At 65.7% G+C, this 55,947-nt stretch carries 51 protein-coding genes and 3 pseudogenes (1 of these 54 only partly in view); 19 read left to right on the top strand and 35 right to left on the bottom strand.

The annotated features are described in order from the left end of the window. The first annotated feature begins 139 nt into the window (after nt 1–139). Nucleotides 140–2,950: a phosphoenolpyruvate carboxylase gene (gene ppc / locus LQ144_RS11085; protein ID WP_230118760.1), complete on the top strand. Its 2,811-nt coding sequence runs from the start codon at nt 140–142 to the stop codon at nt 2,948–2,950. A gap of 408 nt (nt 2,951–3,358) precedes the next feature. Here the strand turns inward: ppc and LQ144_RS11090 are convergent, their stop codons facing one another. From LQ144_RS11090 to LQ144_RS11100, 3 genes are read right to left on the bottom strand one after another with little or no spacing between them, the layout of a single operon-like run. Continuing rightward, nucleotides 3,359–4,117 (bottom strand): ABC transporter ATP-binding protein, encoded by a 759-nt coding sequence (locus tag LQ144_RS11090; RefSeq protein WP_230118761.1) that lies wholly within the window; start codon nt 4,115–4,117, stop codon nt 3,359–3,361. Continuing rightward, nucleotides 4,110–5,249 (bottom strand): iron ABC transporter permease, encoded by a 1,140-nt coding sequence (locus LQ144_RS11095; RefSeq protein WP_230118762.1) that lies wholly within the window; start codon nt 5,247–5,249, stop codon nt 4,110–4,112. Before LQ144_RS11095 ends, LQ144_RS11090 begins: the two co-directional genes overlap by 8 nt. Continuing rightward, a complete protein-coding gene (locus tag LQ144_RS11100; protein WP_230118763.1) occupies nt 5,239–6,390 on the bottom strand; it encodes an ABC transporter substrate-binding protein in 1,152 nt (383 codons plus the stop codon). The genes LQ144_RS11095 and LQ144_RS11100 overlap by 11 nt, the downstream gene beginning before the upstream one ends. 184 nt (nt 6,391–6,574) lie before the next feature. Here LQ144_RS11100 and LQ144_RS11105 point away from each other — a divergent pair, with 184 nt between their 5' ends. Next, nucleotides 6,575–7,348, top strand: a complete 774-nt coding sequence (locus tag LQ144_RS11105) for a DUF6390 family protein (RefSeq protein WP_230118764.1) — start codon at nt 6,575–6,577, stop codon at nt 7,346–7,348. A gap of 113 nt (nt 7,349–7,461) precedes the next feature. Here the strand turns inward: LQ144_RS11105 and LQ144_RS11110 are convergent, their stop codons facing one another. The 11 genes from LQ144_RS11110 to LQ144_RS11160 all read right to left on the bottom strand — a co-directional run bounded on the left by LQ144_RS11110 (nt 7,462) and on the right by LQ144_RS11160 (nt 16,851). Beyond that, on the bottom strand, nt 7,462–7,800 hold the full coding sequence (locus tag LQ144_RS11110) for a hypothetical protein (RefSeq protein ID WP_230118765.1): 339 nt from the start codon (nt 7,798–7,800) through the stop codon (nt 7,462–7,464). 58 nt (nt 7,801–7,858) lie between these two features. Beyond that, entirely contained in the window at nt 7,859–8,116 is a 258-nt protein-coding gene (locus tag LQ144_RS11115; protein WP_230118766.1) for a HypC/HybG/HupF family hydrogenase formation chaperone, read from the bottom strand. A gap of 13 nt (nt 8,117–8,129) precedes the next feature. Continuing rightward, the gene (locus LQ144_RS11120) at nt 8,130–8,723 is read right to left on the bottom strand and encodes a hydrogenase maturation protease (protein WP_230118767.1); all 594 of its coding nucleotides are present in this window, start codon (nt 8,721–8,723) and stop codon (nt 8,130–8,132) included. A gap of 112 nt (nt 8,724–8,835) precedes the next feature. After that, on the bottom strand, nt 8,836–10,332 hold the full coding sequence (locus LQ144_RS11125; RefSeq protein ID WP_230118768.1) for a hypothetical protein: 1,497 nt from the start codon (nt 10,330–10,332) through the stop codon (nt 8,836–8,838). Beyond that, nucleotides 10,329–11,042: a DUF6084 family protein gene (locus LQ144_RS11130; RefSeq protein ID WP_230118769.1), complete on the bottom strand. Its 714-nt coding sequence runs from the start codon at nt 11,040–11,042 to the stop codon at nt 10,329–10,331. The genes LQ144_RS11125 and LQ144_RS11130 overlap by 4 nt, the downstream gene beginning before the upstream one ends. Then, complete coding sequence (locus LQ144_RS11135) at nt 11,039–11,722, bottom strand: DUF5947 family protein (RefSeq protein WP_230118770.1); 684 nt, start codon at nt 11,720–11,722, stop codon at nt 11,039–11,041. Before LQ144_RS11135 ends, LQ144_RS11130 begins: the two co-directional genes overlap by 4 nt. 1 nt (nt 11,723) lies before the next feature. Further along, nucleotides 11,724–12,716, bottom strand: a complete 993-nt coding sequence (locus LQ144_RS11140; RefSeq protein ID WP_230118771.1) for a NifU family protein — start codon at nt 12,714–12,716, stop codon at nt 11,724–11,726. 5 nt (nt 12,717–12,721) lie between these two features. Next, nucleotides 12,722–14,518 (bottom strand): nickel-dependent hydrogenase large subunit, encoded by a 1,797-nt coding sequence (locus LQ144_RS11145; protein ID WP_230118772.1) that lies wholly within the window; start codon nt 14,516–14,518, stop codon nt 12,722–12,724. Nucleotides 14,519–14,545: 27 nt separating this feature from the next. Further along, nucleotides 14,546–15,604, bottom strand: a complete 1,059-nt coding sequence (locus LQ144_RS11150) for a hydrogenase expression protein HypE (protein WP_230118773.1) — start codon at nt 15,602–15,604, stop codon at nt 14,546–14,548. 29 nt (nt 15,605–15,633) lie between these two features. Further along, nucleotides 15,634–16,518 (bottom strand): hydrogenase nickel incorporation protein HypB, encoded by an 885-nt coding sequence (hypB, locus tag LQ144_RS11155; RefSeq protein ID WP_230118774.1) that lies wholly within the window; start codon nt 16,516–16,518, stop codon nt 15,634–15,636. 3 nt (nt 16,519–16,521) lie between these two features. Further along, on the bottom strand, nt 16,522–16,851 hold the full coding sequence (locus LQ144_RS11160) for a hydrogenase maturation nickel metallochaperone HypA (protein ID WP_230118775.1): 330 nt from the start codon (nt 16,849–16,851) through the stop codon (nt 16,522–16,524). 137 nt (nt 16,852–16,988) lie between these two features. Here LQ144_RS11160 and LQ144_RS11165 point away from each other — a divergent pair, with 137 nt between their 5' ends. Together LQ144_RS11165 and LQ144_RS11170 are read left to right on the top strand one after the other, a co-directional pair. Next, a complete protein-coding gene (locus tag LQ144_RS11165; RefSeq protein WP_230118776.1) occupies nt 16,989–18,119 on the top strand; it encodes a HoxN/HupN/NixA family nickel/cobalt transporter in 1,131 nt (376 codons plus the stop codon). A 76-nt stretch (nt 18,120–18,195) separates the two neighbouring features. After that, the gene (locus tag LQ144_RS11170) at nt 18,196–18,501 is read left to right on the top strand and encodes a hypothetical protein (RefSeq protein WP_230118777.1); all 306 of its coding nucleotides are present in this window, start codon (nt 18,196–18,198) and stop codon (nt 18,499–18,501) included. 19 nt (nt 18,502–18,520) lie between these two features. Here the strand turns inward: LQ144_RS11170 and LQ144_RS11175 are convergent, their stop codons facing one another. Next, complete coding sequence (locus LQ144_RS11175; RefSeq protein WP_230118778.1) at nt 18,521–19,150, bottom strand: DedA family protein; 630 nt, start codon at nt 19,148–19,150, stop codon at nt 18,521–18,523. A 39-nt stretch (nt 19,151–19,189) separates the two neighbouring features. Beyond that, on the bottom strand, nt 19,190–20,305 hold the full coding sequence (locus LQ144_RS11180; RefSeq protein WP_230118779.1) for a serine hydrolase domain-containing protein: 1,116 nt from the start codon (nt 20,303–20,305) through the stop codon (nt 19,190–19,192). A 189-nt stretch (nt 20,306–20,494) separates the two neighbouring features. Between LQ144_RS11180 and LQ144_RS11185 the strand changes: the two genes are divergently transcribed. Next, a complete protein-coding gene (locus LQ144_RS11185; protein WP_230118780.1) occupies nt 20,495–21,052 on the top strand; it encodes an O-acetyl-ADP-ribose deacetylase in 558 nt (185 codons plus the stop codon). Nucleotides 21,053–21,100: 48 nt separating this feature from the next. Here LQ144_RS11185 and LQ144_RS11190 read toward each other — a convergent pair whose 3' ends face one another. After that, on the bottom strand, nt 21,101–22,105 hold the full coding sequence (locus LQ144_RS11190; RefSeq protein ID WP_230118829.1) for an RluA family pseudouridine synthase: 1,005 nt from the start codon (nt 22,103–22,105) through the stop codon (nt 21,101–21,103). Between the two features lie 144 nt (nt 22,106–22,249). On the opposite strand from LQ144_RS11190, the gene LQ144_RS11195 reads away from it, so the two are divergent. Then, the gene (locus LQ144_RS11195; RefSeq protein WP_230118781.1) at nt 22,250–22,945 is read left to right on the top strand and encodes a winged helix-turn-helix domain-containing protein; all 696 of its coding nucleotides are present in this window, start codon (nt 22,250–22,252) and stop codon (nt 22,943–22,945) included. Then, nucleotides 22,938–23,630, top strand: coding sequence for an SRPBCC domain-containing protein (locus LQ144_RS11200; RefSeq protein ID WP_230118782.1), 693 nt, complete (start codon nt 22,938–22,940; stop codon nt 23,628–23,630). The genes LQ144_RS11195 and LQ144_RS11200 overlap by 8 nt, the downstream gene beginning before the upstream one ends. 294 nt (nt 23,631–23,924) lie before the next feature. Here the strand turns inward: LQ144_RS11200 and LQ144_RS11205 are convergent, their stop codons facing one another. Next, entirely contained in the window at nt 23,925–25,409 is a 1,485-nt protein-coding gene (locus LQ144_RS11205; protein WP_230118783.1) for a PLP-dependent aminotransferase family protein, read from the bottom strand. 59 nt (nt 25,410–25,468) lie between these two features. Here LQ144_RS11205 and LQ144_RS11210 point away from each other — a divergent pair, with 59 nt between their 5' ends. Next, the gene (locus LQ144_RS11210) at nt 25,469–26,122 is read left to right on the top strand and encodes a hypothetical protein (RefSeq protein ID WP_230118784.1); all 654 of its coding nucleotides are present in this window, start codon (nt 25,469–25,471) and stop codon (nt 26,120–26,122) included. A gap of 101 nt (nt 26,123–26,223) precedes the next feature. On the opposite strand, the gene LQ144_RS11215 is transcribed toward LQ144_RS11210, so the two are convergent. The 4 genes from LQ144_RS11215 to LQ144_RS11230 all read right to left on the bottom strand — a co-directional run bounded on the left by LQ144_RS11215 (nt 26,224) and on the right by LQ144_RS11230 (nt 34,760). Further along, nucleotides 26,224–27,147, bottom strand: a complete 924-nt coding sequence (locus LQ144_RS11215) for a DNA-formamidopyrimidine glycosylase family protein (protein WP_230118785.1) — start codon at nt 27,145–27,147, stop codon at nt 26,224–26,226. After that, nucleotides 27,140–32,356, bottom strand: coding sequence for a DEAD/DEAH box helicase (locus LQ144_RS11220; protein WP_230118786.1), 5,217 nt, complete (start codon nt 32,354–32,356; stop codon nt 27,140–27,142). Before LQ144_RS11220 ends, LQ144_RS11215 begins: the two co-directional genes overlap by 8 nt. 74 nt (nt 32,357–32,430) lie before the next feature. Further along, the gene (locus LQ144_RS11225; RefSeq protein ID WP_230118787.1) at nt 32,431–33,927 is read right to left on the bottom strand and encodes an FAD-dependent oxidoreductase; all 1,497 of its coding nucleotides are present in this window, start codon (nt 33,925–33,927) and stop codon (nt 32,431–32,433) included. Nucleotides 33,928–34,073: 146 nt separating this feature from the next. Then, nucleotides 34,074–34,760, bottom strand: coding sequence for a DUF4232 domain-containing protein (locus tag LQ144_RS11230; RefSeq protein WP_230118788.1), 687 nt, complete (start codon nt 34,758–34,760; stop codon nt 34,074–34,076). A 515-nt stretch (nt 34,761–35,275) separates the two neighbouring features. Here LQ144_RS11230 and LQ144_RS11235 point away from each other — a divergent pair. The 3 genes from LQ144_RS11235 to LQ144_RS11245 are packed head-to-tail and all read left to right on the top strand — an operon-like array spanning nt 35,276 to nt 42,019. Continuing rightward, the gene (locus LQ144_RS11235; RefSeq protein ID WP_230118789.1) at nt 35,276–38,434 is read left to right on the top strand and encodes an efflux RND transporter permease subunit; all 3,159 of its coding nucleotides are present in this window, start codon (nt 35,276–35,278) and stop codon (nt 38,432–38,434) included. Next, the gene (locus LQ144_RS11240; RefSeq protein WP_230118790.1) at nt 38,431–38,880 is read left to right on the top strand and encodes a hypothetical protein; all 450 of its coding nucleotides are present in this window, start codon (nt 38,431–38,433) and stop codon (nt 38,878–38,880) included. The genes LQ144_RS11235 and LQ144_RS11240 overlap by 4 nt, the downstream gene beginning before the upstream one ends. 1 nt (nt 38,881) lies before the next feature. Then, nucleotides 38,882–42,019, top strand: coding sequence for an efflux RND transporter permease subunit (locus LQ144_RS11245; protein ID WP_230118791.1), 3,138 nt, complete (start codon nt 38,882–38,884; stop codon nt 42,017–42,019). A gap of 19 nt (nt 42,020–42,038) precedes the next feature. Here the strand turns inward: LQ144_RS11245 and LQ144_RS11250 are convergent, their stop codons facing one another. Further along, nucleotides 42,039–42,605 (bottom strand): SRPBCC family protein, encoded by a 567-nt coding sequence (locus LQ144_RS11250; RefSeq protein ID WP_230118792.1) that lies wholly within the window; start codon nt 42,603–42,605, stop codon nt 42,039–42,041. A gap of 157 nt (nt 42,606–42,762) precedes the next feature. On the opposite strand from LQ144_RS11250, the gene LQ144_RS11255 reads away from it, so the two are divergent. Beyond that, the gene (locus tag LQ144_RS11255) at nt 42,763–43,101 is read left to right on the top strand and encodes a hypothetical protein (RefSeq protein ID WP_230118793.1); all 339 of its coding nucleotides are present in this window, start codon (nt 42,763–42,765) and stop codon (nt 43,099–43,101) included. Between the two features lie 77 nt (nt 43,102–43,178). Continuing rightward, nucleotides 43,179–43,958 carry a type 1 glutamine amidotransferase domain-containing protein gene (locus tag LQ144_RS11260; RefSeq protein ID WP_230118794.1) on the top strand — a complete coding sequence of 260 codons (780 nt, stop codon included), beginning with the start codon at nt 43,179–43,181 and terminating at the stop codon, nt 43,956–43,958. A gap of 338 nt (nt 43,959–44,296) precedes the next feature. Here the strand turns inward: LQ144_RS11260 and LQ144_RS11265 are convergent, their stop codons facing one another. The 3 genes from LQ144_RS11265 to LQ144_RS11275 form a co-directional block, all read right to left on the bottom strand. Continuing rightward, nucleotides 44,297–44,758 carry a hypothetical protein gene (locus tag LQ144_RS11265; protein WP_230118795.1) on the bottom strand — a complete coding sequence of 154 codons (462 nt, stop codon included), beginning with the start codon at nt 44,756–44,758 and terminating at the stop codon, nt 44,297–44,299. Further along, nucleotides 44,758–45,189 (bottom strand): type II toxin-antitoxin system antitoxin SocA domain-containing protein, encoded by a 432-nt coding sequence (locus LQ144_RS11270; protein ID WP_230118796.1) that lies wholly within the window; start codon nt 45,187–45,189, stop codon nt 44,758–44,760. Before LQ144_RS11270 ends, LQ144_RS11265 begins: the two co-directional genes overlap by 1 nt. Before the next feature lie 1,047 nt (nt 45,190–46,236). Beyond that, nucleotides 46,237–46,518: a hypothetical protein gene (locus LQ144_RS11275; protein WP_230118797.1), complete on the bottom strand. Its 282-nt coding sequence runs from the start codon at nt 46,516–46,518 to the stop codon at nt 46,237–46,239. A gap of 411 nt (nt 46,519–46,929) precedes the next feature. Between LQ144_RS11275 and LQ144_RS11280 the strand changes: the two are divergent. After that, nucleotides 46,930–48,013 (top strand): annotated as a pseudogene (locus LQ144_RS11280) (IS110 family transposase). A gap of 693 nt (nt 48,014–48,706) precedes the next feature. Here LQ144_RS11280 and LQ144_RS11285 read toward each other — a convergent pair. From LQ144_RS11285 to LQ144_RS11305, 5 genes are all read right to left on the bottom strand, one after another. After that, a complete protein-coding gene (locus tag LQ144_RS11285; protein WP_230118798.1) occupies nt 48,707–49,318 on the bottom strand; it encodes a hypothetical protein in 612 nt (203 codons plus the stop codon). A gap of 124 nt (nt 49,319–49,442) precedes the next feature. Further along, the gene (locus tag LQ144_RS11290; RefSeq protein WP_230118799.1) at nt 49,443–49,781 is read right to left on the bottom strand and encodes a DUF202 domain-containing protein; all 339 of its coding nucleotides are present in this window, start codon (nt 49,779–49,781) and stop codon (nt 49,443–49,445) included. After that, the gene (locus LQ144_RS11295) at nt 49,778–50,143 is read right to left on the bottom strand and encodes a DUF202 domain-containing protein (RefSeq protein WP_230118800.1); all 366 of its coding nucleotides are present in this window, start codon (nt 50,141–50,143) and stop codon (nt 49,778–49,780) included. Before LQ144_RS11295 ends, LQ144_RS11290 begins: the two co-directional genes overlap by 4 nt. Then, the gene (locus LQ144_RS11300) at nt 50,136–50,576 is read right to left on the bottom strand and encodes a pyridoxamine 5'-phosphate oxidase family protein (protein ID WP_230118801.1); all 441 of its coding nucleotides are present in this window, start codon (nt 50,574–50,576) and stop codon (nt 50,136–50,138) included. Before LQ144_RS11300 ends, LQ144_RS11295 begins: the two co-directional genes overlap by 8 nt. Nucleotides 50,577–50,689: 113 nt before the next feature. Beyond that, entirely contained in the window at nt 50,690–50,926 is a 237-nt protein-coding gene (locus LQ144_RS11305; protein WP_230118802.1) for a hypothetical protein, read from the bottom strand. 149 nt (nt 50,927–51,075) lie between these two features. Here LQ144_RS11305 and LQ144_RS23100 point away from each other — a divergent pair. The 4 genes and pseudogenes from LQ144_RS23100 to LQ144_RS11325 form a co-directional block, all read left to right on the top strand. Further along, nucleotides 51,076–51,189, top strand: a pseudogene (locus LQ144_RS23100) (transposase); the annotation flags it as partial. Continuing rightward, a complete protein-coding gene (locus LQ144_RS11315) occupies nt 51,186–51,476 on the top strand; it encodes a TniQ family protein (protein WP_230118804.1) in 291 nt (96 codons plus the stop codon). The pseudogene LQ144_RS23100 and the gene LQ144_RS11315, both read left to right, overlap by 4 nt. A gap of 308 nt (nt 51,477–51,784) precedes the next feature. Further along, a complete protein-coding gene (locus LQ144_RS11320) occupies nt 51,785–52,048 on the top strand; it encodes an ABATE domain-containing protein (protein ID WP_230118805.1) in 264 nt (87 codons plus the stop codon). Nucleotides 52,049–52,132: 84 nt separating this feature from the next. Beyond that, nucleotides 52,133–52,408, top strand: a pseudogene (locus LQ144_RS11325) (hypothetical protein); the annotation flags it as partial. 124 nt (nt 52,409–52,532) lie between these two features. Here the strand turns inward: LQ144_RS11325 and LQ144_RS11330 are convergent. From LQ144_RS11330 to LQ144_RS11345, 4 genes are all read right to left on the bottom strand, one after another. Beyond that, nucleotides 52,533–52,850: an SMR family transporter gene (locus LQ144_RS11330; protein WP_214844160.1), complete on the bottom strand. Its 318-nt coding sequence runs from the start codon at nt 52,848–52,850 to the stop codon at nt 52,533–52,535. Beyond that, a complete protein-coding gene (locus tag LQ144_RS11335) occupies nt 52,850–53,206 on the bottom strand; it encodes an SMR family transporter (RefSeq protein ID WP_230118806.1) in 357 nt (118 codons plus the stop codon). Before LQ144_RS11335 ends, LQ144_RS11330 begins: the two co-directional genes overlap by 1 nt. A 370-nt stretch (nt 53,207–53,576) precedes the next feature. Then, the gene (locus tag LQ144_RS11340; RefSeq protein WP_230118807.1) at nt 53,577–54,206 is read right to left on the bottom strand and encodes a cysteine hydrolase family protein; all 630 of its coding nucleotides are present in this window, start codon (nt 54,204–54,206) and stop codon (nt 53,577–53,579) included. Between the two features lie 52 nt (nt 54,207–54,258). Then, nucleotides 54,259–55,353: an LLM class flavin-dependent oxidoreductase gene (locus LQ144_RS11345; RefSeq protein ID WP_290369757.1), complete on the bottom strand. Its 1,095-nt coding sequence runs from the start codon at nt 55,351–55,353 to the stop codon at nt 54,259–54,261. 89 nt (nt 55,354–55,442) lie between these two features. Here LQ144_RS11345 and LQ144_RS11350 point away from each other — a divergent pair, with 89 nt between their 5' ends. Next, nucleotides 55,443–55,947 carry the 5' portion of a CGNR zinc finger domain-containing protein gene (locus LQ144_RS11350; RefSeq protein WP_230118809.1) on the top strand. 83 nt of this gene lie beyond the right edge of the window, so only the first 505 of its 588 coding nucleotides appear in the window; it begins with the start codon at nt 55,443–55,445; its stop codon lies beyond the right edge, outside the window.

Below are 55,947 nucleotides of genomic sequence, written 5' to 3' on the forward strand. Positions count from 1 at the left end.
CTTCAAGGACGCGACGGCATCTGAGACATATTCCCGGCTGCAGCACGCTCCGGGTAACATTCCATAGGAACAAGTAACCCGGCTCACAGTATCCAGCGCAGTGTACGAGCCAAGTCCGAACCCTCGAAAGATAGTTTCCATGGCTGACACTGCAATGAATTCCGAAACAGATCTCGCCGCAGAACTCCGTGCGGACGTGCGCCGCGTCTCCACCCTGCTGGGTGAATCGCTGGTCCGCCAGCACGGCCCCGAGCTCCTGGATCTCGTGGAGCAGGTGCGCCTGCTGACCAAAGAATCCAAGGAGGCCGCCCGTGGCGGTGCGGATGCCACCGGTCCATGGAGCGCGCACGACGTCGTTGCCCAGGTCCGCGAGTTGCTCGCCTCCCTGCCGCTTGAGCAGGCGACCGACCTGGTCCGCGCCTTTGCCTTTTACTTCCACCTGGCCAACGCCGCTGAACAGGTCCACCGGGTCCGCGGCCTGCGCACGCGGCAGGAGAAGGACGGCTGGCTCGCCAAGGCCGTCGCCGACATCGCCGGCCAGGCCGGCCCGGCCGTGCTGCAGGAAGTGGTCAACGAACTGGACGTGCGGCCCATCTTCACTGCCCACCCCACCGAGGCCTCCCGCCGTTCGGTGCTGGACAAGATCCGCAAGCTCTCCGATGTGCTGGCCGAGCCCACGGCGGAGGGCACCACTGCCCGCCGCCGGCAGGACCGCCAGCTGTCCGAGATGATCGACCAGATGTGGCAGACGGACGAGCTCCGCCAGGTCCGGCCCACCCCGGTGGACGAGGCCCGCAACGCCATCTACTACCTCAACAGCATCCTCACCGACGCCCTGCCCGAGATGCTCACGGATCTGTCCGCACTCCTCGGCGAGCACGGCGTCACCCTGCCTGCCCAGAACGCCCCGATCAGGTTCGGTTCGTGGATCGGCGGCGACCGCGACGGCAACCCCAATGTCACCGCGGCCGTGACCCACGACATCCTCCAGCTGCAGAACCAGAACGCCGTCCGGATCAGCATTGCCATGCTTGACGAGCTCATCTCGATCCTGTCCAACTCCACGGCCCTGGCCGGCGCGGACCAGGCGCTGCTCGATTCGATCGACGCGGACCTCGCGAAGCTGCCCGGCCTGGACCGGCGCATCCTCGAGCTCAACGCCCAGGAGCCCTACCGGCTCAAGCTGACCTGCATTAAGGCCAAGCTCATTAACACGGGCAAGCGGGTGTCGGCAGGATCGGCGCACCAGTCCGGCCGCGACTACACCTCCACCGAGGAGCTCATCTCCGAGCTGGAGCTGCTGGAACTCTCGCTGCGGAACCACTCGGCGTCGCTCGTCGCGGATGGTGCCCTGGCCCGCGTCCGGCGCGCCATCGCCTCCTTCGGCCTGCACCTGGCCACCCTGGACATCCGCGAGCACGCCGACCACCACCATGACGCCGTCGGGCAGCTCATGGACCGCCTGGGCGGCCCTGGCATCCGGTACGCCGAACTGACGCGCGGCGAGCGTCTTGAGGTGCTGAGCGCGGAACTGGCGTCCCGCCGTCCGCTGTCCGGCCACCCGATTAAGCTCGACGGCGTTGCTGACGGCACGTACGACGTCTTCCGCGAGATCCGGCGCGCCCTGCGCACCTACGGCCCCGATGTCATCGAGACGTACATCATCTCCATGACCCGCGGCGCGGACGACGTCCTTGCCGCTGCCGTCCTGGCACGTGAGGCCGGGCTGGTCAGCCTCTTCGGCGACGCCCCGTACGCAAAGATCGGCTTCGCCCCGCTGCTCGAAACCGTGGAGGAACTGCGGGCCTCCGCGGAGATCGTGGACCAGCTGCTGTCCGATCCCTCCTACCGCGAACTTGTCCGCCTGCGCGGCGATGTCCAGGAAGTCATGCTGGGCTACTCGGACTCCAACAAGGAGTCCGGTGTGATGACCAGCCAGTGGGAGATCCACAAGACCCAGCGCAAGCTCCGCGACATCGCTGCCAAGCACGGCGTCCGCGTCCGCCTCTTCCACGGCCGCGGCGGATCCGTCGGCCGCGGCGGCGGGCCCACGTACGACGCAATCATGGCCCAGCCCAACGGCGTGCTCGAGGGTGAAATCAAGTTCACCGAACAGGGCGAAGTCATCTCGGACAAGTACTCGCTGCCGGAACTGGCCCGCGAGAACCTGGAGCTGTCGCTGGCCGCCGTCATGCAGGGTTCCGCGCTGCACCGCACCCCGCGGACGTCCGATGACCAGCGTGAGCGCTTCGGGCACGTCATGGAGACCATCTCCGACGCCGCCTTTGCCCGTTACCGCAGCCTGATCGATCACCCCGACCTGCCGGCGTACTTCATGGCCTCCACGCCCGTGGAGCAGCTCGGCTCACTCAACATCGGTTCCCGCCCGTCCAAGCGCCCCGACTCGGGCGCCGGCCTCGGCGGCCTGCGGGCCATCCCGTGGGTGTTCGGCTGGACCCAGTCCCGGCAGATCGTGCCCGGCTGGTTCGGCGTGGGCTCCGGCCTGAAGGCTGCCCGCGAGGCCGGCAACTCAGGCCAGCTCGTGGAGATGATGGAAGGCTGGCACTTCTTCCGCTCGGTGCTCTCCAACGTGGAGATGACGCTTGCCAAGACGGACATGGACATTGCCGGCTACTACGTGGACACCCTGGTTCCCCCGGAACTGCACCACCTGTTCCGCGCCATCCGCGAGGAGTACGAACTCACGGTCACGGAAATCCAGAACCTCACCGGCGAGAACGTGCTCCTGGACGCCCAGCCCACGCTCAAGCGGTCACTGGAAATCCGCGACCAGTACCTCGACCCCATTAGCTACCTCCAGGTGGAACTACTGCGCCGTGTGAGGGCCGAAGGGACCAGCATTTCCGGTGCCGAGATCGACGAGCGCCTCCAGCGGGCCATGCTCATCACCGTCAACGGAGTCGCGGCCGGCCTGCGCAACACGGGGTAGCGCCGGGCGTTCAACCACCGACGCTCTCTCACTTCCTGCTGTCTTTTCCCAACGCTCTCTCACTTCCTGCCGTCTTTTCCCAAACGCTCTCTCACTTCCTGCCGTCTTTTCCCAAACGCTCTCTCACCCGGTGAGAGAGCGTTTGGGTTTTTGGTGCGGTAGGTGAGAGAGCGTTTGGGTTTTTGGTGCGGTAGGTGAGAGAGCGTTTGGGTTTTTGGTGCGGTAGGTGAGAGAGCGTTTGGGTTTTTGGTGCGGTAGGTGAGAGAGCGTTTGGGTTTTTGGTGCGGTAGGTGAGAGAGCGTTTGGGTTTTTGGTGCGGTAGGTGAGAGAGCGTTTGGGTTTTTGGTGCGGTAGGTGAGAGAGCGTTTGGGTTTTTGGTGCGGTAGGTGAGAGAGCGTCGTGGCGGGGTCAGGGGTGGTCGCCGTATGCCGGGCCGTAGTGCACCACGATGGTCCGGCGGCGCGTGTCATCGTCGGCATAGGTGACTGTGCTCAGCGGCACGCCGTAGAGGTCGGATAGCGCCGAGTCCGTGAGCAGCTCCGAAGCCTGACCAGTCCGGGCGCCGCTGCGGCCCAGGAGGACCACGCGGTCTGCGAGCTGCAGGGCATGGTCGGGGTGGTGGGTGCTGAGCAGCAGGGCCATTCCGCCGGCCATCAGTTCGCGCAGGAGGGTCAGGACCCGGACCTGATTTTTCAGGTCAAGGCCCGTAGCGGGCTCGTCCAGCACCAGGACGGGGGAGCCGGATGCGATCGCCCGCGCGATGAGAATCAGCTGTTGCTCGCCGCCGCTTAGGGTGGGGAACAACCGGTCCCGCAGGTCGCCGGCGCCCACGCGTTCCATCGCCTCCGCGGCAGCTGCCCGGTCCGCAGACCCCGGTGTCCGGAAGACACTTACATGCCTCGCCCGTCCCATCAGAACCATGTCCAGCGCGCGGTAGGCGAAGGCGCTGCCGTGGGCCTGCGGCACGTATCCGGCGCTTTCGGTGCGGCGGACCGTTCCCTCTGCCGGTGCGAGCAGCCCGGCGGCACAGCGCACCAGGGTGGTCTTGCCGCTGCCGTTGGGTCCGAGCACTGCGGTGGCCGTGCCGGCCGGCACCCGGAAACTGACGTTCCGAAACAGCCACTCCTTCGCCGTGTAGCCGAAGCCCACCCGCTCCAGTTCAAGCACTGTCCCAGATCCTTTCCCGGTTCCGGCGCAGAAGCAGGAAGAAGGCGGGCGCGCCAATCAGGGCGGTGAGCACTCCCAGCGGAATCTCGCCGGCAGTCGCGGTCCGGGCAAGTGTGTCGACCAGGACGATGTAGGCCCCGCCCAGCAGGAAGGACACGGGCAGCAGTACCCTGTGGTCCGGTCCCACCCACATCCGGGCAAGGTGCGGAACCACCAGGCCCACCCAGCTCACTGCACCGCTGACAGCAACCGCCCCGGCCACGATCAGCGCTACCGCGACCAGCACAACCCAGCGCAGCGGACCGGGCTGTACCCCCAGGGCGGCGGCGTCGTCGTCGCCCAGTGAAAGCACGTTGATGCGCCAGCGCAATAGCAGGAGTATCGCGGCGCCACCCAGGACGGGGACCAGCGCCACCAGGACCTTCGTGAACGTGGCTGTGGCAACGCTGCCAAGCAGCCAGAAGACGATGGCCGGCAGGGTGGTGTTGGGGTCCGCGATGTAGGTGACCAAAGCGACCAGGGCGGAGAAGAACGACCCCGTGACCACCCCGCCGAGCACGATCATCAGCATCGGGGTTCCTGCCCGGCCCGAGGTGATCAGGAACAGCGTGGCGAGGGCAACCAGGCCAAAAACGAAGGAACCGGCGACCAGCAGGAACGTGCCCAGGCCGAGCAGCAAAGCCAGGGAACCGCCGAAGGACGCGCCGGCGGAAACCCCGATGATTTCCGGGCTGACCAGCGGATTGCGGAAGATGGCCTGCAGGGCCGCGCCCCCGATCGCCAGGCCGCCGCCCACCAGCAGGGCGAGCAGGATCCGCGGCATCCGCACGAGCAGAACGACATTCTGCTCCGTGCCGCTTGCCTCGGTGGGGAACGGAACGAGCTGGGCACCGAGGATCTGGACGACATGCCCCACCGGCACGCTGTACCGGCCGGCTGCCAGTGCCAGCAGTCCTGCGGCTGCCAGGAAAACGGCGGTAAGCGCGATGGGCCCGAAGATGGCAGGTTCGCGGCGCCGGTCGAGGGGACCCCGCCCCGATGCCTTCCGGTCAGCCCGCAGGCGGCGGCTGTTCAGGCCCCTGCGGTTCAGGCCCCTGCGGTTAAGGCGCGGAGTCCTCGCTTCATCCAGCATTGAACTGTTGGTAGTGGGCGGACCCGCCGTTTGCCTCAGTCCAGAGAATCTTATCCAGCTCCTTTGCCGTCAGCTCATGGTTGTAGAGGAACCGGAAGTATTCGGTGGCTTTGCCACGCAGCCCCGACTGCTGCCGAGGGAAGGCGATGTCGGCCAGCCAATGCCACATCAGCGGCGACTCCTGGCCGGGCGGGTCCCAGCGGTAGCCGCCGAGCGGCACCTTGTACACACGGCGGGTGCGCACCGCAGAAACGTCCTTCCACACGGGATCGGAGTAGATGTCCTGGGGCATGGCCGCATCGAAGTTGCCCAGCAGGATCACCTCGGGGTCCCAGCGCAGGACCTGCTCGACGTCGAGACCCACCATGCCGGACCCCGGCAGGGGATCGTTGCCGGTGGCTGGGTTGGTTGCCCCCACGAGCTTGATGTAGAAGTCGTTGTAGCTGTTGGCTGCAGCAACCTTCAGGCCGCCGGTGAAGCGGTTGAAGTAGAGAACGCTGGGGCCCTTGGTGCCGCGGCCGGCTGCCAGAGATTTGATCTCCGCCAGTTCCTGGTCGCTGCGGGCCTTGATTTCGGTGGCGCGTTCCGGTTTGCCGAGCATCGCGGCGAACAAGGTCACCCAGGCGTCCACGTCCTCCTGCCTGCCCGTGTTTTTCAGGCCGATCACCTGCAGGCCGGCCTTCTCCAGCGGTTCGATGAGTTGTTCATCCGACCACTGGATGACGACGTCGGGGTTCAGGGCGCGCACGCTCTCAACGTTCGCTGTGAAGTCCTGGGTGGCGATTTCATGCGGCAGGTCCAGGGTGCGGGGAAACATGGTGCCCATGATGCCGTCGCGCATCGCCACCCAAGACACATTGTGCATGGCGGCGAGATGGTCGGCGCTTCGGTCCACGGCCACGAGCAGCGATGCGGAGGGCATGGGGATGGTCACCACGCGGGTGACGGGCTGGGCGAACGTGAGGGTCTTGCCGCGCTGGTCGGTGACGCTGATGTTTTCCGCGCCGGCTTGGGTGCCGCTGCCGGAAGGGGACGACGGCGGTGCGGAGCCGGATGCGCCGCATCCCGCCAGAAGGGCTGCTGAACCTCCCGCCACAAACACCTGAAGGGCCGTGCGTCGGTTCAGATCGGCGACTCCCATGTCTGACCCCCTGAGCTCGGTTCTTCACAGCATCCGCTCGAACCGCATGGCTGTCAACGCTGCCCATCGCAGGCTTCCCATTCGCCGCTTGCCGGGTTGCGGGCTGTCCGGTACTTGCCTGCCACTTGTCGGTGACAGGGGCCGGTGTTACTTTCAGAGGACCCTTGCAGAAGGTGGCCAGCTGATGGTTATCGACGGTGCCCAATTGTTTGTCCGCTATGCCTACCCGCCGAATTCGCGCGGCAGCTGCGGGCCCCCGGACAGTGACGCACTCCTTCACTACGGCCAGTCTGGCGTGACCGACGAGGGCCTGCGCGAATTGGCCAAGGGCTTCGCGGGGGCGTGGCCTTACCTGGAATTGATCGCCGGCTCCCATGGCATACCGGACCCGCTGGACGCCCGCGTCGTCGAGGCGTATTGGGTGGGCAACAGCCTGCTGGACTCCGTGGGCATCACCAACATCGGCAACTCCATGGAAGACCGCTTCCGTGCACGCACGGGCAGGCAGTTCCCGCACCTTGTGGAAGGCGTTCTGGCCGGCGGAGTACCGCACCACAGTTTCCATGTCTTCGAGATCTACCCGTGGTTGGGTCTGCTCCGCGATGACCGCCGGTACGCCACAGCGTTGCACGTGCTGGACCGGTGCCGGATCCGGTGGGGTGAGGTGCTGGCTGTCACCGGCGACGACGCAGTAGTGCGTACCTGGCCGCTGTCATGGGATGGAACGACGCTGGATGTGGGCGGCCCGGAGGTGGAGTCGGCCAAGTATGCCGTAAACGGCACCGGCTTCGTGGCGGGCCTCGCGGCAGGGGACGTGGTGTCACTCCACTGGGATTGGGTGTGCGACCGCCTCAGCCCGCATCAGCTGCAGCAGTTGAAGTACTTCACAGCCCGCCACCTCAAGATTGCGAACAGCGGCGTGGAGCACCGTGGCGCAGCAATAGCGCTGGAGCGGTAGAACTGCCTCAGCGTTGCGGATAGCACTGCGCCCGGCGTACAGCGCCCTGCGGCGGCAACCGGACGTAGGCATGGTCCGGACGTAGACATGGTCCTGGCGGCAGATGCCGAAAGCTATGGTGAGTGCGGCGCCGCGCCGTCCGTATCTTCTGGAGGCTTCACGCCGGTGGAACCGCGCGGAGACGACGTGCCGGTGGGACGCTCAGCCGGAGATTCGTCGGTGCCCGTGTGTTCGCGCCCGGCCTCCGTGCCCTCCTGTTTGAGCACGTCCTCACCCCGACGGGTGGTGCTCTCGCCGACACCTCGCGGTGGGGGAGCCGCGTCCTCGGGGGTTTCATCAGAGCCGGGGTGTGCCGGCTCCCTTAGCGGCGGTTCGCTGCCGAACGCGCGCGCCGTGCCCGGGGCTGTCCCTTCGGCCGGCTCGGTCGGAGTGGGTTCATCCGTGGGTGACATCTTGCTCTCCTCGCTGTATTTGTGTTCGTCAGCCGCCTCCGGCTGCCCTGACCGGTTTCTAGGGGGTATCACCTTCGGGTTCTCTGGGGCGACCCATCAGTTCCAGGCCGGTCATTGCCCGTTCGGCGCCTGCGTCGTCGACCCGCTCCAGGGCGAAACCCATGTGGATGAGAACCCAGCTGCCCGGCGCCAGCGGGCCGTCGTCGAGAAGTCCGATATTGATTTTCCGCCGCACACCGGCCACATCAACGAGGGCGAGCTGACCGCCGTAGCCCTCCACGAGCTCAATGACCTGGCCTGGTATTCCGAGACACATGACCGCTACCGCCTTAGGTTCTGATGGAAGAGTGCCGGACACTGTGCCGGGCAACGAGCGAGCCGACGGCTTCCACTGCCCGCGGAACGGCGGCCGCAACCGTGGCGGAGAGGCCGAGGCCTTCTGTCACGTCCGCGGGAACGCAGCCCACCACATAAGTGAGGGGCAGCTCTCCGCCGAGGGACCGGAGGCGGCCAAGGACGGCTACCGGGTCCATGCCATGCGGGTCGAGGGAAGCGGCGCCGTCCAGATCCTCGCTACGTACATGCAGAACCCGGATGCTTCCCGGGGCTGACTCCGAAGGCGGTTCGCGTGCCGCTGACGGGTCCGGGTCCGCTGGTCCCGCTGCGTGCAGGTGCCCGTCAGGCGGCACCGCATCCACGAGCACCAAAACGTCCACGCCGCCCAGCAGGTCGTAGGCCAGATGCATGCCCCGAATGCCGTAGTCGACCACCGTTACGCCCGGCATCGGCAGGGCTGCCTCCGCGGCCAGCCTCCGTGCGACCTCCGGACCGAACCCGTCGTCACGCAGGAAGATGTTGCCCACTCCGGCCACGAGGACACGGACCGCGGGGGAGGTGGTGGGGGGCTGGATGCCGGACGTCACATCCGGCGCACCTTCATGTAGCGCTGGATGTCCGGGACGGAGCGAAGCCCCACGTAAACAGCGCCGAGGGCTACCGCCGCGAGAACCCAAACGGTGGCCATTCCTACAATTCTCATCGCGGGCCTTCCTTTCCATCCTGATCCTGAAACCGGGGACTTGTTCCGGGCGGCATGGGTTCCAACGGTTCAAGTTCTTCCGGCGCGTAGTAGAAGGACCTGCCGTAACCCTCATGGAGGTCCGCAGCCGGGTCCTGCTCGAGCACCAAGCCAACGTGGGTGCTGCCATCGACGTCGAAGTGGACGCTCGTGACGCGCCCCGTTTGCCCGGCAAAAAACAGATCCTGGGCGTCCGCCCGCCGGGTGGGATTCACCCTGACCCGGCTGCCGCGCGACACCGGGACCCCGTTGATCAGGACCGCGTCTTTGTCCGGCTGGACACTGGCGTCCGCCTCGGGGTCCCACCACGGTCTATCACCGGCGGTCTCATCGCCGGGTGTGGCGTAAAGCGGCGGCCCGTCCGACGGCGGACGGCCCTCCGGCGCAGGGCCCGGGTCACCCAGCGCACGGGGATTACGCAGGATGCCATGCAGTTGCTGCAGTTCCTCGGCGGACATCGCTTCGCAGCGGTCGATGATCGCCGCCGCACGCGGATCCGTGGCACGGGCTTCCGCTTTTTCCTCCTCCGTCAGGGTCAGCACCCGCAGCGTGAGGATCTCGTCGATCTCGGTGGAGTCATACAGTGCCACCGAACTTTCCGGCGCTACCGCAGGATGGTCGTAGAGAATGATGGGGGAAACAAGAAGTACGTCCGTCTGGCCTTCCGGACCGGCCAGCACAGGCCAGCAGCGGTGCTGGGAGCACTCCGAGGCGGCATCCTGTGCGTCCTGGGGCGGCTCGAGCAGGGAGAGGAAATCCCCGTCCCTCAGGTCCAACAGCAGGTGGGTACCGATGAACGATGCGGCGATGGCGCTGTGACTGTTGCCCCGCCCGCGGACGTCCGATGCTGCGAAGTCCGTGGCCGTGTTCGCCGCCGACACCCGAAGCCGCACCAGCCGGCCGGTGACGGCGGTGGTTTCAAGCCTGACTTCACCCCGGAGTGCCCGGCGGCGGCGTACCAGCCGTCCGGCGGACTGCCCCGTCGGCCTTCCCCTGCCGTCGGTAAGTTCCTCGATGTCCTGGCCTGCCGGGACCTCCACCGGCACGATCAGCGGTGAGTCGGCCCCCGTCAGCTGCGAGAGCGGAAAGGGCCCCAGGGTTATGTCCTGTTCCACTGCCTCATCCCAGCTGATCCAGTGAGCGGTACCGATGGTGAGCTCATCCACCGGACTGAACCCGCCGCCGTCGTCCGCTTTTTCCGCGGTGCGCGTCTGAAGCTGCAGGAAGCGCAGATGCACTTCCACCTCGGCCTGCGGCCCGCGGCTCAGCAGGCAGTCGGCGTACATGCCGGGTTCTTCCCCGGCACCCGAGTCCGCCGCACCCGGCGGGCCGAGGATGCCAAACTGCCAGCGCGCCTGGTTCTTCTGCGACGAGGCGCGGTAGGGGTACAACAGGTAACCCTCGTAAAGGACGGCATCCGCCACCGCCCTGGCAAGGCTCAGACTCATGTTCATGGGACCAGGCTTCCTGCCACACCGTCTCCGGCCGCGCCGTCGCCCGGCACCCGGGCGGCCGCGCCGTCGCCCGGCACCCGGGCGGCTGCAGTAGCCAGCAGGCTTTCGACGGCGGCATCCCACGATGTGAGGCCGCGTGCGGACTTGTACTGCGCCAGGGCGGCCAGCACGTCCCGGTCCAGCCGGACCCAGCCGGCATTCGGGAAATACTGGTCCATCAGCCGGCGCCAGGCATCCACAGGCAGCCGGTAGGAAGCCTCGCGGTCCCAGGGCACTTGTTCTACGCCGAACCCCGTCTGCCCCTTGGTGAAGACGGTGCCGGAGAACAGCAGCTCCAGCGGAATTTCGCCCTCGCGGAGGGCATGCAGGTACTTGGCCGCGGCAACGTCGAAGTCAAAGGTGCAGGGCAGCGGCAGGTCGAATTCGGTGCTCCCCGTGAAGCCCTGCACCATGGTGCTGCATTGCATCCAGAGGAAGGACTTGAGGGTTGTGGGCCACCGGCCGCGGCCGCCGAAAAGGTCGAGCAGCCCTTGCTCTTCTTCGTCCGCGTACCCGCGGCGCTGCGGGAGAATGCGGACCTGGCACCGCAGGGCGATGGCGTGCACGGCGGCCCCGGTGACCTCGGTCAGCCGCAGCCGGGCTGTAAGTTGTGGTGCCGCCGCGTACGGCTCGGGCCGGATATCAACGACGGCGAACATCAGCTCGGTCACGGGAGGCCTCCGGGCACGGGTTTGCTGCGGCTGCTGATCCGGCTGAAGAACGCGGCGAGCTGGTCGCGGGCCTCCTGGCCGCCGTCGAAACCCCGCCAGCGGCGGCGGAGCTGGCCGACCAGTTCGTAGCACGCGTCGACGGGGACAAGGTGGCAGTCTGCCTGCGGTTGCGTGGGCCCGGGACCGCGGATCAGGAGGGCTTCGGTGTCCGGGGCGGCCAGGGACAGCGCGGGATTGCGCGCGAGCACGGCGTCCCAGGCGTCCAACGGCAGCTCCGATTCGGTGGCCCCGGCGGGCCCGGGGTAGAAGGCGACGGTCCGGTCAAGCCTGGAGCTGCGGAAGAAGAAGGCCAGGCCCACCGGAATTTCCAGTTCATCCCACTGTCCCGGGCCCAGCTCGAAGTCGGGAAAGGAGAAGTATCTGTCCGGTACCGAGCGGTAGCGGAGGTGGGCGTTGCTGTCGGTGAAGAGGAGATAGCAGGGGCGGCAGGTGCACATCATGGCGTGGCTCTCGAGGTCCACCACGTGCTGGTGCACGTCCGCGATGGGCTCACCGCACATCTCGCAGCGTTCACCGGGCGGGCCTGCAGGACGGCTGGCGGAGATCCTGCGGAGCAGGGCCACCGGCAGGCCGCCCGAACTGCCGGCGCCGACAGGCCGGGTCAGCCGCCCGGTCCCCATCTCAGCCGCCCTGCCCGGAGGCGACGGGTTCGGCGGCGCCCTGCCCGGAGGTGGCGGGTCCGGAAGTGGCCGGTACGGCGACGGACATCACGCCGCCCCGGACCAGCAGGGGCAACGGCTCCAGGTGCAGGTTCCTGTCCTCGAGGCACGCACCGGCCTGCCTGACATCGAAATGGCCGCGGCAGGTCGGGCAGCGCAGCAAACCTCCGCCAACTGGCGCCGCGAGGGCACGCTGCAGCGCCGCTCCCGCCATCGAACCGGTGCAGCGCGGGCAATAGTCGCGGTAGGCGTACACGTCCTGGCCGGTCCGGCAGGCCAGCACCGGGTAGCCGCCGACGAGGAAGCCCGCAACGTCGCCGGGTTCCAGCCCGGCGATCTCGGGGACAGGTTCCCAGGAACCGCCGGGAAGGTCCCGCCAGCCATGCCCGGCTGTTGCCTCCGCGGGATGGTTCATCCGCACCAGCAGCGCATCCACCGGGATCAACGCAGGCGTGGCAGCCTGCTTCTCCTGCTCGACGACCTCGATGGCCGTCACCTCCGGCGCGGCGGATTCAATCGCCTCCTCGACGGCGAACTTGAGCGTGACGGACGACGACGGGCAGCCCTGGCAGGTGCCGAGCAGCTTCAGCCGCACCACGCCCTCCGGGCTGATATCCATCAGTTCGACGTCACCGCCATGGGACCCAAGATACGGCCGGACGCTGTCCAGCGCCGCGGCTACACGGGCTTCCATGGACTGCGGATGCAGCCCGTGGATCACCAGCAGGCTGGACACGAGGTCGTCGGATGTCAGCGCCGCGAGGGTGCCGTCGTCGAGTTTTCCGCGTTCGTCGAGGATTTCCAGCATCCGTTCCAGACCCGAGCCGTACAGGTCCGTCACCTCGCGGACCAGGTCCTCGGCGCGCTCGCGGGCAACTGCGCCGCCGGCGCCGAGGGCGTCGAGGAGGGTGCCGATCCGGTCGCCCGTCTGCCGCGGCCGGTCCCCGCCGTGCATGGCCGTTACTCGCCGGTCAGGGTCTGGGTGGGTGAGTGCATCGTCTCAAGTGTTTGGCCGTTGCCCAGATACATGTGGACGCCGCAGGGGAGGCACGGGTCAAAGCTGCGGACGGTGCGCATGATGTCGATGCCTTTGAAGTGTTCCCGGTCGTTCTCCTCGAAGATCGGCTGACCCTGCACGGCATCCTCGTATGGGCCGGCCACGCCCGCCGAGTCTGTGGGGCTGGCGTTCCACGGCGTGGGCGGGTAGGGATGGTAGTTGGCGATCTTGCCGTCGCGGATCACCATGTGGTGCGACAGGACGCCGCGCACAGCCTCGGTGAAGCCGCAGCTGATTGCTTCGTCCGGGACCTCGAAGGTTTCCCAGGTCTTGGTGTGGCCGGCGCGGATTTCCTCCAGTGCCTTTTCCGCGAAGTGCAGCGCGGCTGCGGCGGCATACGCCTGGAAGTAGGTGCGGGCCCGGTTGCGCTCCAGCGTGTTGCTCCACTGCGGGATGTTCCACTCGAAGGAAACAGGACCCTTCAGCGCGGTCTTGGGCAGGTTGATCTGGACGCTCGTGCCGGTGGACTTGATGTAGCCGATGTCCACCAGCCCGGCCAGCGCCGTTGCCCAGAGGCGCGCCAGCGGCCCGCCGCCGGTGTCCAGCGCCAGGTTGTTCTGGCCGTCAAACCAGCGCGGGGACATGACCCAGCTGTACTTTTCCGCGAGGTCCCGCTTCTGCGGCCGCGGATTGGTGTGCTGGTTCCAGGGATGCCGCCGGTCCACCGGGTTGCCCAGTGGATCGTGGGTCACGAACATCTCCTGGTCTTCCCAGTCCTCGTAGTAGGAGGAGCCAAGCATGATCCGGATGCCCAGGTTGATCCGCACCAGGTCCGTGGTGACCAGGTTGCCGTCCACCACGACGCCCGGGGTGACGAACATCTTCCGGCCCCATTCGGTCATGTCCTTGTACTCGAAATTGCAGTAGTCGGGGTCCTGGAGCGAGCCCCAGCAGCCCAGCAGCGTGCGCCGCAGCCCCACCTGTTCGTACCCCGGCAGCGCCTCGTAGAAGAAGTCGAAAAGGTCGTCATGCATGGGGACGACTTTCTTCATGAACTCCACGTACCGCATGAGCCGCGTGATGTAGTCCGTCATCAGCTGGATGGTGGCAACTGTACCCACGCCGCCCGGGTAGAGCGTGGAAGGGTGCACGTGGCGCCCCTCCATGAGGCAGAACATTTCGCGGGTTGCCCGGCTGACCTGCAGCGCCTCCCGGTAGAACTCGCCGGTGAAGGGGTTCAGCGAGCGCATGATGTCGGCGATGGTCCGGTAGCCGTGCTCGCCCTCGTGCGGTGCCCGGGTGTTTTCCGCCTTGGCCAGGACGCCGGGGTTGGTCTCGGACACCATCTTTTCGCAGTAGTCCACGCCCACCAGGTTTTCCTGGAAGATGTTGTGGTCGAACATGTACTCAGCCGCTTCGCCCAGGTTCACTATCCACTCACCCAGGTTTGGCGGCTTCACCCCGTACGCCATGTTCTGCGCATAGCAGGAACAGGTGGCGTGGTTGTCCCCGCAAATTCCGCAGATGCGGCTGGTGATGAAATGGGCGTCCCGGGGGTCCTTGCCCTTCATGAAGATGGAGTAGCCCCGGAAGATCGAGGACGTGCTCTTGCACTCCACCACCTGGTTGTTCGCGAAATCGATCTTGGTGTAGATGCCGAGGCTGCCGACGATCCTCGTGATCGGGTCCCAGGCCATCTCCACCAGGTTGTTGTTGTTGTCCGCGCCGCTCCGGGAAGGCATTGGAATCGTGGAGGTCATTTTTCTCGCCTGTCTGGAAGTGGGTGGTTACCAGGTGCGCTGCGCGCCGGTAAGGAGCTCGCGTCCGGGCCGGCGCCATTTCGGCTCCTGGTCCAGGGTGTGGGTGGTGATGCCGCGCAACGCCCGGATGGCGGATCCGTAAGGCCGGATGGTGTTGGTGGAGAGTTTTCCGCCCGGAGGCTCGTCCATGAAGGGCATGAACTTGTCCGGGAAGCCGGGCATAGTGCAGCCGATGCAGATGCCGCCGACGTTCGGGCAGCCGCCGATGCCGTTCATCCAGCCCCGCTTCGGTACGTTGCACTTGACCACCGGGCCCCAGCAGCCGAGTTTGACGATGCACTTGGGGGAGCCGTATTCGGTGGCGAAGTCGCCCTGCTCGTAGTACCCGGCACGGTCGCAGCCCTCGTGGACTGTCTTGCCGAACAGCCAGGTGGGCCGGAGCGCGTCGTCCAGCGGAATCATCGGTGCCTGGCCAGTGGCCTGGTACAGCAGGTAAGTCATGGTCTCGGAGAGATTGTCCGGCTGGATCGGGCAGCCCGGGACGCAGACAATCGGGATGCCTGCCTTCGATCTCCAGTCATAGCCGAGGTAGTCCGGGACTCCCATGGCGCCTGTTGGGTTCCCCGCCATCGCGTGGATCCCGCCGTACGTGGCGCACGTGCCGGCCGCAATGATTGCGGTGGCTTTCGGCGCCAGGCGGTCCAGCCATTCGCTCGTGGTGATGGGCTGGCCCGTCTCGAGATCGTTGCCGAACCCGCACCAGTAGCCGCCGGGGTCGTGGAGTTTTTCGTTGGGGATGGACCCCTCGACCACCAGGACGAACGGTTCCAGTTCCCCACGGTCCGCCTTGCGGAACCACTCCAGGAAGTCGTCGGCTCCTTCCTGGGGTCCGCACTCGAAGTCGATCAGGGGCCAGTGCATGGCAATCCGCGGCAGACCGGGCAGGGCGCCGAGGGCGATCTCTTCGACGCTGGGCTGTGTGGCCGCCGTCAAGGCAACTGAATCGCCGTCGCAGCTAAGTCCGGCGTTGATCCACAGCACGTGAATAAGGGCTTCTTCGGCCTTGATGGATGCTTCGGTAGGCATCGGTGCCTCTTTCGGTGGCCCGTGAGGGCTCAATGTGCGTCTGTCAGAGATTCAGTCAAGGGGTCTGACCGGGATGTCGAACCGTCCAACCAGCCGTACCAGGCAGCCAGGCCTTCGCCGGTGGCGGCCGAGACGGTCAGGAATTCGGCCCGCGGGTTGACCTGCCGGATGCGGCGCAGGCACTCGTCGACGTCGAAATCGACATAGGGGAGCAGGTCCGACTTGTTGACGATCACGAGGTCGGCTGCCATGAACATGTGCGGGTATTTCTGCGGTTTGTCATCACCTTCCGTTACCGAAACGACCACGACCTTGGCAGTTTCGCCAAGGTCGAAAAGAGCTGGGCAAACGAGGTTGCCCACGTTTTCAATAAAGACTGTGGAGCCGGTTTCCGGGTCCAGGGCGTCCAGTCCGCGCCGGAGCATGTCGGCATCGAGATGGCAGCCGGCCCCGGTGTTGATCTGGATGACCGGACGGCCCACTGCGCGGATCCGGTCAGCATCCAGGGACGTTTCCTGGTCCCCTTCAATGACGCCGGCCTGCAAGTGCTCGCCCAGGTCCGTGAGCGTGCGGACCAGGAGCGTTGTCTTGCCGGCGCCGGGCGAACTCATGACGTTGAAGGCCCGGATTCCGCGGCCGGCAAGCCAGCCGCGATTCCTTGCCGCCAGCAGGTCATTCTTGGCCAGCAGGTTCTGTTCGAGTGAGATGGTCTCAGGGTGGCAGAGGGCATGCTGATGGCCGGGGTGTTCGTGCTCGTGGCCATGCTCATGCTCGTGCTCGTGCTCGTGCTCGCGTTCGTGCTCGTGGCTGTGCCCGTGCTGATGCGGATGCTCATGCCCGTGGGTGTGGTGGGGTTCCTCGAGGGTTGAGACCCTGGTGTTCGCCTCATCGCCGCAGCCGCATGTTGTACACATCTATTACGCCACCTCCACAGACAGCACCATGAGTTCGCGGCCACTGAGAACTTCGACGTCCGCACTTCCGCAGGGGCAAAGCAGGATCAGGTCGGCAAGTTCGAATTTTTGGGCGCAGGTCCGGCAGCGGGCCAGGCCCTGAGGTTCATCGATCTGGAGCCGGGCGCCGGCCAGGGGCGTGCCGGCGGAAACAATGTCAAAGCAGAACCGCATGGCGTCCGGAAGCACGCCGGACAAAGGTCCAATTCGAAGGTTGACGCCGGTTACTGTCCGTTCCCCGGTGCGGTCCAGAACGGTGTCAACAAGGCTCTGCGTGATAGAGAGTTCGTGCATGGCGGCACTCCTTCCTGCCAAGATAGGCTCGCCGCGGATAAAGCGCAACCATCCAAAATGACTCCGGCGTATACTTCCGCTACATAGCGAAGTCATCCCAGCAGTCTGCATCGCATGTGGAACCCGAGGCTCGAACCATGAAGCAAACGGTGGCTGCGCGCTCGGCCCGCAGACGCGGCGGCCGCCGCGACCTGACGGGCCGGGAGTGGGCGTCGATCGGCGGCATGACGGCGTTCGTCGTGCTGCTGCACATCCTGGGCTGGGGCGTGCTGGCGGGTGTGGCGGCGCCGGAAAACGTCCAGTCTGGATCCGCCGGGGCGTTCGGCATTGGCCTCGGAGTTGCGGCCTACACCCTCGGCCTGCGCCACGCTTTCGACGCTGACCACATTGCGGCGATCGACAACATCACCCGCAAGCTCTGCGGCGAGGGCAGGCGCAGGATGTCTGTCGGATTCTGGTTTTCCCTAGGGCACTCGAGCGTGGTGTTCGGCATGTGCGCCCTGCTCGCGGCGGGCATCCGCAGCCTGACGGACCGGAGCGCGGCCGAAGCCACCGAAATCCACTCGGCACTTGGACTGATCGGCACCACCGTCTCGGGCCTGTTCCTTTATTGCATTGGCATCCTGAACCTCGGTGTCCTGCTGGGCATCCTTAAGTCCGTCCGGCGCATGCGCCACGGCGAAGACGGTGAAACCGAAGCGCAGGAGGTGTCCGGCGGCGGCCTGTTAATCCGGGTATTTGGCCGGGCGACACGGTTGATTACGCGCTCCTGGCAGGTGTACGGAGTGGGGCTGCTGTTCGGGTTGGGGTTCGACACCGCCACAGAGGTCAGCCTCCTGATTCTCGCCGGCGGAGCGGCGGCCTCCACCCTTCCCTGGTATGCGATTCTGACGCTGCCCGTGCTGTTTGCCGCCGGCATGAGCCTGCTGGACTCCATCGACGGCTGCTTCATGAACTTCGCCTATGGCTGGGCGCTGTCCAGGCCCGTCCGCAGGATCTATTACAACATCGTCATCACGGGACTTTCCGTCGCCGTCGCACTGGGCATCGGCTCCATCGAACTCATTTCCATCTTCGTGGAAAAGGCCGGGATAAGTTCGGGGCCGCTGGCTGCCATCGGCGGGCTCGACCTCAACTCGGTGGGATACACGGTCGTCGCTTTGTTCGTCTCGACCTGGATCCTTGCGCTGGGAGTCTGGCGCTTCGGCCACATCGAGGAGCGGTGGGCGAGTCCCGTCAGGAACGGTGACGCCGGCCAACGCAGCTAGCGGGCGGCGGCGCCAGCCCCCGGCAGGTGTCCACGGGAGTTACCTGCCAGTTCGCGCTGACGCTAGGGTGGATCCCATGCCGTCGTTCCAGACCAGACTCAAGATCACCGGGCTGAAGCCGGGCAACCCTCCCGAGGCCGTCATGGCCGCCGCTGTGGAGGCCCTGGGCACCCGCCATCACGTGGAATCGAATCAGCTTGACCTCGCGGGCGGCGTGCCGCAACTGAACCTTCGCTTCCTCGTGGAGGCCACCGAATACAGCGGTGAGAACAGCCAGGCGCTGGAATCGGCAGCAATGATGCGCGACGCCGTCGAACGCGTTGCGGTGACTGGCTCGCTTTCGGTGCTCCGCCGCAGCCGCGGCCGGTGGGCGCCCGTCTGACCGTAGCGGCCCCTGCCGTTTAGGGGGCAGGCTCTGCCGGACCGCCCGGTTCGTCCACCGGGGACCGGCTGCCGCGGCGCCGGGTGGCGATAATCCCGACGACGGCGCCGATCACCAGGCCTGCGGCCACCCCGATGAGCGAACTTGCCCAGAAGGGAAGCCCAGTGGTGGAACCGGTGAAGTAGCCGAGTCCCACGAGCCAGGTGGCCCAGAGCACCGCGCCCAGCCCGGCGCAGAGGCTGAAGCCGCGCGTCGAGACGTCTGCGATCCCGGCGGCAGCGGACGTCGCGAGCCGTCCGCCGGGAATGAACCGGGCACCGATGATGGTGCCGTACGTCGAGGATCGGCCCGCTTTGGCAATGGCTTCGTGGATGCCGTGGTGTATTTTCCGGCCCCACCGCCAGTGGTCCAGGACATGGCTCAGCCGGCGTTTGAAGAGCTGGAACACCACCACGTCGCCCACCCAGGAGGCTGCAGCAGCCAGCAGGCCGATCACGAACAGGTTGGCGCGGCCCTCGGCGGAGAGTGCGCCGCCGGTGATCAGGACCATCTCGGACGGGATTGGCGGGAAGATGGCGTCGCCGAGTACCGCCGGAATGATCCAGAAGTAGATCGCGGCTCCCCAGGTGTCCGCGTTGCCGAAGTCCATTGGCACAAGGTACCGCACTTGCGCGTCAGGACTTGCGCGTCAGGCCCACGGAGTGACGAGGATGCGCTTGAAAAGAGCGTTGTAGTTGTAGCCGGACGTGCCGTTGGTCATGATCACCGCGCCGAGGTTCCGGCCGGGGTAGAGGCGCATGACATTCCAGAACCCGATGCCCGTGCCGAAGTGTTCGACGTAGTTCGCACCGCTGCCGGTTGCGGGTTTCCGGAACCAGCCCTGGCCGTGCCGGAAACGGTTGCCCTGGACGGTGAGCCTGCGCATCGTTTGTGCGGTGGCCTCCCGGAGAATCCGGTGCTGACCGTGCATGCCGTCGTTGAGGTGAAGCTGGACGAACGCGGCGGCATCGGTCACAGGTCCCACCAGGCCCCCATAGCCGGCGCCGTCCACCAGGAAGGGATTCAGCGCGGTCTGGGAACCCTGCCGCGGCCCGGCAATGCCTTCCGGAAGGACCGCGGAAAGAAGCGGGGTGGCGGTCCGCGGAACCCTCACGTAGCCCGTGGCCGCGGGCCGCCCGGGTGCATAGGCAAACCCGGTGGCGGCCATTCCCAGCGGGTCCAGGACTGACCGCCGGACGTAGCTGTCAAAGGGCTCACCGGTGACCCGCCGGATGATTTCCGCCACCACCAGATACCCGACGTTCGAATATCTGCCGGCCTTGCCCACGGGATACCTGAACGGTCGACGCATCCCCAGGATTCTCCGGAGCATTTCCCCTTGGTCCGGGCCGGGCTCCCCGGCCCGATGGATCCATTTGAGCGGCAGCGGGTTGCCCAAGCCCGACGAATGCGTGAGGAGGTGCTGAACCGTGGGCTGCCGGTCACCCGGTGCCCGGACAAGGTCGACGTACTCGCTGACGGGAGCGTCGAGGTCCAGCCGCCCCTCGTCTGCGAGCTTCAACGCTGCGGTTGCGGTCACCGGCTTGGTCATGGAAAACCAGAGATACGCGGTATCGGCCGTAGCCGGCGTGCCGCGGCCAAGATCGGCGAATCCGAGTGCGTCCGTATGCACCAGGCCGCTCCGGGAGACTACCGCGAGCGACATCCCGGGAACGTGCGCACGGGTCATGAGCTCCCGCATCTCCGCCCGGATGGCGTCCCGGCGGTCATCCCCGGTGGATTCAGGCGCGGCTGGATCGGGCATCGTCAAGGCTCCGTTGTTGCAGGGTCCCGCATTCAGTAGAAGGGCCGGACTCCGGCACGTCAAGCCCTGCCGGTGTCCATGGCCGCGCCCGCTTCACGACCTTGGCGCGCGGCTCTTCGCCACTGCCCTTCGCCACTGCCCTTCGCCACCGCTCTTCGCCACTGCCCGCTGCAGTGTCACACTGGCTGCATGCGGATTGACATTGTTCAGGGCGACATCACCGCGCGGCAAGTGGAAGCCATTGTGAACGCGGCCAATTCCTCGCTTCTGGGCGGCGGCGGTGTGGACGGCGCGATTCACCGTGCAGCCGGGCCGGAACTGCTGGAGGCCTGCCGCCTGCTGCGGGCTGCGGAGCTGCAGCACGGACTGGCGGTCGGTGCGGCCGTGGCCACTCCCGGATTCCGGCTGCAGGCCCGGTGGGTCATCCACACCGTTGGCCCGAACCGCCATGCCGGGCAGACCAATCCGGCGCTGCTTGCCTCCTGCTTTACCGAAAGCCTGCGGATTGCGGAGGAGCTCGGCGTCCGGTCCCTGGCGTTTCCTGCCGTCGGTGCAGGCGTTTACGGCTGGGATGCCCGCAAGGTTGCGCAGGTGGGATTCGAGGCGGTCCGCGCCTACACCAGCCGCCCAGTCGAAGCCGGGGTGCCGAGGGTGGAGCTCGTGGAATTCGTGCTCTTCGGCGATGAGACGGCGGAAATTTTCCGGGCAGCTCTCGACGAGAGCAGTGGCGGCTCCGGCCCGGCGTAACGCCAACCGGGGCCAGCACACCAGGCCGGACGGTTACGGGCCGGACGGTTAACGGGCTTCGCTCAGCTCGAGCCTGCTGCGGTACTCCACGGGCTTCCCGGTGATCGGGTCAACGAAGCGGATGCCCCGGGCGAGGAGCTGGAGGGGCTTCGTGTAGTCGTCGGGGGCTTTGTCCAGCAGCTCCGGATAAAACGCATCGTGCAGGATGCCCAGGCCCAGCGAGGCCATATGCACCCGCAGCTGGTGCGTCTTGCCCGAGTGCGGCTCCAGCCGATAAAGTCCGCGGCGCCGTGCGGGGTTGTGGTGGGCAGCTGTGCCGCCGTGCCTGCCGGCGGCGGGGGAGGCAGCGGCGGGATGACCGCCGTCGGGAGTTCCGGCGTCGAACGTCCTCAGCAGGTCAATCCGGGTCTCGGCGTTGGGTTCGCCGTCGATGACCTCGGCGAGCAGGTAGCTGCGGGACTTGGTCATCCGGTTCCGGACAACGGCCGGGAACTCGACGGCGGCGTGCCCTGCCGACGGCTTCGCGGCGGCCACGCACTCGTACTCCTTCTGCACCTGGCGCTTTTCGAAGAGAACCTGATACCTGCCGCGGGTCTCCGGGTTGGTCGAGAGGAGCAGGATGCCGGCTGTCATGCGGTCCAGCCGGTGCATGGGGATCAGGTCCGGAAGGTTCAGCTGGTTCCGCAGCCGCACCAGCGCCGACTCCTGGATGTAGGTGCCGCCGGGCGTGGTGGGCAGGAAGTGCGGCTTGTCCACCACCAGGAGATGTTCATTCTGGTGGAGGATGCTCAGCTCGACTGGCAAGCGTGTTTCCGTCGGAAGCGTGCGGTAGTACCAGATGAAAGTGTGGTCCTCTAGCCTGGTGCGCCGGTCCAGGGGGACGCCGCCTTCGCCCACGATCTCGCCGGCCGCGAACCTGTCCTCGATGCCCTGCGGATCGATGTGCCCCCAGCGGTGCATCATGTAGTCCATCGCGGTGGTCCACGGCCCTTCGTCCGGCAGGCGGAGGCGGGTCGCGTTCACGCCGTCGCGCACGGGAAGGGGGGATTGCATCACCGGTCCATTCTACGTGCCGTGCCCTGGGCGCCGTTTCGACGGTTCCTGCACTGCTGGATGTTGCGCACATCGAGTAACCGCGAGCTACCGACGAGAAAAAAGTTCTTGACAAATAAAGTTGTCGGTGGGCAGACTGGAGGCATGTTGGATATCGAAGTGATTGAGGATCCCTCAGCGGCCGAGGCTTCGCTGGATCCCATCCGCACGCGCATCCTCTGTGAGCTCGCAGAGCCGGGGTCCGCCACGCAGCTTGCAGGCAAGGTGGGGCTGCCGCGGCAGAAGGTGAACTACCACCTCAAGGCTCTCGAGCGGCACGGCCTGGTGGAGCTCGTGGAGGAGCGCCGCAAGGGCAATGTCACCGAGCGGGTGCTGCAGGCCACGGCCGCATCGTACCTGATCTCACCGGCGGCGCTGGCCTCCGTGGCGCCGGACCCGCACAGGTTCTCGGACCGCTTCTCGGCCTTTTGGCTGCTGGCGCTCGCCGGCCGCATGGTCCAGGAAGTCGGCAAGCTTATCGCCGGTGCTGCCGCGGCCAGGCAAAAGCTCGCCACGTTCGCGATCGACGGCGAGATCACGTTCCGTTCCGCCGCGGAGCGTGCGGCCTTCGCCGAAGAGCTCGGTGTCGCTGTCACACGGCTCGTGGACAAGTATCACGACGGCGGTGCTGCCGCCGGCGCACGCAGTGCGGCCTCGGGCGGGGGCGGACGAAAGCACCGGCTCGTCGTCGCGCTCCATCCGACGCTCAAGCCGGCCGAACCAACATTGGCGGAGCCCAGCCCGGCCACCACCACAGGCATAACCGCAACATCACCAGCTAAGGAGCAGGACAATGACTGACGACCGCGAATTCGAGATTGTTTTCGACACCGAACTGCCTGGCACTCCGGAGCGTGTCTGGGAGGCCGTCACCAAGGACACCCCGGCGTGGATGTTCCCCACGGACCAGTGGCCCGCTGTCCGCACGGTCGACGAATACCCCGGCCACCTCGTGACGCGCATGGTCGGGCCGGACGGCTGGTTCAACCAGCTGGAGCACGTGCTGGAACCGCTCGACGGCGGTCGCACCAAACTCCACTATGTCCACAGCGGCATCTTCGTGGACAACTGGGATGAACAGTATGACGGCGCCAGCAAGCACACCGAGTTCTACCTGCACACCCTGGGGCAGTACCTCAGGCACTTCGACGGCAGGCCGGTGGTGTTTACGGACGTGCAGGCGCCCGCGTCCTCGCAGACGCCGGACGGCTTTATGCAGCTGAAGAAAGCGCTCCGTGTGGAAGGCTCGTCCGCGGGCGATGCGGTGGAGACAGAGCTCGACGGCGTGGGGCGGTTGTCGGGGGAAGTGGACTTCTCCAATGAGCACTTCCTCGGCCTGCGTACCGGGAACGCCCTGTACCGGTTCTTCGGCCGCAACTCCTTCGGCGCGCCGGTTGGCATGACTGTGCACGACTTCAGCGGCAGCGGCGATTCCGAGGCCACGGCCGCAGCCTGGGGCGGCTTCCTGGCCAGGGTCTACGCCTAGCAGCCTCAGGACCCGAAAACGGTCTGGGACGCCCTCTCACTTCCTGCGGCTTAAACCGGAACGCTCTCTCACCTCCTGTCGCTGAAACCGAAACGCTCTCTCACGCGGTGAGGGAGCGTTCCGGTTTCGTGCGTGAGGTGAGAGAGCGTCGGCCCGGATCGTGCGTGAGGTGAGAGAGCGTCGGCCCGGATCGTGCGTGAGGTGAGAGAGCGTCGGCCCGGATCGTGCGTGAGGTGAGAGAGCGTCGGCCCGGATCGTGCAGGAGGTGAGAGAGCGTCAGCAAGCCATTGGGTATCACGCGATGGCTGCGGCCGGGGAGTCCTTGAGTGTTCTGCGCAGCTGCGGGGCCGCGTCCAGCCGCTCTTGGGCGGAGCGTAAAGCCAGGACGGCCGTTTCGAGCTTGTCCGGCGGCAGGGTGAACGGCACGCGGAGATGGTTCTCAAAGACGCCGCCCACGCCGAAGCGCGGGCCGGCCGCGAGCCGGATGCCGAACTCGGGCGCGATAACGGTCAGTGCCGTGCTGCTGGCGGCGGGCAGCCGGCACCAGACGGCCAGGCCGCCGGAGGGCCGTTCAGGCTGCCACTGCGGCAGGTGCGCCCGCAGCAGATCCAGCAGCGCGGCGCGGCTTTCCCTCATCGCGTCCAGCCGGGCCGGCAGGGGCTCTGTGAGGGTGCGCACCAGATGGGCGGCCGCCAGCTGCTCCACCACCGGTCCGCCCAGGTCCATGGTGGTCCGGGCGGCGGCGAAGCGCTGGATCAGGCTTTCTGACGCGCGGATCCAGCCGGTACGCAATCCTGCCCAGTGAGACTTGCTCAGTGATCCGATGGAAACCACCGCGGGGCTGAAGGAAGCGAGCGGCGCCGCGGTCCCGCCGTCGAGGTTCAACTCACGGAGGGTTTCATCCGCCACCAGGACCGTGCCGGACGCGGTGGCGGCGCGGACCAGCCGGCGGCGCTGGGCGTCGGACATGAGCCGGCCGGTGGGGTTGTGGAAGTCGGGGACCATGTAGGCCAGTCTGGGGCGCTGCTGCATCAGCGCTGCCTCCACGGCGTCCAGGTCCCACCCCATTTCAGGTGTGGGACGCAGGGCCACCGGAACCATCCGGCAGCCCGTTGCCCGGATGGCATCGAGGGCGTTCGGATAGGTGGGGTGCTCCACCAGCACCTTGTCCTGCCTGCCCACAATGGCACGCAGCACGATGTTCAGCGCATGTTGCGCACCGGACGTCACCAGGATCTGGGCGGGCGTGGTGGATACCCCGACGGCGGTGTACCGGCCGGCGATTGCCTCCCGGAGCGCGGGGACGCCCAGTGCGTCATAGCCGAAACCAGGCAGCAGTGCCGGCAGCTCGGTCAGGGCGGCAGCAAACGCCCGGTGCACTACTTCGCCGCTGGCCGGGAGGGAGGCGTAGGCCAGGTCGATGACACCGTCGGGGACTGCGAGTCCCGGCGCGCCCGACAGTCCCGCGCGGGCTGCTGCTTCGGTCCCGGGAGCACGGTCCGAGCTGCTGGGCAGGCAGGTGCGTCCGCGGGTGCCCTGGCCGCTGCTGAGAAAGCCCTGCTCGCGCAGGCTTGAATAGGCCGCTGTCACGGTGGTGCGGCTCACGGCCAGAGTCGCGGCCAGCGTCCGCTCGCTCGGGAGCGCGGTTCCCAGCGGAATGCGTCCGTCCAGGACGAGGAGGCGGACGACGTCGGCCAGCTCGCGGTAGGCGGGTGTGGCACCGAGGTGCCACTGGCCCAGAAGGCGCGCGAGGGCCGTGGGGCTGAGGGATCCGGACATAAGGCCAGTATCTCAGACTGGCTATGGAAATCAATGCCAGTTGCGGTCAGGATGGTTCAATGATGACTCGCAGACTCCTCCAACTCTTCACCGGCCTTGCCATGTACGGCCTTTCCTTGGCGTTGTTCATCCGCGCCGGACTTGGCCTTGATCCGTGGGACGTGTTTCACCAGGGAATTGCCGGCAGGACCGGGCTGAGTATTGGCCTGGTGGTGATCATCGTCAGTTTCCTGGTGCTGCTGCTCTGGATCCCGCTGAGGCAGTGGCCCGGATTCGGCACACTCTGCAACGCGGTGCTTGTGGGCGTGTTCGCCGACGTTGGATTGGCGCTGATCCCGGTGTTTTCCCATCTCGGCGGCCAGATTGCCATGCTCGGCGGGGCCGTGGTGCTCAATGGGATCGCGTCCGCCTGCTACATCGGTGCACGGTTCGGTCCGGGAGCCCGCGACGGACTGATGACCGGCCTGGCCCGGCGCACCGGATGGTCCGTCCGGATGTCCCGGACCCTCATCGAAGTGGTGGTCCTGGGCACGGGTTGGCTGCTTGGCGGCTCCGTGGGTGTGGGTACCGTGGTGTACGCCCTGGCCATCGGGCCGTTGGTCCAGGTTCTGTTGCCGCGCTTCATGGTCCCCGCCGCCGGGACGGGGCGCGGTGCCCGCGGGGACGCTGCCGGCCGCGTGGAAGAGGCCGAAGCGCCGGTGGCCGCGTCCTGACGAGGCGGATGGCCCGCCGTGACAAGCAAATGGCGTGGCGACGCGCGAATGCACGCGTCGTCACGCCGTTTCCGTGTACCCCTCGCGGTCTGCGCGTCCTGTCAGGCCCCGCCGGTTCCAAGCAGGGGCTGGCACTTGGGGCAGAAGTAGATGTCGCGCTCCTCGGTCACCAGGTCCGGCGCCAAACGCGGAGCGCCCGACTTCGACGCGGTGGATGCGGGCGTGGCTGACCCGGGCGCACCGCCGCGCGGCACGCTCTTGCCCAATACCCCGTGGCGGATTGGAGTCCGGCAGCGAAGGCACGGCTGGTGTTCACGCCGGTAGACCCAGTACCCCGGACGGCCCGCAGCCCGGCCCACCGGCGTCCCGCGCGCGTTGAGCACGGTAGTCCGGCGGCCCGGGCCGAGGTTGGCCTCGAGAAGCTGCTTCGCATCTGCGAACATGGCGGGCAGATCCGCCGCGGCCGCGACTGGCGAGGCCGGGTGGATTCCTGCGAGGAAGCACACCTCGCAGCGATAGATGTTGCCGATGCCGGCAAGGTTGCGCTGGTCCAGGAGGGCGACGCCGATCGGCACCTCGGGCGCTGAAGCCACGCGCCGCTCCGCCTCGGCCGGATCCCAGCCAGGGCCCAGCAGGTCCGGCCCCAGATGCCCCACGGCCCTGTCCTCCTCGGACGTCCGGATGACCTCAAGCAGTCCGAGGGAGAAGCCGACGGCGTCTGCCGCGGGAGTGCGGAGCACGCACCGGGCGGTGAATCCCGGTTTCCGCCACCGGCCGCCGGGCGGGTAGACCTGCCAGCTGCCCTCCATCTTGAGGTGCGAATGGATGGTCAGCCGTTCCTCGGCCGGACTGACCAGGCGCATGAGCAGGTGCTTGCCCCGCGGCACCACTTCTTCCATGGTCCAGCCCTGAAGGTTCAGCGTGGCGAAGCGCGGCACGCGGAAGTCCGAGGCGATGAGTTTCTGGCCGGCCAGGGCGCCGTGCAGCTGGTTGGCGGCCCGCCACACGGAATCGCCCTCAGGCACGGATCCTCAGTCCTTTCGGGGTGGAGTAGGCGCCGGCCGCCGTCAGCGCCACTGCGGCCGGCGTGTCCAGGATGCCGTGGCCGTTGACCTTTTCCATAACAAGCTTGTCCACGGCTCCGCGCTTCACGACGTCGACGAGGGCCGCGCCGGCCGCGGCAAGGACGGGTTCGTCTTCGGTGAAGACGAGGAGTGTCTTGCCGCCGCGTTCGACGTAAAGTGACAGGGCGCCGTCCACCAGGACGACAAGGGCCCCCGCCTTGCGGCCCGGACGGTGCCCGCTGCCCGCTTCCACGCTCAGGGCCGGCCAGGACAGTGCGGCACCGTACGGGTTGGCAGGGTCAGTGGCGGCCAGGGCCAAGGCCACCGGCTCCGGCTTGGCCAGCTGTGTGTCCTCGGAGTATGAGCGCAGGCGGTCCACCGTGGCCGGCACGGCGAACTGGGCCGCGCCGAGGTGTTCGATGAAGTAGCCGCGCCGGCAGCGTCCGGCTTCCTCGAGCCTGGCCAGCACCTTGTACATGAGTCCGAATCCGCCCAGGATGTTCTCCGCCATGACCGAGCCGCGGGTGACCACGCCGTACCTGTCCAAAAGCAGCTCCGCGATGGCGCGCGCGTGGATCGTGGGATCGAGCTCCGGGGACGGCAGAGCAGACCACCGCCCGGCTGCCAGCGGCGGAGTAGGAGCCGAACCGGTGACTGAGCCGTACCGTCCGCCGGCCAGCCCAGGAGAGCCCAGCAGTCCCGTGCCGTGTGACCGTCCCAGCCGGCTCATCCGCGGAGCCCGTGATCGGGGTGCCCTGGCTACCTGGCGGTGGGCAGTGTGCCCGCCGGCGATGAGTGACCGTACGGGCGCGAACGTGTCGCCGGTGACCCTGCCGGCCCATGCAAGGTCCCACAGCGCGGAGACGACGTCCTGGTCGCTGAGAACTGCATCCATTCCGCCGGCAATGTCCGTCAGCTGGCGGAAGAAATAGCCGCCGCCGTTGGTCTGCAAATGGTCCAGCAGCCGCTGCTGGGCGTCGCCGGGCTCAAAGTCGATCGCCGGATTCAGCGTCAGTTCCGCGGAGTCGGCCAGATGCAGGCTGACCCAGCCGTCATTGCCGGGGAGGGAGCCGGCACCGGACCAGAGGACCTCGCCCGCGGCCATGAGCTCGTCCAGCATGGCTGGCTGGTAGTTGGATACCCGGCTGGCCAGCACCAGGGGTTCCCAGGCCGACGCCGGAATGGGCACGCCGGACAGCTGATCGATGGCCGTGACGATGCCGTCCAGGCCGCGCAGGGCGGGCTGGCCGCGGCCGGCCCCGGGGGCGCGGACGTTTTGCCAGGCGGGCAGGAACCGCCCGTACGCAGTGGCGTCCACCGGCTCCACCTCGGCGCGCAGCGCGGCGAGGGAACGGCGGCGGAGCTTGCGGAGTACCTCGGCGTCGCACCATTCGCTGCCGGCCGGGCCAATGATGATTGCCGGTGCGGCAGCGTCCTCGGCAGGGGACGGCTCCGCCGGGGGCTCGACCTCGGCCGCGATCGCAGCATCAGGAGCCTGGGCAGGGCCGGCGCTTTGACCTTGGGTTACGGGGCCTGTGGTCAGGCTCGCAACCTGCTCGACGTGGGGCCGGAACTCGCCCTCCACCACGCGGCCGTCGGCGGCGAGCCTCTTCAGTGCCGTGCCGACGACGGCGACACCAAGTCCCAGCCTTGCAGCGGCCTCCGCAGCGGTAAACGGACCGTGCGTGCGCGCGTAGCGTGAGACGAGGTCGCCCAAGGGATCCGCCACCGGCTCAATGAAGGCAAGGGGCACGCCCATCGGCAGGGGGACCCCGATGGCGTCCCGCAGCCGGGCTGCATCTTCCACCGCGGCAAATCTCTCGGTGCCGCCGATGCTCACCTTGATGGCGCGGTTCGCGCGCTGGAGGGCGGCGAGGTGCGCGACGGCGTCCGTCAGAGGAGGCTCGGTGGCCCGGGTTTCGACGGGCTCAACCAGCGAGGTTTCGACGGGCTCAACCAGCGAGGTTTCGACAGGCTCAACCAGCGCGGTTTCGACGGGCTCAACCAGCGGGCTGGCGACCTGGGTTTCGACGGGCTCAACCAGCGGGCTGGCGACCTGGGTTTCGACGGGCCCAACCGGCGCGGTTTCGACGGGCTCAACCGGCGGAGCCAGCCTGGCCGCCACCTCTTCCGGCGACAGCGGACCGAGCAGCCGCAGGAGGTCGGCGACGCCTTCGAGTCCGCGGACTTTCCGGTCGGCGGCCAGGCGCTGCAGTTCCAGCTCCGTGCCCTCAATGACCCTGGCATCCAGCAGTTCCCGCAGTTCTACGCGGCCCAGCAGTTCGTTGAGCAGGGTGGAATCGAGCGCCAGCGCGGCGGCCCGGCGCTCGGCCAGAGGGGAGTCGCCTTCGTAAAGGAACTGTGCCACGTACCCGAACAACAACGACTTGGCGAACGGCGAAGGCTGCTGGGTGGTGGTCTGCACGATCCTGAGCTCACGGCGTTCCACGGACGCGGCGATTTCTTTCAGGGCCGGCAGATCGTAGACATCCTGAAGGCATTCGCGGACAGTTTCCAGCACGATCGGGAAGGTCGGGTATTTCCGGGCGACGTCGAGCAACTGGGCGGACCGCTGGCGCTGCTGCCACAGCGGCTGCCGCTTGCCCGGAGTCTGTCGCGGCAGCAGCAGGGCGCGGGCTGCACATTCGCGGAAGCGGGAGGCGAACAGGGCGCTGCCGCCCACTTCGGCCGTCACGATCTGTTCGAGCTCCTCCGGGTCGAACAGGAACAGTTCGGCCCCGGGCGGTTCGTCCTCCATCATCGGAACGCGCAGCACGATGCCGTCGTCCGCGGCCATGGCGGAGCCGTCCAGGCCGTAGCGCTGGTGAAGCCGCTGGCCCACGGCCAGTGCCCACGGCGCATGCACGGGCATCCCGAAGGGGCTGTGGAGAATGACACGCCAGTCGCCGAGTTCATCGTGGAAGCGTTCCACCACGAGGGTGGTGTCACTGGGCACCACTTCGGTGGCCAGCTTCTGCTCGCTGAGGTACTGCAGCAGGTTGTTGGCGGCGAAGTCGTCGAGGCCGCTGGCCTTGCAGCGGTCGGTGGCAGGGCCGACGTCGGACGCTGACAGTTCCCGGACGAACGCGCCGAGGGCGCGGCCCAGGTCGACCGGCCGGCCCAGGGAGTCCCCTTTCCAGAACGGGAGCTTCCCCGGCTGGCCGAAAGCGGGGGAGACAAGCACGCGGTCGTGGGTGATGTCCTCGATCTTCCAGCTCGTGGCACCGAGGGCGAAGATGTCGCCGACCCGGGACTCGTAGACCATCTCCTCGTCGAGTTCGCCAACGCGCCGCCCGCCCTTGGCCGGGGACGGTGTGCCGGACGCTCTGCCATCCGCGCCTGGTCCGGCGGGTGAGGCCGCACCCTCCGACTCGGTGCCGATGATGTACACGCCAAACAGGCCCCTGTCCGGGATGGTCCCGCCGGACGTGACGGCAAGCCGCTGTGCTCCGGGCCTGCCCTCGATGGTCCCGGCGTTCCGGTCCCAGATAATCCGCGGACGAAGTTCGGCGAATTCATCGGAGGGATAACGGCCTGCCAGGAGGTCCAAGGTGGCCTCGAAGGCGGAGCGGGGGAGAGTGGCGAACGGCGCCGAACGCCGTACGGTGGCGAACCACTCCTCGACGTCGATGCTGCCAAGCGCGGTGGCCGCAACCGTCTGCTGGGCCAGGATGTCCAGCGGATTGGCCGGAACGCTGAGCCGCTCGATTTTTCCGCCGAGCATCCGCTCCACGGTGATGGCCGTATGGACGAGGTCCGCCCGGTGCTTCGGAAACAGGACGCCCTGCGAGACTTCGCCCACCTGGTGCCCGGCGCGGCCCACGCGCTGCAGCCCGCTGGCCACCGAGGGTGGCGATTCCACCTGGACCACGAGGTCAACGGCGCCCATGTCGATGCCGAGTTCCAGCGATGACGTGGCCACGACGCAGCGCAGCCGTCCGGACTTCAGATCGTCCTCGATCAGTGCCCGCTGGTCCTTTGACACGGAGCCGTGGTGGGCCCTGGCGAGCAGCGGCTCGGCGCCTGCGGTGCTCCCGGCCTGGGCCATCATGTGTGCCGGCGTGCCCGTGGACGTCGGGACGCCCCCGGACAGTGCCGGCACCGGGTCCTCCCAGCCGCCGCCCCCGACGGCCAGGAGCTGCCGTTCGGCGTGGATCTCATTCAGCCGTGCGGTCAGCCGCTCCGCGAGCCGCCGCGAGTTGGCAAAAACAATGGTGGACTGGTTGGCCAGCACCAGGTCCACGATTTTCTCCTCCACGTGCGGCCAGATGGAGGCCTGGGGCTGCAGCCCCGAGGCAGGGCCGGAGTCGAAGGCGCCGGCGGCGCCCTGGAGGTCAGACATGTCCTCCACCGGGACTGACACTGTGAGGTCCCAGTTCTTGCGGGAAGGGGGTGCCACGATCTCCACCGGGGCGGAGCCGGCCAGGAACTGCGCCACGAGCTCCCGTGGCTCTACTGTGGCGGAGAGTCCAATCCGCTGGGCCGGCGTGGGCAGCAGTGCATCAAGCCGCTCCAGCGACACCGCGAGGTGGGCGCCCCGCTTGGTGCCGGCCACGGCATGGACCTCGTCCACGATGATGGTGTCCACCTCGCTGAGCGTTTCCCGGGCCTTGGAGGTAAGCATGAGGAACAGTGATTCCGGGGTGGTGATGAGGATGTCCGGCGGGTTGCTGAGCAGGGCCCGCCGGTCGGATGCGGGGGTGTCCCCGGACCTGACGCCCACGGTGATGAGCGGCGCAGGGAGGTCCAGGCGCTTGGCTGTCTGCGTAATGCCGATGAGGGGTGAGCGGAGGTTGCGTTCGACGTCGACGCCAAGCGCCTTGAGCGGCGAAATGTACAGTACGCGGGTTTTCCGCTTCGGCCGTTTGGCCCTGGGCCGTTTGCCCTCGGAAGAAGCCTCGAGCCCGGGCAATTCGGCGGCCACCGCCGCTCCGGAAACCAGCAGCCGGTCCAGCGCCCACAGGAAGGCGGCGAGCGTCTTTCCGGAGCCGGTGGGGGCAACAACCAGGGCGTGCGAACCCGAGGAGATGGCTTTCCAGGCGCCCTGCTGGGCGGGCGTCGGCTCGGCGAAGGCACCAAGGAACCACTCGCGGGTGGGCCGGCTGAACTGGCCCATGGTGTCCACCGAAGATGTGCCGCCGGATGTGCCGGCGGTCCCCTGCGACTGCATGCCTCCATCATGCCCTAACGCACTGACAGTATTCCCGGCGCCTTGGATTGCGGGCGTGAGCCGGCCAGAAGCGGCTACTCGGCCGGCGGAAGGTTGTGTGTTGCCGGCCCTTCGAGCAGCTGCCCGTCGCTGCTGAAGCGGGAGCCGTGCAAGGGGCAGTCCCAGGATTTCTCATTGTCGTTCCAGTGCACGATTCCACCCAGATGCGTGCAGACGGCGGACAGGGAGCAGGATGCCCCGTTCACTGTCGACGTTGCCACCGGCTTGCGGCCGCGAAGGGTGACGGTGCCCGTGCCTTCCGCCGGCGCGGCGGTGCCGTACTGGGGCAGTTTCTTCAGTCCGGCCTTGCCCCAGTCCTTCGCGATCGTGGCTGCCACGCCGGCGTTGAGCGCCACGGCGGATGCTGCGCCCAGCGGGGACGTGACACGGCGGTGGATGGTGTCGGCCCACGGCAAGTGGCCGCCGAGGATGTCCGCGGCGATGCTGAGCGACGCGGACACTGCGTTGGTCATTCCCCACTTGTTGTACCCGGTGGCGAAGAAAATCCGGCCCCGGCCGCGGGGAAGTTTTCCGAAGAAAGGCATGAGGTTCGAGGCCTGGTAATCCTGGGCGGACCACGTGTGCGTCACCGCGGAGCCGGGAAAGTGCGAGCCCGCCCAGGCCAGGAGCTCGTCCAGGTGCGCCTGCTCCGACCCTGACGTCCCTACCGGATGGCCGTTGCCGCCCACCAGCAGCAGGCGCCGGCCGTCCGCCGGGTAGTCGCGCAACGACCGGACCGGTTGCTCCACGGACAGGTACATGCCCTCGGGCGGCGCCGAAGATCCGGACAGCTCCAGCGCGGCGGCGTAGGAGCGGTTGGGCTTGAGCTTGGCAAAGTACAGGCCGCGGTTCAGGATCGGCGTGCCGGTGGCCAGCACCACTTCGTTGGCGCGCACCGCACCGCGGTCCGTCTCGACCGTGGACGGGCCTGTTCCGCTCACATTCTGGACCCGGACGCCGGACACGATGGTGCCGCCGTGCGAGCGGACGTCCTCGGCCAGGGCAAGGACAACGTCCATGGGATTAATCTGGGCCTGCCCGCGGAGGCGCACGGATCCGTGGACGGGGAACGGGAGGCCGGCGTCGCGCACGTAGTCCACCTCGACGCCGGCGGCCAGTGCCACGGCGAGCTCCGCGCGTAGCGTTTCGGCACCCTTCGGCGTGGTGGCGTAGGTATAGGCGTCACGTTCCTGGAACGGAAGCCTGCGGGTTTCCAGATACCTCAGCAGCCAGGCCTGCCCTTCGCGGTTGGCCGCCACATAGGCATCCACAATCTTCTCGGAGTACTGCTGCCGGAGCTCCGAGAGGACGGTTCCCTGCAGCAGCGTGACTTTGGCTGTGGTGTTGCCGGTGGTCACGGCGCCAGGGCTCCTGGCTTCGAGCACGAGGACGTTCTTACCTGATCGTGCCAGCAGGAGCGCCGTGACCAGTCCCGTGAGGCCGGCGCCAACGATGACAGTGTCGTACGCCTCCCCCTGGCGGAAGTCGTCTCCGCTGAAAGTGTCGGTGCGGTCCAACCAAAGCGACGTCACGTAGATCAACCTGCCTTAAACGGTAGCCAGCCCGGGGCCCAAACCTGCGTCGGCCCCGGCCTGCCGGCAAAGACCTGACGTAACCGACAGTGTACTGACGGATGCACGGCGGAGAAACAGCTGCAGGACCGGAACATGTGCCCTAATCAGCGGGCCTGGAACGCACCGACAGTCAAGAGCTCAATGGAGGCGTTGCTGCAGGCGTCTGACGGCCTGGCCACGAAAAGGGAAGCTGTGTCCTCGGGCGGGTAGATCCGGAATCCTGCAGCCTGCACACGGACGCAGTCAGGGTAGTTGTGGGCCTGCGTGTAGCGCAGCACGGCGCTTCCCGCTTGTCCGGGAGCCAGCAGCACATCGGTCACCGGCGCGGACGTGTCCCGCTGGGCGGGCGCGCCGATCGGCTTGCCGTTGGGGCCGCTGGTCAGCGAGACGCCGGCGAAGCCCTTGAGGTGGCAGGAAGCCGTGCCGCTGTTGGTCAGGATCAGCTGCATGTAGACGCTGCCGGCGGCGCCGCCGCCGGTGGAATCCGTGGAGGCTTTCAGGGCGGATGCCTTGCAGAGCTGGCTTCCGGCACCGGTGGATGCCGGCGAGGATGTGGCGCTGGCGGCTGTGGGCCTGGTCGGCGTCGCTGAAGGCGCCGCTGCCGACGAGGACGACGGCGGGGCGGACGTTTCGGGGGCCGCTTGGCCGGTGCTCGCGGAGGCGGATCCTGCCGCCGGTTCCGTGCCCGACTGGCCGGCCGGCTGGCTTGGTCCGCAGGCGGTGAGCAAAAGCGCCAGGGCGGCAGCCGCCGTCGTGCCTATCAGTCCATTGTTGATTCGCTGAAGCCTCATGGCATTAACATTGCGGCCCTTTTTGCCTGAGTCAACGAAGCCACGGCCCCCTGGCCGATTTGGTGCCCGGATTGTGACATCCGGACCCTGGAAGCATGCGGAGCTCGGCCGGGTGAACCGGCCGCCGGGTGGCCTGCGGCGCTGCCGATCGGATGGCCGGGTGCGGCCAATGAATGATGCAACGATAAATCATGCCAGGACCGATAAAACGCCCGATAAATAGGCGGAAAGTCCGTTGATATGCCCATTTCCCTATGTCAGAATGAACTTGGTCTCGCTTGTCCACGAATTGGATAAGTTCAATTCGGATAGGAATTACAGCTCATAGTCTGGCCGCGCTTGTCCATCACTCCCGCAGCCAGCACCGCCCCCGGCTCTGCCGGAGGCGTGCAGGGTTGTGGGAGGCAGCTCGGCATTCACCCGCGGCAACGCCGCTGCGGGTGATCCTGAATAAGGCGCATCAGTTATTGGACCCGGCAACGCTGCCGGAGCCAATCGCGATGGGGGCTGAGGATATGACCGGTTGGCTTGTCCGCTGGAGTCTTAAGTTTCGTTTGATCGTTTTGGCCACTGCTGCCGGCATTTTAGGGTTCGGAATTACCGCCCTGCCGTCCATGCCGGTGGATAATCTTCCCGAATTTGCTCCACCGCATGTGGAAATTCAAACCGAGGCGTTGGGCCTGTCCGCCGTCGAAGTTGAGCAGCTCATCACGTCGCCCATGGAGGCGGACCTGCTCAACGGCGTAGCCTGGCTCGACGAGATACGCTCTAAGTCCGTTCCGGGCCTGTCATCCATTGAGATGGTCTTTGAGCCGGGCACGGATATTTTCCGGGCACGCCAGCTGGTGGCGGAACGGCTGACGCAGGCGTTTGCCCTGCCGAACGTCTCCACTCCGCCGGTGCTGATGCAACCGCTGTCCTCGACGAGCCGCGTCATGATGGTCCAGCTGACCTCCGACGAAGTCTCGCCGATCGACATGTCGGTCTTGGCACGCTGGGACATCAAGCCCGCGCTCATGGGCGTTCCCGGCGTGGCGAACGTGTCCATCTACGGCCAACGCGAGCAGCAGCTCCAGGTCCAGGTGGATCCGGAAAAGCTCCGCGCGAAGAACGTCACGCTTGGCCAGGTGATTGAGACGGCCGGTAACGCTGTGTGGGTTTCGCCCCTCAGTTTCCTTGAGGCGTCCACGCCAGGCACCGGCGGGTTCCTGGAGTCCGCGAACCAGCGAATCGGCATCCAGCACGTGCTTCCCATCAGGACTCCCGCGGACCTTGGAAAAGTCAGCGTCGAGGGTGCGGCTGACAAGTCGCTGAAGCTCTCCGATGTGACCACGCTGAGCGAGGACCACCAGCCGCTGATCGGCGATGCCGTTACCGGCAAGTCGCCGGGCCTGCTGCTGGTAATCGAGAAGTTCCCGGATACCAGCGTTGGGGATGTGACGAAGCGCATCGAGGATGTTCTTGACGGACTCCGCCCGGGCCTCACGGGGATCACGGTGGATTCGACCGTGTTCCGTCCGGCATCGTTCGTCGAGTCCGCTGTGAGCGGGCTGGGTGTGGCGTTGCTGGTAAGCCTGCTGGTGGTGACGGCCGCTATCGGGCTGGCTTTCCGGTCCTGGCGGTATGCGCTGCTTGCCTTTGTTGCCATTGCTGTGGCTGCGATGGCCGCGGCACTGGTGCTGCAGTTCCAGGGGGCCGTGCTTAATACGATGGCCTTCGCCGGACTGATCCTGGCCTTGGTGGTCGTCATCGGTGACGTCATTCTGGACCTGCACAGTTTCCGGAGCGAAGCGACCGGTGACAGGGCGGCGCGGGAGAGCCTTCTCGCGCATGGGCTGCAGCGTTCCCGGGTTCCTGTCCTGTTCGCCGGTCTGGCCGCGCTGCTGGCGCTGGCGCCTGCACTGTTTGTGCCGGGCGTGGACGGGGCCTTCCTCAAACCGCTGGTGCTGTCCTACCTGCTGGCCACGGCTGTGGCGATGCTGGTGGCCCTGACCGTCACGCCGGCGCTGGCCAGCCTGCTGCTGCGCGGGGCCAGGCGGCCCCGCCGGAGCCTGTCGGCAATCCGCAAGATGAAGCTCGGTTACCGCCGGTCAACGGGTTCGTTCACCGGGGCCCTTGCTCCCATCGTGGCGATCACGGCGGCGGTCATGGCGATCGCAGCGGTTGCCGTGGTGCCGGGCCTGACCAAGGACTTGCCCATTGTGGGTTCCGTGCCTGACCGGACCCTCCTCGTGGAGTGGGAAGCCGCCGCGGGGACGAGTCCGGATGTTATGAACAGGGTGATGACGAACGCCGGAGAAGAGCTGAGCAAGGTTCGTGGAGTCTCGGCGGTGGGCGGCCATGTGGGACGGGCCATCACCTCGGACCACTCGTCGAACGTGAGTTCCGGTGAACTCTGGGTCACCATGGACGAAGGCATGAACTTCACCAGGGTACGGTCTGATGTCCGCGAGATCGTGGAGGGCTACCCCGGCCTGACAGCGAAGGTAACCACCTACCCGGAGCAGCAGGTTAGCGCCGCCGCCGCGGTGGACGACCGTCAGTTCAGGGTGCGCGTTTATGGCGTTGATTTGGCGATTCTGCGGGAGAAGGCCGATGAAATCCGCCAGATCCTGTCACGCACGAACGGCGTCGTTGACCCGCGGGTGGATGTCACCGTCGACCAGCCCGTAGCCGAGATCGAGGTGGATCTGGCGGCTGCCCAGAAGCAGGGCATCAAGCCCGGCGATGTGAGGCGTGCCGCTGCCACTGTGCTGCAGGGCATCGAGGTTGGGTTCCTGTTCGAGCAGCAGAAGGTGTTCCAGGTCATCGTCAAGGGCACGCAGAGCACGCGCAACAGCTTGACCAGCGTCGAGGACATGCTGGTTGACAAGCCAGAGGGCGGGCAGGTCCGGCTTGGCGACGTAGCGAAGGTCAGGCTCAGCCCGAACCAGACCGTGATCAACCACGACGACACGTCCCGCCGTGTGGATGTGGTGGCTGATCTGCAGGGCAGGAGCCTTGGCGACGTCACCAATGAAGTTCAGGCTGCGATCAAGGGAATGCAGTTCCCGTTGGAATACCACGCGGAGATCCCCAAGCAGTTCGGCGAGCAGCAGTCCGCCGGCGCACTGATCTGGTGGCTGGCCGCGGCTGCGGCGATCGGCATCCTGGTGCTGCTGCTGACGGTCCTTGGCAGTTGGCGGCTTGCGGGGCTGGTCTTCGTGCTGCTGCCGGTGGCCTTGTCCGGCGGCGTGGTTGCGGCCGATCTGACCGGGGGCTTCGGCTCGGTGTATGTCTTGGTGGCGCTGGCAGCCGTGCTGGCGTTTGCCATCCGGGATGCGGTCGTGCTGATGGGGACCTATCAGTCCCTGCAGGCGCAGGCTCCCTCGGCGCCGGCGTCGGTGAACATGAAGCGGGCGGCCTCCGAGCGTCTCCAGCCGACGGTATTGACCACTGTTATTACCGGCCTGGCGCTCGTACCGCTGGTGCTGCTGGGTGGTCCCGTCGGTGCAGGCATGCTGCTTCCGCTGGCGCTTATCGTGTGGGGCGGCCTGATCACCACGGCCCTGCTGACCCTGTACATCCTGCCAATCCTCTTCCTTCGTCTTGGTCCGGCCGCCAACACGGACTGGGGAAGTTCTTTGGTGATTAACAACGGTCCGGTTTTGCAAGAGAGGTCGGAATTGTCATGAAAAGCAATGGTGGTTTTGGGGGCTGGCGTCTTCTTCTCGTCTTGGCCTGGGCAGTCTCCGTGGGACTTAGCGGATGCGCCGCAGTCAAGAAAGAAGCCGCGCCGGCAGGGGTGGCCGCGGCCACCAAGGAAGAGGCCGGAGGGGACCTGAGCCGGCTGACACTGACGGACAAGGCTGTTGAGAGGCTGTCGCTGGCGACTGCCAAGGTTACAAAGGGCGCAGGCGGCGCACTGGAAGTCCCGTACGGGGCGTTGATCTACGATGCCACCGGCAAGACCTGGGTTTACACCAACCCGGAGCCCCGGACGTACATCAGGGCTGCCGTCACGGTTGACCGGATCACGGCCAACGTGGTCCGGCTCCGCACCGGCCCGGCAGCAGGAACTGATGTTGTCACCGTAGGTGCCGCGGAACTCTTCGGCGCCGAATTCGACACGGCGCACTGAGATGCGCCGGATTGTCGGGTTCAGCCTGAAATTCCGGGCGCTGGTGGTGGCCATCGCGGTGGGCATGATGGCGTTCGGGGGCGTCCAGCTCAGCACGGCTTCAGTGGACGTCTTTCCCGAATTCGCCCCGCCGAAGGTCGAAATCCAGACTATCTGCATCGGCCTGACCGCCTCCGAGGTGGAGCAGCTGGTGACCGTTCCGCTCGAAGATGCCCTGAACGGCGTTGAGCGGCTGGAGGACCTGCGGTCCAAATCGGTACCCCAGCTGTCTTCGATCGTGCTTATCTTCGCACCGGGCACGGACCTGCTCAAGGCCCGCCAGCTCGTCTCAGAACGGATAGCTACGGTCACCCCGACGCTGCCCACCTGGGCGGCGCCGCCGGTGATGCTGCAGCCGCTTTCATCCACGAGCCGGGTCATGAAAATCGGCCTGACCTCGGATGAACGCTCGCTGATCGAGATGTCCATGATCACGTACTGGAAAATCCGGGCACACCTGCTGCGGGTTCCCGGCGTGGCAAACGTTGCCATCTGGGGCGAACGCCTGCAGATGCTCCAGGTCCAGGCCATCCCGGAAAAGATGAAGGCCAAGGACGTCACCCTGAACGAGGTCATGGAAGTCACTGCCGATGCGCTGGATGCCGGTTTGCTGAAGTACTCGCCAGGTGCCGTCATAGGCACCGGCGGCTTCATCGGCACGCCGAACCAGCGGATCAGCGTCCAGCACGTGCTGCCCATCACCACCGCAAAGGACCTCGCGGAGGTGACCATTGAGCAGCGCAACGGCACACCCCTGAAGCTCGGCGACGTCGCCACAGTGGTGGAAGACCAGCAGCCGCTCATCGGTGACGCCGTCATCAACCAGGGTGACGGGCTGATGCTCATCGTCGAAAAGCTCCCCTGGGGCAACACCCTGGAAGTCACCAAGGGTGTCGAGGAAGCGCTGGCGCAGATGCAGCCCGGGCTCAGCGGCATCAACGTTGACACGGAAATTTTCCGGCCGGCCAGCTTCATCGAGGAGTCCCTGAACAACCTCAGCCGCGCGCTCCTGCTCGGCTGCATCCTCGTGGTGCTCGTGCTGGGAGCCTTCCTCTTCCAGTGGAGGACAGCACTCATCAGCCTGATCGCCATCCCGTTGTCGCTCGTGACGGCGGCGTCCGTCCTCTACCTCACCGGCACCACGGTGAACACCATGGTCCTGGCCGGGCTGGTGATTGCCGTCGGGGTCGTGGTCGATGATGCCATCATCGACATCGAGAACATCATCCGAAGACTCAGGCAGCACCGGGCACAGGGCGGAACCCGCTCCACCGCCTCGGTGGTCCTGGAGGCCTCGCTGGAAGTGCGCGGACCTATCATCTACGCCACGCTGATCATCATCGCCGCCGCGGTGCCGATCTTCTTCCTCCAGGGCCTGACGGGTGCTTTCTTCAGGCCGCTGGCCATCTCCTACACCCTGGCCGTGCTGGCCTCCATGCTGGTAGCACTGACCGTCACGCCGGCCCTTGCGCTGATCTTCATGCGCAAGGTCCCGCTCAAGGAACAGGAGCCGCCGCTGGTCCGTGTGCTCAAGCGGGGCTACCGCCGGATCCTGAGCAAGATGGTCCGGCGACCGGTGGCAGGGTATGCGGCGTTCGGCGCCATGGCGGCGGTGGGCGCCCTGACTGCACCGCTGCTGGGCCAGTCGCTGCTGCCGGACTTCAAGGAGCGGGACTTCCTGATGCACTGGGTGACCCAGCCTGGTACGTCGGTGGAGGAGGAGTACCGCGTCAGCCAGAAGGCCTGCGCAGAACTCCTCACCATCAAGGGCGTACGGAACTGCGGCTCACACATCGGCCAGGCGTTCGCGGCCGACGAAGTGGTGGGGGTGAACTTCGGCGAAAACTGGATCAGCATCGACCCCGCCGCGGATTACAACACGACGCTCGCCAGCGTCAAGGAAGTCGTGGAAGGCTATCCCGGCATTCACCGCGACGTCCAGACGTATCTGAAGGAGAGAATCCGTGAGGTTCTCACGGGCGCCAGCAACGCCGTCGTCGTACGCCTATACGGCGATGACCTGGCGCTCCTGCGCAAGAAGGCAGCGGAAATCAAGGGCATCTTCAGCAGTACCGAGGGTGCGACGGATGTCCATACGGCGCTGCAGGTGGACGTGCCGCAGATCGAAGTCGAAGTTGACCTGGCAAAAGCCCAGAGCCTCGGGCTGAAGCCGGGCGACGTCAGGCGGGCCGCGGCGACGCTGGTGGCCGGTGAAGAAGTGGGCGACGTCTACCGGGGTGGCAAGGCCTACGACGTCCAGGTGTGGAGCCCCGTGGGTCTCCGCTCCGACATCACCAGCATCCGGAACCTTCCCATAGACACCCCCAGCGGGAAGCGGGTCCTGCTGTCCGATGTGGCAAGCGTCCAGCTCAGGCCGACACCGAACGTCATCGAGCGCGATGCCCATTCCAGGCGCATCGACATCGAGGCCAACGTGAAGGACGGTTCACTGGGCACGGTGGTGGCGGCGATGGAGGAAGGGCTCACCAAGGTGGAAATGCCTCCGGGTTTTCATACGGAAATCAAGGGAGAGTTCGCGGAGCGCCAGGAAGCGACCCGGACGCTGCTGACCCTCGCCATCGCGGCTCTTGCCGTGATTTACCTGCTCCTGCAGGTTGCCTTCGGGAGCTGGCGCCTGGCCACGCTGGTCATCCTCACCCTGCCGATCGCCCTCGTGGGCGGCGTGTTCGCCGCCTTCATGGGAGGCGGGGTGCTGTCACTGGGCTCGATTGTGGGCTTCCTGACCGTCATGGGCATCGCGGCACGCAACGGCATCCTGCTCGTCAACCACTGCCAGCACCTGGAGAGACACGAGGGGATGAAGTTTGGTCCCGAGCTGGTGCTGCGCGGTGCCGGGGAGCGGCTCTCGCCGATCCTGATGACCACCCTCGCGACGGGGCTGGCCCTCGTTCCGCTGGTGGTCCTTGGCAACATCCCGGGCCACGAGATCGAACATCCCATGGCGCTGGTCATCCTCGGCGGACTGGTGACGTCCACGTTGCTCAACCTCTTCGTGGTTCCGTCGCTCTACCTGAGGTTCGCCAGGCCGAAGGGGCGCCGCGACGAGGCACCGAAGGAGCCAGAGCTGGCCAATGCCTGACCTGAACCCGTGAGGATAATCAAGCCGTCCGCCGCCCACGCCCCGCCACACGCGGGAACGTGGGCGGCGGTGGCGCGGGTACGGAGTGGGGTTCCGCGCCTGACCGGCGGCGGCGCAGTTCGAGTGCCAGGCTTTCCTGCCCCCGCGCCATGGCCCAGCGGTGGTTGGCTGCGAACGCCGGCTTCAGCAGCCAGCTCAGGCGCCGGAGCAGCGGTTTGTGGGCGCTGACCTGCCAGTCGTACGTGACGACGGTTTCCGGGCCGTCCTGTTCGAAAACCCACCGGCCCGTTCCGTCGAGGTCGCCGGCAGCCCGGATCGTGAAGCCGCTGGTGGTGATCGGTGACGTGACGGTGAATGTCCAGCGGAGGGTATAGGGGAGCCATCCCTTGGTGAGCAGCCTGGCCATCCGCCCGACGCCGTTCTCCCCGCCCGGGTGGATGCGTTCCACCGCCAGATAGACCGAGGGCCACCAGTCCGGCAGGGTGGAGGGTTCGCCCAGGATGTCTGCCACTTCGTCCGGCGTTCCGGCCACACGCCACACAGTACGGAACACATAGTCGGTACTTCTGGTGCCGTGCGAATCCACCGTGGCCTCCTGCTGATTGCGCTCTGTAGTCCATTCAAGCGCTGTCCGCCCCTCGGCTCAATGCCCCCGTCTATATCCCTGGCTGGGCGGCCTGTACTGACTTAACACCCCGCCATAGACTGCTGACGTACGTCGCTCTCTAACGCAAGGAGAAGTCATGAACTACGCAGGGACCGGCAACGAGAAAGCTGTGGCGGCCACCGATCTCAACAGGACACACGTCGGGCTGACAGTCAGTTTCCAGCCCGACGACGCCACCCTGGTATTTGGCCGCATCGGCGCCATCGTGCGTAAGGACACTGGGGTGATCATCGCCCTGGACGGTGTGGATGGCACCGCAGGGCTGCAGACGAATTACAGCGTGTCCCCGACTCAGAAAGTGTACGTCCAGCCGGACATGCTGACCAACACCGAAACCACCATCAAGGATCTGTTTGGCAAGGTCCAGGAGAATCTGCGCGGCCACAAGGGAGACCAGCGGCCGGACGAAATGTAGGACCGGCCGCCCACCGCCGGAACGGGCAAGGCAGACGGGCAAAGCAATGGGTCGAAGTTAGACGAAAGGAACACTTCATGAAGAAAATCCTTATGGTACTGACCAGCGTTTCCGAGATCGGCGATACCGGAGAGAAGACCGGCTACAACGTGGCCGAAGCTGCACATCCCTGGAAGGTCTTCAAGGATTCCGGGCATTTCGTCGACTTTGCGTCCATCCAGGGCGGCCAGCCCCCGCGTGACGAGGTGGACTCAGCAGATCCCATCCAGGTCGCCTTCACCGAGGACGAGACCACGCGCGCCGGTCTCTACAACACTGCCCGCGTCGACGTCGTTGATCCCGCACAGTACGACGCCGTCTTCCTCGTGGGCGGCCACGGCACCATGTGGGACTTCCCGGACAGCGAAGGCTTGCAGAATCTGGTGGCCAGCGTCTACAACGCCGGCGGCTTGGTGGGCGCGGTCTGCCACGGACCGGCCGGCCTGCTGAAGGTGGAATTGGAGAACGGGTTCCGCCTCGTCGAGGGCAGGAAGGTTGCCGCCTTCACCAACGACGAGGAGGTTGCCGCAGGGAAGGACAAGGTCATCCCGTTCTTTTTGGCAGACCGACTTGAGGAACAGGGCGCCACCCATGTCTCCGCTGGTGTCTTTGAGGAAAAGGTCGTGGTCGACGACCGGCTGGTGACCGGCCAGAACCCGGCCTCAGCCGCCGGCGTGGCCAAGGAGATGGAGAAGCTCTTCGCAGAGGTCATCCACCAGGAAAAAGCCGAGGAACAGCACGAGACGGAGGCTCTGCGCGCCGGGAAGGACGCCGAGAAGAACGCCAAGAAGGCTGCTGCGGCAGGCACCGAGCACTAAAAGCCCGCAGCGCACTGATACTGGCGGCCGCCCCGACGACAGGGCGGCCGCCAGTCGCCGTACGTGCGCGCCGGCAACCACACAGTCCAACGCATCTGATTTTCCGCTGCGCTCAGTGCCTACGAGTACGTTCCAGACAAAGCGAAAGGCCCTGCTTCCCTTTGTTTACAAGGGAAGCGGGGCCTTTCTCATCCGCGGTGACGGTGGGATTTGAAACCTCTCCCTAGCCTGCGCTGGCAGGGAAATCCCCTAGATTCCACGGAAAGTCATCACCCGAAATCACCCGTTATCACACCAGATGTGCCCAAAATGTGCCCAGGTTGTGCCCGAGCTTGCGTTTAGCCTGAAGGCCAGACCGCGTGCCCTGGATCCCACCACACGATGCTGAATTCATTGCCGACCCGAAAGCCCAAGAGACGCTGAACTTCTGTCACCTTCAGCCGCGCCAAGTCGTCGCGCCCGTTAAACTGCTCTGCGAGGCGTTTCGTGGCGTCCTTGTTAGGACATTTCGCCATGTCATAGTCCGCCAGGGCCCCCGTCCGCTTGGCATCATGGACGGTCATGCGCTCATAGTGCTTGAGCTTTTTAAGCAGTTGGATGTGATCAGCTTTGGCGATCTTTGTAAGCGGCCATTTTCCGCCGTGGTCGACGTCCGCAAAGCGGAACCGTAGGTGTCCTTCAGTGTTGAGTGGCGCGGCAACAGGAAGACGCCCCGGACCGGGGAAATCGGCGTATGGTGTCTTCTCATTTGTTGGGGGGACAGCCGGTATGCTCTTATTTCGGCTCCGCTTGTCGGCCATTACAGCGGGTTTGTGCCGACGAGCCCATCGTAGTACTCGTGGATGTCGACGTGGGAGATTTCAGTACGGCAGTTGGCTCCCGCCGGCAGATCCCCGCGGGCATTTCGCCAAGGATCCTCGCGGTGCGTCAGCTCGCTGAGTTCGTGCGCGGGACGTTCACCGTAGAATCCGAGGACGTTGTCGATCGAAGCTTTTTCGCCAGCGTCGAGGTTGTCAGAATTGCCCCACTGAGACCAGTCGCTCACCATAAACTGCCGCCGATGCTTCGCGTACAGATCAGGGGAGACCGGACCGTTGGCCCACGCCTCAATACGCTCGCTAAAGAGAGGTCGTTCTTCCCACACCAAGTGCCAGGCCTGGGAGTAGTACACGAGCTTCTGCAGCTTCATCGCTGACATGCTGCTCTTCTTCTTCAAAATGTAGGCCGCCACGTCATGAACATTCGCCATTCGTGCCTCACCGCTTCCCCCGCTACGGACCGTTGCAACGGTCGCCCACTAAATCTAAATGGGAATTCCACAGGTTATCCACAGAATTCCGATTGTTCTGCACCCTCTTATCCACAGGTACAACTGCACTTCAGTCTACATGTCTGGGCCGTCTGCGAGGTGCGGCGGGCGGAAGAGCGGCTACACGAATGGATCGTGCTCTGGCTCGGTCCGCCACTCGTCGGGCCTGTTCTGGTTGTCGCGGATCCAAGCCACTAGGCGCTGGACCTCGTCCACGTGCAGCAGGATTCGTTTGCCGAGCCGGGTGTGGATCCCTGAGGTTCTGCAGTAGCTGCGCAGCTTTGACTTAATGATGCCCAGGGCGGGTGCGACTTCCTCTGGCGTTCGGAAGGTCGGCTTTGGTGGCTCTGTCGCCGGCTGGGGCGCCTGCCCCACGTCTGGCTCAGGGATGGCTTACAGAACGTTGGCCGTGTGCTGGCTCAGGGGCCTTGTGGCCGCCCTTAGGCCCCTCACAGACGGCATCACGGACCTGCAGAAACACAAGCTCACGTTCTTTCATGTGCCGGACCTCAGGTTTCGTCCAACGTCAACTATCCGGTGCGGACGCCCGCACCCGAAGCGAGAAACTCACCTGCACATCTCCGGGTAGGCTTCGGAGTGCCAGCCTTGCGCCTGCGCGAGCAGCCCGGATCCCGACCCAGGTTTGACCGCTGATCGTTTGAGGGGTCACTGTGGCCGCCGAGGCTAGTCACGCATGTGTTCCAGCAGCCAGTGGGTGGACAGGGGGTGCGGCGCAGTGTAAAGGTCCTAAGGGCCGTGTTGGACCCGAGATGGACCTGGACCCGCCACAATTCGATGCTCACCAGGTCGCCGCTCCCGACGGCCGCGCTACGCCGGGTTCCCACCAGGTGTCCCGGGTGAACCAGTACTCATGTAGTGGTGCCAGAAACGAGCGGCTTCAGTTTTCATCTCCCCCGGATTGTTTGCGCCGACTGGATCGCCTCAGCCTTTCTCCGGAACCCGGTGGACTCAGACTGGTTGTTGGGCCACCTCAAAGATCTCATCCATGTCCTCGGCCGTGCAGATTCCAGTGGCGAAGGCCCGGCGGATGACATCTTGCCTGAATCTCTTTGCACGGTTCTCGGTGGAGAACCCTTGACGGAGCCATACCGGGTCTCTCAATTCGAAATCGTCGCCAATCTCGATAGACAGATCCCAAGGGTTCTCTTCCGTGTCGTCAACGCAACATGAGATGGCGATGTTGTCGACCCTCGCCAGGTTCACGACGTAGTCGTCGATTTCCACAAACATTTAGACCTCCGGTGGTTCTGGGTTACGTGGTCCTGCGGGACCACGGTGCGCGGGCGGGTCGCCGCGCGACGAACGACAGCCTAAGCCAAAAAACCGTCACTGTTTCCCGCGCGACAGAGGCCAGATGGGAAGGATTTGCTCTCAATGTCGAGCCCAGCTACGCCTAATGGGGGTGTACCCGCAGGTCCCTTCGGGGGCATGCTGGGTATCCGAGCCGCTGGTGGGTGAGCACTTGCCGCGCCTGGCCCTTGTCGAGGCCTAGGTCTAGATCGTGCCCCGCCGGCTGGTGGGGTGGGCCTGTAGCGCTGGTGGGGTGTCGTGCCGTAGAGCACTGATCCATTAGACCGCAGCCAGTTCCTTCCTCCCCCGCGTAGCGGCCCGGGACGAGTCCACAACGGAAGGACCGGGACAATGCTGTTCATCGGCGACGACTGGGCGGAGGACCACCACGACATCGCGGTCGTGGACGAGGCGGGCCGGTTGCTGGCGCACCGCAGGCTCGATGAGGGCGTGGCCGGGCTCGAGACGCTGCATGCCGTGATCGGAGGGTATCTGCCCGACGGCGCGGCGCCGGCCGATGTGCTCGTTGGGATTGAAACCGACCGGGGGCCCTGGGTGCAGGGTCTGCTGGCGTCCGGCTATACCGTTTACGCGATCAACCCGGCGCAGTCTGCCCGCTACCGGCAACGCACCGGCGCGGCCGGGGCGAAGTCCGACAAGGGCGACGCGCTGGTGCTGGCCCGGATCGTGGCTGTTGACCGGGGGCTGCACCGGGCGATCGCCGCGGACAGCGGCGTCGCGGAGGAGGTCAAGGTCCTGGCCAGGGCCCACCAGTCACTGATCTGGGCCCGGCAGCGGCAGGCGAACGTGCTGCGTTCGAACCTGCGCGAGTACTACCCGGCCGCGCTGGCCGCGTTCGGCGAGGACCTGCACGGACGGGACGCGATGGCTGTGCTCGGCGCCGCACCCGGCCCGCAGGCCGGGGCCCGGCTCACGTCCACCAAGGTCCAGTCGCTTCTGCAGCACGCCGGTCGGCAACGCTACGTGGCTGCCCGCTCCGGCGAAATCGTTGAGGCGCTGCACTCCCGGCAGTTGCCCGCCCGCCCGGGGGATCGAGGACGCCTACACGGCCACCACGGCAACCCTCGTTGCTGTCATCCACGAACTCAACACCCAAATCGGGGTCCTGCAGAGGCAGGTGGAGGAATCTTTTGGCCGGCACCCGGACGCTGAGGTCTACCTCAGTCAGCCGGGTCTGGGGCCGGTGCTCGGCGCCCTGGACCTGCAGGCCTTCGCCGCACTCAGCGCCTCACCAGGCGCACGCGGCTACTACGACGCCCGCCGCTCACGCGGCGCCACGCACCACCAGGCCCTCCGCGCCCTGGCCAATCGGCTCGTCGGGATCCTCCACGGCTGCCTCCGCCGCCACACCACCTACAACGAGGACACCGCCTGGCACACCACCAACCAGACCCTTGAACTCCAAGCCGCTTGACAGCTTAGAACCGTGGGGTATCTAGACTTCCGGTTCTCGTCGGGCTGATTACCGGGATTCGCCTCCGTTCTCGCGCCCGCGCTGATTGCTCGCTGGTTCACCCGGTGTCGGCCGGACTGCAGCATCAGCACGCATGGCCCGAGAATGGGACCACGTCACATCTTGTATTTTCCGGCACCCCCTCAGAACTTCCAGGTCTGAGGGCAGGGGACAGCCTCGACGTGGTGGCAAGAAAGTCCGCCGGGGCACGTTCAGCAGGCAGGTGGATCCTCGTGTCGTGGTGGTCCTAGCTGCTTACTTTGGTGCGCTTTCTTCGCAGGGTTTACATTCGGCAAGCCGGTATCTCTCTGCCAGGGGCGTTGGCTGGGGCGGAAAGATCCGCGAAAACACGGGGGTTTTTGGCACCTACCGCCGATAAGAGAAGTTATCGGCGGTAGGTCTGAACCGGGCATCAGAACCTATTTACATATGTTGGAGAACTCGAGTTTGGATACTCCTGGAGGCGCGAGCTGAGCTCCGACCTGGAACTGAGTCTGTCGCTTCGGACGATCTATTCGGCCGATCCAAAGTGACGCCAAGAGATGGCCGACCACCGGAATTTAATGTGCTGTTGCTGCCGCCGTTGCTCGAGCCCGTCAGGGGGAGGGAGTGCTGCGCTATCCGCTGCATGAAGACTACGCGTCGTCCTGTAGTTCACACCTGGACGTCGCTGACGTGGTGGCGCATTTGCTCGTGAACCGCGAGTTCACCGGCATCGTGTCTGTGGGTGCCCTGCCGGGCCTTGTCGGCGCGGATCTTGCTGACGGCTTCTCGACGTATGTCGGCCGGAATGTGCTGTTTGAGGTCCTCCAGCCCGACGAGTTTGGCAAGCTCATCATTCCCGTTTTCAGGGAAGCAGCGGCTGTGCCGGTCGTGGAATCGTATGAATACCGGCAGGGCTGGTCCGATGAACTGATCCCTGCAGACCGTTCCGCGCAGACGGTCAATGGTTCCCCGGAACATCCCAAAAGAAATCGCCCCAATGTTTGTGGCAGGTGCTGTTGGCCACAGCTGGTATACCGCAGCGTACCGGAGGGATACCCCGGAGCATTGGACGGTGAGGTTGCTTGTGGTCAGGAGGGACCGACGGTTCCAGGGAGATAGGTAGTTGATGATGTCCAAGGCCTCCAGCGGCCGAGCTTTTAGGCTCGGCCCTATGAGGCTTACACCAACTGACTGCAACAGGGACTTAAGTGCGGTTGGGTCATTGGTGCTGACGGCCAGCGTGAAGGCTGCAAGCCTGTTCTCGATGTAGTGGCGCAGCACGGATAGCTCGGACCGGTATTCCATATCCTCGAGGGATACATCGTTGGCAGGGTTTGGATTCACCCAACGAGCCAAATCGTGTCCTGCCCATGCGAGGGGAGCTGGAGTAGTGTTTATGCCGTCCTTAAGTCCGAATGGTAAGGACCAGGGCCAGTGAAACAGCCCCGGCAACCACGGTTGTGAAGCCAAGGGCGGCCGGGAGGAGCCCGTCGGCGGCTTGGGGCGGTTCGCCGTGAAAGGTCGTGAGGGTTTGGTGCTGCCAGAGGTATCTCCGCCGGACCAGGAGCAGCAAAATGACTGCTTCGAGAACACCTGCGAGAGCCAAAAGCAGCGACCATGGCCCGAGAGTCGGGGGCAGGACCCTCATCGCGGCCAGCGAGCCGACAAGTAAGGACAGACAAGTGCGCTGCCAGGCAAGCCCGGTGCGTTCTGGCTGGAGGCCGGGGTCGAATAGTGGGGTCATCTGAACAGGATTCCGAGCAGAATAAGGACCGCGACCGACACCAGTAGAACCGTCAGTGGGAGCGAGAACGGGCCGGAGGGAAGGGGGGAACTCTTCCGGAGGGCCTGTTCGGTCCTTTTCCATCCGGTCCAGGCTTGGATGGCTGAGAGTATCCCGGCGACGATCAGCAGGACCGAAGCGGTAAGCCTGTACCCGGAGTGGATACCGAGGCCGAGTGCCTCGAGAGCGACCCCGCTGGCGAGTAAAGCCAGTGCTGTGCGGATCCAGGCCAGGAAGGTGCGTTCATTGGCGAGGCTGAAACGCGCATCCGGTTCATTTCCCTGGCTGAATACCACTTTGGGAAAGCGGTTTAGTTCAGCCAACTGTCTCGCCTTTCTTCGGCTGCACCTGGAACACCGCATTGGAGTGTTCGATCCATTCGTCGATGCGGACCCTGACCGCGGTGCGGGGATTCCGGATCGCGTAGGGACCACCGAAGTAGTGAGCCGTCATGGCGTCGATGATCTGAAGGTTTTCGTCCTCAAAAAATTCGACCGCGGTTGCCAGGAGGGTGACGGCGTCTGTCCAGCCATTGTTCTTGAGAACCGTAAGTGACATGCGGGGGTCATCCCGGAGGTGCTGGAGGCGGCCGCCTCGGGAATTACCTGCAGCGATGCTCAGGAGGATGTGCTCGGCATCTTCAATCAGGTAGACGATCTGGACGCTTACAGGACGTCCGTCGGGGTCGACTGTAGCCATGACTGCGGGGTTGGGTTGGGAGATGAAGTCGAACACATGCTGGGGGAGGGCTGGCATGGTGGCGCGCTCCTTTCACTTTCTAAAGGGGTGTGGTAAACGCGAGGCGCCCCGGCCTGCGGTGCACGGATCCGGGATGCCGGTCCGGGCAGTCGGCCGGCGCGTCTCGAGCGTTACTTTTGGGGGGTTCCCCAAGCAGCGCGGAGCTGGTCCAGGTATACGCGGAGCTCTGTGACCATTGACATGGTGTGCGGTTCGGCCACCCATTGCTGCTGGAGCCCGTCGAGGACGGCAATGGTGTTGCGGACGATGGCGTCGACGGGGGCGTCAGGGAGAATTTCGCCCGTTCGCTTGCTAACGATCCTCCCCGTGAAGAAAGTGCGATGACCCCGGCATTCGGACATATCCATAACTGCAGTTTGAGGATTGTGAGGAGTTGGACGACAACGCACCTCTGACCAAGGGCGAGCAAGTGCCCGGCTGGAAAATCCAGCCGGGCACTTGCATCAAAGCCTGGAAGCGCCCTCAACCAACGAGGTCTCGATACGATGCCGACGGGGCGATCGCCGCCGTGGAAAGCGGTGAAGAAAGCATCAATCACCGCACCCTGGTCATGGCCGACTACGCAGGACTCACCCAAAGGCGGCGCTTGTTCGAACGAGAACTGATGTGAGACCGCCAGAACGCTGGCCCCTGCACCAGGCACCGGCAGAAACGGAATCGCTGTCCTCCTGGCTGCGGCGGATCGCCGCCAGCTACGGCATGTACTCCTACGAGTTGCTCGAACACGGACTCGGCCACCGGGAACTTAGCGACCCCGAGCTGGATCTGGACCCGCCAATGCACCTGCTCGAAGAGCTCGGCAGGCGCACCGGTCTCGGCCATCTCCGCGTAAAGGCCATGACGATGGCCGGATGGGTGCCATGGCTTGATTGTGTCAACTTGATTGGAGCCCGCTAGGACGGCCAGAACGGTACCCAGGGACTGGCAGCGACTCGGTCTCGCAGGTCTTGGTGCTGCAGGCTATGGCGCCAGCCTCAATTTGCTCCGAATTTTCTTATGGCGTCCCTAAAGCGGTCAGAGCGGAGGAATGTTTCTCGTCGTTCGGCCAGCATGAATCGACGAAACGGCGCCAGTTTTTGCAGCCGCACCAGGCGCCGAAGAGCATCCCAGCCTCGCACTGGTCAATAGCGCAAGCGAACTGCCCGGAGGCAGGCGCTACGACGAACTGAACAGCCCTGAGGCCGCCACGGCTCGGCTGTTGGCACGTGACCTCATCGCATCAGATTCTGCACTGGAGGAGCACTGCCCGGGGCAGGCTCGCAGCCCTGCGCGATCTCTTCACCGCGCACACCACTGGAGACGTCCACACGACAGCGGCCGTGCAGGCTCTAAATCGTGCGCTGACTTGTGCACCCTGGGCGCTCCTGCTTCAGTTCGACCCGGAAGCAGGTTTTACCCGCAGCGCCAACCATCCCGTGACACGGGTCGTCGAGCACGTCATGGCCGTCATCGCCGACGACGCTGCCTAACTCCTAAGCGGCGACCAAGCATCGGCGGTCGCGTCCTGCGAAGCGGACGGGTGCCAGCGATTCTTCCTCCGCACCCACGCACGCCGGCAATGGTGCTCAACCCGATGCGGCGACCGAGTCCGAGCCGCACGCGCCTACGCGCGCCACACAGCGCATGAATCAGTGTGTTGCCAAAGCCAACTTCGGGCCGAGGGGACAAACACACACACCTTCAAAGTAATTTTGCGATCGAAGTCCGGCCCACACATCTTCGTAGCAGGCCGCAGTGATTCGTTCCGGCTCCAATGGCCGGGGTATAAAAAGCAAAAGGACCTGCTAGACGTACCTCGAGGACGGTGCTGTTTAGTCTCATATCCCTAGCGTTTTGAGGCACTAAGGTTTCGAGACACCGTCTTGAGATGGAAACCCCCTTACGGGCGATCCCTGTAGCGCTGGGCGTACCAAGCGCAGCAGTGACTGCCCATAGGGGTGACTGTGGTTCTGGCTAGTGGGTCGCGCCGAGTTCGATGAGGAGGACGCCGCCGATGATGAGGATGATGCCAAGGCTCATTAGCCACGTGAGGGGATCTTTGAAGAGGAACTTGGAAAGGACGGCGGTAAGGGCGACGCCTGCTGCGGCCCAGATTCCGTAGGCTATGCCAATGGGCATCCCATGAGCGAGGGTGAGGCCGAGCATGCTAAAGGACACCACGTATCCGACCGCAACTGCTGCGTACCAGCGTGTGTTGTCGATGGCTAGGCGGAGGCTGATCGTGCCGGAGACCTCAAACAGGATGGCGCCGATGAGGAGAAGATAGGACATCAGGCAATCTCTGCCTTCTTGTGGGCAGCCTGGGCTCCGAGCTCCACACACAGGACGCCGGCGATGATGACGATGATTCCTATGCCCATGAGGGCGGTAATCGGTTCTCCGAAGAGCAGGAGGGAGCCAACGGCAGTGAGGGCGACACCGGTAGCTCCCCAGATACCGTAGGCAACCCCGAGGGCCATACCCGTGCGGAGTATCTCGGCGAGCAAGACGAATCCGCTGAGGTAGCCGATGACAACGACGACGTAGAGGGCCGGGTGCTCGAGTGCGCCCTTGAGGGCGAGTGAGGCCGTCACTTCGACCAGGATGGCGGGAATTAAGAGTAGCCAGGCCTTAGTGGTGCTGGTCATGGGGTTGGTTCCTTGCGTGATGAGCTACTGGGTGATCTGGAGGACGAGGTGGCTCTCGTAGCCACGAACGAGGGAAAGAGTGTGTCTGCAAAAGTCAGGCGATGATCCCGTCCTTCACGCTGCGGCAGGAAGCTAACGGTGGCGTAGATGCTTATTCAAGATGATTTGGGCCTAGAGGGAGGTTCTGTAAGTGATGCGTTTCCTTTCAGAATGCATCGTTGAGGTATGCCCACACGCCTGATTCGGCTGCCCGCCGACGGTGGTACGCCGGCGGGCTCAGTGCCCACTGAGCGATCGGATGCGGCCGGTCCTAGCTCAAGATGTATAGTCCGGGCATGCTGAGTGCATGATGGCCACCGTCGCGGTACTTCTACCGGGTACTGCGGCCCCGTGCGGCGGAGGTGATGAGGTCACTCTTGGTCAGCGCCGCGCTCGTATGCAGTGCTGCGGTCCAGGTCGCGGTGTCGGCTACCGCCGCCCAGTTCGAATGCAGCAGCGCCATGAGGGTCTCGTGGACCTGGCGTGCGGACGCGGTGCCGGCGTCGTTGGCGAGGTCGATTGCTCCCGTCGCGTCTCTGAGGACTTCGACGGCGAAGCCAAGAGGCTCGGCGGCCGCGGCGGAGGCGATCACACAGTTGTTTGTCATGTAGCCAACGAGCGTGATCGTGTCGATGCCCTGTTCACGCAACCAGGCTTCGAGGTCGGTGTCAGCGAAGATGCTGGAGAACCGCTTGCCGACTCGCTTGGCTGCCGCGTCCTCGTGGGCAACTACTTCGGGGTGGTTTTGCCAGGTCGCCGCCCCGGACCCGAACACCGGGGCGTCTGCGGGAAGCTCGTGCTGGACGAGCACGACCGGCGTTCCGGTCTGCTCGGCGGCCTTGATCGCGGTCTGAATGCGGGTGATGGATTGGTCACGGTCCGGGTACTGGATCGGAAGCAGTCCGTCGAAGTATTCCTGTTGGGCGTCAATGACGATCAGGGCTCTGCGGGGTGCGGTCATGGGGTTCTCCTTTATGGGGTGTGTTGTGAACGTCGGAGTGTTGAAATGGGTGCTACCGCGCGGTGGCCGGTAGCGGTGCGTTCAAGTACGGGAGTTCGTAGTGATCGGCGATCAGGGTGATCCCGTGCTGGTCGAGGGTTGTTGAGTGGCCGCCGACGACGAGCATCACCTCGTCGACGCCGGTGCGTTCGTGCAGGGCTTCGAGACGGTCGGCGACAGTAGCGGCGGTGCCATGGAAACTGCGGCTGGTGTAGGCGTCGAGGATCTGCCGCTCCTGCAGTGTTGCTTGGTGGGCCTCAACTTCGTCGGGGGGAAGGAGCAGGTAGCCTTCGCTTTTGAACATGCGCAGCATCGCCATCGCCGATGTTGCCGCCTGCCGTTTTGCCTCAGCCGGGTCGTCGCTGATCGCCGCGGGTACGCTGACGAGGGTGTGCGGTTCGGCAAGTACGTCGGAGGGCTGGAAGCTCTCACGGTAGAGACGCATGGCCGTATCGATGTCAGCGTCGCCGAACTGCAAGGCGAACGCATACGGCCGGCCGAGCTGCCCGGCCAGTTGTGCTGAGTACGGAGAGGAACCCAGCACCCACACCTCCGGGAAGGTCGGGGGCGCAGGTACCCGGTTTTCCCTTGCCTGCCAGGGGCCGGGAACCGCGTGGACACGCCGGTAGGGGTGTCCGGGAGGGAACTCGTCACCCAGGAACCCGAGCAACTCGAGCACCTGCTGTGGGAATCCGTCGTTGGCATCCGCGCCCCGCCGCAGAGCCGCAGCAGTCGCCCCATCAGTGCCAGGGGCGCGTCCCAGCCCAAGATCGATCCGGCCCGGGGCGAGAGCCTCCAGCATCCCGAACTGCTCGGCGATCAGCAACGGTGCGTGGTTGGGCAGCATCACCCCTCCGGCGCCAAGGCGGATGCTCGTCGTCTCAGCGATGAGGCGGGCGACCATCAACGGAGGTGAAGACACCGAGGTCGCTCCCATCGCATGATGCTCAGACATCCAGAACCGGTGATAACCGCGCTGGTCCGCCGTCCGCGCCAGCGAGATCGTGGCCGCGAGCCCCTCCCCAGCGGTCATCCCCACTCCTGTACCGCCCGCGGAAAGCACGGACAGTGTGAATGGGGCCGTGCCGGCTGCTTGACCGAACGTCATAAGAACTCCTCATGGAAAAACGTGCTTTTTGGCGTGATTGGAGCGTAGCAGCTACCTCACGCTTAAATGAAACTGATACCATGAGAATCATGTCGGAAACACTGCCAGCAGCCGTACCAGGCGCCGAAGAGCATCCCAGCCTCGCACTGGTCAACAGCGCAAGCGAACTGCCCGGAGGCAAACGCTACGACGAATTGGACGGTCCTGACGACGCCGCGGATTGGCTGAGAGCACACGATCTCATCGCATCGGACACTGTGCTGCACGAGTACTGCCGGGGCAGGCTCGCAGACCTGCGCGCAGACCTGCGCGATCTATTCACCGCGCACACCACAGGGGACGTCCCCACGACAGCGGCCGTGCAAGCTCTAAATCGTGCGCTGACTTGTGCACCCGGGGCGCTCCTGCTTCAGTTCGACCCGGAGTCAGGGTTTACCCGCAGCGCCAACCACCCCGTGACACAAGTCGTCGAGCACGTCATGGCGGTCATCGCCGACGACGCTGCCTCGCTGCTAAGCGGCGACCAAGCATCGGTGCTCGCGTCCTGCGAAGCGGACGGGTGCCAGCGATTCTTCCTCCGCACCCACGCGCGAC

The organism is Arthrobacter sp. Bi83 (genome assembly GCF_918698095.1).
In the GTDB taxonomy this organism is placed as follows: Bacteria; Actinomycetota; Actinomycetes; order Actinomycetales; family Micrococcaceae; genus Arthrobacter.

Excerpts from the sequence above, each read along its gene's own strand:
- ppc (WP_230118760.1), top strand. The coding sequence starts at position 140 with ATGGCTGACACTGCAATGAATTCCGAAACAGATCTCGCCGCAGAACTC.
- LQ144_RS11095 (WP_230118762.1), bottom strand. The coding sequence starts at position 5,249 with ATGCTGGATGAAGCGAGGACTCCGCGCCTTAACCGCAGGGGCCTGAAC.
- LQ144_RS11100 (WP_230118763.1), bottom strand. The coding sequence starts at position 6,390 with ATGGGAGTCGCCGATCTGAACCGACGCACGGCCCTTCAGGTGTTTGTG.
- LQ144_RS11105 (WP_230118764.1), top strand. The coding sequence starts at position 6,575 with ATGGTTATCGACGGTGCCCAATTGTTTGTCCGCTATGCCTACCCGCCG.
- LQ144_RS11110 (WP_230118765.1), bottom strand. The coding sequence starts at position 7,800 with ATGTCACCCACGGATGAACCCACTCCGACCGAGCCGGCCGAAGGGACA.
- LQ144_RS11115 (WP_230118766.1), bottom strand. The coding sequence starts at position 8,116 with ATGTGTCTCGGAATACCAGGCCAGGTCATTGAGCTCGTGGAGGGCTAC.
- LQ144_RS11125 (WP_230118768.1), bottom strand. The coding sequence starts at position 10,332 with ATGAACATGAGTCTGAGCCTTGCCAGGGCGGTGGCGGATGCCGTCCTT.
- LQ144_RS11135 (WP_230118770.1), bottom strand. The coding sequence starts at position 11,722 with ATGGGGACCGGGCGGCTGACCCGGCCTGTCGGCGCCGGCAGTTCGGGC.
- LQ144_RS11140 (WP_230118771.1), bottom strand. The coding sequence starts at position 12,716 with ATGCACGGCGGGGACCGGCCGCGGCAGACGGGCGACCGGATCGGCACC.
- LQ144_RS11145 (WP_230118772.1), bottom strand. The coding sequence starts at position 14,518 with ATGACCTCCACGATTCCAATGCCTTCCCGGAGCGGCGCGGACAACAAC.
- LQ144_RS11150 (WP_230118773.1), bottom strand. The coding sequence starts at position 15,604 with ATGCCTACCGAAGCATCCATCAAGGCCGAAGAAGCCCTTATTCACGTG.
- hypB (WP_230118774.1), bottom strand. The coding sequence starts at position 16,518 with ATGTGTACAACATGCGGCTGCGGCGATGAGGCGAACACCAGGGTCTCA.
- LQ144_RS11160 (WP_230118775.1), bottom strand. The coding sequence starts at position 16,851 with ATGCACGAACTCTCTATCACGCAGAGCCTTGTTGACACCGTTCTGGAC.
- LQ144_RS11165 (WP_230118776.1), top strand. The coding sequence starts at position 16,989 with ATGAAGCAAACGGTGGCTGCGCGCTCGGCCCGCAGACGCGGCGGCCGC.
- LQ144_RS11170 (WP_230118777.1), top strand. The coding sequence starts at position 18,196 with ATGCCGTCGTTCCAGACCAGACTCAAGATCACCGGGCTGAAGCCGGGC.
- LQ144_RS11175 (WP_230118778.1), bottom strand. The coding sequence starts at position 19,150 with ATGGACTTCGGCAACGCGGACACCTGGGGAGCCGCGATCTACTTCTGG.
- LQ144_RS11180 (WP_230118779.1), bottom strand. The coding sequence starts at position 20,305 with ATGCCCGATCCAGCCGCGCCTGAATCCACCGGGGATGACCGCCGGGAC.
- LQ144_RS11185 (WP_230118780.1), top strand. The coding sequence starts at position 20,495 with ATGCGGATTGACATTGTTCAGGGCGACATCACCGCGCGGCAAGTGGAA.
- LQ144_RS11190 (WP_230118829.1), bottom strand. The coding sequence starts at position 22,105 with ATGCAATCCCCCCTTCCCGTGCGCGACGGCGTGAACGCGACCCGCCTC.
- LQ144_RS11195 (WP_230118781.1), top strand. The coding sequence starts at position 22,250 with ATGTTGGATATCGAAGTGATTGAGGATCCCTCAGCGGCCGAGGCTTCG.
- LQ144_RS11200 (WP_230118782.1), top strand. The coding sequence starts at position 22,938 with ATGACTGACGACCGCGAATTCGAGATTGTTTTCGACACCGAACTGCCT.
- LQ144_RS11205 (WP_230118783.1), bottom strand. The coding sequence starts at position 25,409 with ATGTCCGGATCCCTCAGCCCCACGGCCCTCGCGCGCCTTCTGGGCCAG.
- LQ144_RS11210 (WP_230118784.1), top strand. The coding sequence starts at position 25,469 with ATGATGACTCGCAGACTCCTCCAACTCTTCACCGGCCTTGCCATGTAC.
- LQ144_RS11220 (WP_230118786.1), bottom strand. The coding sequence starts at position 32,356 with ATGCAGTCGCAGGGGACCGCCGGCACATCCGGCGGCACATCTTCGGTG.
- LQ144_RS11230 (WP_230118788.1), bottom strand. The coding sequence starts at position 34,760 with ATGAGGCTTCAGCGAATCAACAATGGACTGATAGGCACGACGGCGGCT.
- LQ144_RS11235 (WP_230118789.1), top strand. The coding sequence starts at position 35,276 with ATGACCGGTTGGCTTGTCCGCTGGAGTCTTAAGTTTCGTTTGATCGTT.
- LQ144_RS11240 (WP_230118790.1), top strand. The coding sequence starts at position 38,431 with ATGAAAAGCAATGGTGGTTTTGGGGGCTGGCGTCTTCTTCTCGTCTTG.
- LQ144_RS11245 (WP_230118791.1), top strand. The coding sequence starts at position 38,882 with ATGCGCCGGATTGTCGGGTTCAGCCTGAAATTCCGGGCGCTGGTGGTG.
- LQ144_RS11255 (WP_230118793.1), top strand. The coding sequence starts at position 42,763 with ATGAACTACGCAGGGACCGGCAACGAGAAAGCTGTGGCGGCCACCGAT.
- LQ144_RS11260 (WP_230118794.1), top strand. The coding sequence starts at position 43,179 with ATGAAGAAAATCCTTATGGTACTGACCAGCGTTTCCGAGATCGGCGAT.
- LQ144_RS11265 (WP_230118795.1), bottom strand. The coding sequence starts at position 44,758 with ATGGCCGACAAGCGGAGCCGAAATAAGAGCATACCGGCTGTCCCCCCA.
- LQ144_RS11275 (WP_230118797.1), bottom strand. The coding sequence starts at position 46,518 with ATGTTTGTGGAAATCGACGACTACGTCGTGAACCTGGCGAGGGTCGAC.
- LQ144_RS11290 (WP_230118799.1), bottom strand. The coding sequence starts at position 49,781 with ATGACCCCACTATTCGACCCCGGCCTCCAGCCAGAACGCACCGGGCTT.
- LQ144_RS11300 (WP_230118801.1), bottom strand. The coding sequence starts at position 50,576 with ATGCCAGCCCTCCCCCAGCATGTGTTCGACTTCATCTCCCAACCCAAC.
- LQ144_RS11305 (WP_230118802.1), bottom strand. The coding sequence starts at position 50,926 with ATGGATATGTCCGAATGCCGGGGTCATCGCACTTTCTTCACGGGGAGG.
- LQ144_RS11330 (WP_214844160.1), bottom strand. The coding sequence starts at position 52,850 with ATGTCCTATCTTCTCCTCATCGGCGCCATCCTGTTTGAGGTCTCCGGC.
- LQ144_RS11335 (WP_230118806.1), bottom strand. The coding sequence starts at position 53,206 with ATGACCAGCACCACTAAGGCCTGGCTACTCTTAATTCCCGCCATCCTG.
- LQ144_RS11340 (WP_230118807.1), bottom strand. The coding sequence starts at position 54,206 with ATGACCGCACCCCGCAGAGCCCTGATCGTCATTGACGCCCAACAGGAA.
- LQ144_RS11345 (WP_290369757.1), bottom strand. The coding sequence starts at position 55,353 with ATGACGTTCGGTCAAGCAGCCGGCACGGCCCCATTCACACTGTCCGTG.